Origin of the sequence: Duganella levis (genome assembly GCF_009857605.1) — a bacterium.
In the GTDB taxonomy this organism is placed as follows: Bacteria; Pseudomonadota; Gammaproteobacteria; order Burkholderiales; family Burkholderiaceae_D; genus Rugamonas; species Rugamonas levis.
This window is the reverse complement of sequence record NZ_WWCT01000004.1, coordinates 1-57,671: the sequence shown is the minus strand read 5'-3', so window position 1 is coordinate 57,671 and position 57,671 is coordinate 1. Positions and strand designations below refer to the sequence as shown.

General features: G+C 63.9%; 48 protein-coding genes and 1 pseudogene. 31 read left to right on the top strand and 18 right to left on the bottom strand.

Features of this window, described 5'->3' with window-relative positions:
- Positions 1 to 82: 82 nt before the first annotated feature.
- The 6 genes and pseudogenes from cqsA (at position 83) to GTP69_RS06865 (ending at position 6,503) form a co-directional block, all read left to right on the top strand.
- Positions 83 to 1,315, top strand: a complete 1,233-nt coding sequence (cqsA, locus tag GTP69_RS06890) for an alpha-hydroxyketone-type quorum-sensing autoinducer synthase (RefSeq protein WP_161054190.1) — start codon at positions 83 to 85, stop codon at positions 1,313 to 1,315.
- A 14-nt stretch (positions 1,316 to 1,329) separates the two neighbouring features.
- The gene (locus tag GTP69_RS06885) at positions 1,330 to 1,722 is read left to right on the top strand and encodes a group II truncated hemoglobin (protein WP_161054189.1); all 393 of its coding nucleotides are present in this window, start codon (positions 1,330 to 1,332) and stop codon (positions 1,720 to 1,722) included.
- A gap of 4 nt (positions 1,723 to 1,726) precedes the next feature.
- Positions 1,727 to 3,001, top strand: a complete 1,275-nt coding sequence (locus GTP69_RS06880; protein WP_161054188.1) for a DNA recombination protein RmuC — start codon at positions 1,727 to 1,729, stop codon at positions 2,999 to 3,001.
- Between the two features lie 10 nt (positions 3,002 to 3,011).
- Positions 3,012 to 4,517: pseudogene (locus GTP69_RS06875) on the top strand (acyl CoA:acetate/3-ketoacid CoA transferase); the annotation flags it as partial.
- Between the two features lie 46 nt (positions 4,518 to 4,563).
- Positions 4,564 to 5,343: a DeoR/GlpR family DNA-binding transcription regulator gene (locus GTP69_RS06870; protein ID WP_161054186.1), complete on the top strand. Its 780-nt coding sequence runs from the start codon at positions 4,564 to 4,566 to the stop codon at positions 5,341 to 5,343.
- A 5-nt stretch (positions 5,344 to 5,348) separates the two neighbouring features.
- The gene (locus tag GTP69_RS06865) at positions 5,349 to 6,503 is read left to right on the top strand and encodes an MFS transporter (protein ID WP_161054185.1); all 1,155 of its coding nucleotides are present in this window, start codon (positions 5,349 to 5,351) and stop codon (positions 6,501 to 6,503) included.
- Here GTP69_RS06865 and GTP69_RS06860 read toward each other — a convergent pair.
- From GTP69_RS06860 to GTP69_RS06840, 5 genes are all read right to left on the bottom strand, one after another.
- Entirely contained in the window at positions 6,454 to 7,251 is a 798-nt protein-coding gene (locus tag GTP69_RS06860) for an ABC transporter permease (protein ID WP_161054184.1), read from the bottom strand. The genes GTP69_RS06865 and GTP69_RS06860 overlap by 50 nt on opposite strands.
- A complete protein-coding gene (locus tag GTP69_RS06855; protein ID WP_161054183.1) occupies positions 7,248 to 7,868 on the bottom strand; it encodes an ABC transporter ATP-binding protein in 621 nt (206 codons plus the stop codon). The genes GTP69_RS06860 and GTP69_RS06855 overlap by 4 nt, the downstream gene beginning before the upstream one ends.
- A gap of 6 nt (positions 7,869 to 7,874) precedes the next feature.
- On the bottom strand, positions 7,875 to 9,791 hold the full coding sequence (gene moeA, locus GTP69_RS06850) for a molybdopterin molybdotransferase MoeA (protein ID WP_308494415.1): 1,917 nt from the start codon (positions 9,789 to 9,791) through the stop codon (positions 7,875 to 7,877).
- 7 nt (positions 9,792 to 9,798) lie between these two features.
- Complete coding sequence (gene moaA / locus GTP69_RS06845; protein WP_161054181.1) at positions 9,799 to 10,914, bottom strand: GTP 3',8-cyclase MoaA; 1,116 nt, start codon at positions 10,912 to 10,914, stop codon at positions 9,799 to 9,801.
- A 165-nt stretch (positions 10,915 to 11,079) separates the two neighbouring features.
- Entirely contained in the window at positions 11,080 to 14,193 is a 3,114-nt protein-coding gene (locus GTP69_RS06840; RefSeq protein ID WP_161054180.1) for an Rne/Rng family ribonuclease, read from the bottom strand.
- A 671-nt stretch (positions 14,194 to 14,864) separates the two neighbouring features.
- On the opposite strand from GTP69_RS06840, the gene GTP69_RS06835 reads away from it, so the two are divergent.
- Genes GTP69_RS06835 through GTP69_RS06820 form a run of 4 tightly spaced genes read left to right on the top strand, consistent with a single transcriptional unit; the run spans position 14,865 to position 17,934 of the window.
- Positions 14,865 to 15,848: an RluA family pseudouridine synthase gene (locus GTP69_RS06835; protein ID WP_161054179.1), complete on the top strand. Its 984-nt coding sequence runs from the start codon at positions 14,865 to 14,867 to the stop codon at positions 15,846 to 15,848.
- Between the two features lie 11 nt (positions 15,849 to 15,859).
- Complete coding sequence (locus tag GTP69_RS06830; protein WP_110844756.1) at positions 15,860 to 16,519, top strand: HAD-IIIA family hydrolase; 660 nt, start codon at positions 15,860 to 15,862, stop codon at positions 16,517 to 16,519.
- Positions 16,520 to 16,897 (top strand): Rieske (2Fe-2S) protein, encoded by a 378-nt coding sequence (locus GTP69_RS06825; protein WP_161054178.1) that lies wholly within the window; start codon positions 16,520 to 16,522, stop codon positions 16,895 to 16,897.
- A gap of 20 nt (positions 16,898 to 16,917) precedes the next feature.
- Complete coding sequence (locus GTP69_RS06820) at positions 16,918 to 17,934, top strand: S49 family peptidase (RefSeq protein WP_161054177.1); 1,017 nt, start codon at positions 16,918 to 16,920, stop codon at positions 17,932 to 17,934.
- A gap of 172 nt (positions 17,935 to 18,106) precedes the next feature.
- Here GTP69_RS06820 and GTP69_RS06815 read toward each other — a convergent pair whose 3' ends face one another.
- The gene (locus GTP69_RS06815) at positions 18,107 to 18,403 is read right to left on the bottom strand and encodes a hypothetical protein (RefSeq protein ID WP_202424322.1); all 297 of its coding nucleotides are present in this window, start codon (positions 18,401 to 18,403) and stop codon (positions 18,107 to 18,109) included.
- 123 nt (positions 18,404 to 18,526) lie between these two features.
- On the opposite strand from GTP69_RS06815, the gene GTP69_RS06810 reads away from it, so the two are divergent.
- The 10 genes from GTP69_RS06810 to motD all read left to right on the top strand — a co-directional run bounded on the left by GTP69_RS06810 (position 18,527) and on the right by motD (position 29,426).
- Positions 18,527 to 19,243, top strand: coding sequence for a pseudouridine synthase (locus tag GTP69_RS06810; protein WP_161054176.1), 717 nt, complete (start codon positions 18,527 to 18,529; stop codon positions 19,241 to 19,243).
- A complete protein-coding gene (locus GTP69_RS06805) occupies positions 19,240 to 20,220 on the top strand; it encodes a fumarylacetoacetate hydrolase family protein (RefSeq protein ID WP_161054175.1) in 981 nt (326 codons plus the stop codon). Before GTP69_RS06810 ends, GTP69_RS06805 begins: the two co-directional genes overlap by 4 nt.
- Before the next feature lie 128 nt (positions 20,221 to 20,348).
- Positions 20,349 to 21,539 carry a flagellar biosynthesis protein FlhB gene (flhB, locus tag GTP69_RS06800; RefSeq protein ID WP_161054174.1) on the top strand — a complete coding sequence of 397 codons (1,191 nt, stop codon included), beginning with the start codon at positions 20,349 to 20,351 and terminating at the stop codon, positions 21,537 to 21,539.
- Positions 21,536 to 23,659, top strand: coding sequence for a flagellar biosynthesis protein FlhA (flhA, locus tag GTP69_RS06795; RefSeq protein ID WP_161054173.1), 2,124 nt, complete (start codon positions 21,536 to 21,538; stop codon positions 23,657 to 23,659). The genes flhB and flhA overlap by 4 nt, the downstream gene beginning before the upstream one ends.
- A 43-nt stretch (positions 23,660 to 23,702) precedes the next feature.
- On the top strand, positions 23,703 to 24,788 hold the full coding sequence (locus GTP69_RS06790) for a DUF4351 domain-containing protein (protein ID WP_161054172.1): 1,086 nt from the start codon (positions 23,703 to 23,705) through the stop codon (positions 24,786 to 24,788).
- Positions 24,789 to 24,917: 129 nt separating this feature from the next.
- Complete coding sequence (gene flhF / locus GTP69_RS06785; RefSeq protein WP_161054171.1) at positions 24,918 to 26,378, top strand: flagellar biosynthesis GTPase FlhF; 1,461 nt, start codon at positions 24,918 to 24,920, stop codon at positions 26,376 to 26,378.
- Positions 26,371 to 27,171, top strand: a complete 801-nt coding sequence (locus GTP69_RS06780) for a MinD/ParA family ATP-binding protein (protein ID WP_110844747.1) — start codon at positions 26,371 to 26,373, stop codon at positions 27,169 to 27,171. Before flhF ends, GTP69_RS06780 begins: the two co-directional genes overlap by 8 nt.
- Before the next feature lie 20 nt (positions 27,172 to 27,191).
- Entirely contained in the window at positions 27,192 to 27,923 is a 732-nt protein-coding gene (locus GTP69_RS06775; RefSeq protein ID WP_110844746.1) for an RNA polymerase sigma factor FliA, read from the top strand.
- Complete coding sequence (locus tag GTP69_RS06770; RefSeq protein WP_161054170.1) at positions 27,905 to 28,651, top strand: flagellar motor protein; 747 nt, start codon at positions 27,905 to 27,907, stop codon at positions 28,649 to 28,651. Before GTP69_RS06775 ends, GTP69_RS06770 begins: the two co-directional genes overlap by 19 nt.
- 1 nt (position 28,652) lies before the next feature.
- A complete protein-coding gene (gene motD / locus GTP69_RS06765) occupies positions 28,653 to 29,426 on the top strand; it encodes a flagellar motor protein MotD (RefSeq protein WP_161054169.1) in 774 nt (257 codons plus the stop codon).
- 1 nt (position 29,427) lies between these two features.
- Here motD and GTP69_RS06760 read toward each other — a convergent pair whose 3' ends face one another.
- The 3 genes from GTP69_RS06760 to flgA form a co-directional block, all read right to left on the bottom strand.
- Positions 29,428 to 29,904: a flagella synthesis protein FlgN gene (locus GTP69_RS06760; RefSeq protein ID WP_161054168.1), complete on the bottom strand. Its 477-nt coding sequence runs from the start codon at positions 29,902 to 29,904 to the stop codon at positions 29,428 to 29,430.
- 7 nt (positions 29,905 to 29,911) lie between these two features.
- Positions 29,912 to 30,229 carry a flagellar biosynthesis anti-sigma factor FlgM gene (gene flgM / locus GTP69_RS06755; protein WP_110844742.1) on the bottom strand — a complete coding sequence of 106 codons (318 nt, stop codon included), beginning with the start codon at positions 30,227 to 30,229 and terminating at the stop codon, positions 29,912 to 29,914.
- Positions 30,230 to 30,325: 96 nt separating this feature from the next.
- Positions 30,326 to 31,021 carry a flagellar basal body P-ring formation chaperone FlgA gene (flgA, locus tag GTP69_RS06750; protein WP_161054167.1) on the bottom strand — a complete coding sequence of 232 codons (696 nt, stop codon included), beginning with the start codon at positions 31,019 to 31,021 and terminating at the stop codon, positions 30,326 to 30,328.
- Between the two features lie 154 nt (positions 31,022 to 31,175).
- On the opposite strand from flgA, the gene flgB reads away from it, so the two are divergent.
- From flgB to flgL, 11 genes are all read left to right on the top strand, one after another.
- The gene (flgB, locus tag GTP69_RS06745; RefSeq protein ID WP_161054166.1) at positions 31,176 to 31,604 is read left to right on the top strand and encodes a flagellar basal body rod protein FlgB; all 429 of its coding nucleotides are present in this window, start codon (positions 31,176 to 31,178) and stop codon (positions 31,602 to 31,604) included.
- Positions 31,605 to 31,606: 2 nt separating this feature from the next.
- On the top strand, positions 31,607 to 32,017 hold the full coding sequence (flgC, locus tag GTP69_RS06740; protein WP_161046732.1) for a flagellar basal body rod protein FlgC: 411 nt from the start codon (positions 31,607 to 31,609) through the stop codon (positions 32,015 to 32,017).
- Between the two features lie 22 nt (positions 32,018 to 32,039).
- The gene (locus GTP69_RS06735) at positions 32,040 to 32,738 is read left to right on the top strand and encodes a flagellar hook assembly protein FlgD (protein WP_161054165.1); all 699 of its coding nucleotides are present in this window, start codon (positions 32,040 to 32,042) and stop codon (positions 32,736 to 32,738) included.
- A 26-nt stretch (positions 32,739 to 32,764) separates the two neighbouring features.
- Positions 32,765 to 34,321 (top strand): flagellar hook protein FlgE, encoded by a 1,557-nt coding sequence (gene flgE, locus GTP69_RS06730; protein ID WP_161054164.1) that lies wholly within the window; start codon positions 32,765 to 32,767, stop codon positions 34,319 to 34,321.
- A gap of 23 nt (positions 34,322 to 34,344) precedes the next feature.
- Positions 34,345 to 35,085: a flagellar basal-body rod protein FlgF gene (flgF, locus tag GTP69_RS06725; protein ID WP_161054163.1), complete on the top strand. Its 741-nt coding sequence runs from the start codon at positions 34,345 to 34,347 to the stop codon at positions 35,083 to 35,085.
- Positions 35,086 to 35,155: 70 nt separating this feature from the next.
- On the top strand, positions 35,156 to 35,947 hold the full coding sequence (gene flgG / locus GTP69_RS06720) for a flagellar basal-body rod protein FlgG (RefSeq protein ID WP_110844736.1): 792 nt from the start codon (positions 35,156 to 35,158) through the stop codon (positions 35,945 to 35,947).
- Positions 35,948 to 35,957: 10 nt separating this feature from the next.
- Positions 35,958 to 36,614, top strand: a complete 657-nt coding sequence (locus GTP69_RS06715) for a flagellar basal body L-ring protein FlgH (RefSeq protein ID WP_161054162.1) — start codon at positions 35,958 to 35,960, stop codon at positions 36,612 to 36,614.
- A complete protein-coding gene (locus GTP69_RS06710) occupies positions 36,614 to 37,741 on the top strand; it encodes a flagellar basal body P-ring protein FlgI (RefSeq protein ID WP_371867832.1) in 1,128 nt (375 codons plus the stop codon). Before GTP69_RS06715 ends, GTP69_RS06710 begins: the two co-directional genes overlap by 1 nt.
- Positions 37,742 to 37,753: 12 nt before the next feature.
- Positions 37,754 to 38,725, top strand: a complete 972-nt coding sequence (gene flgJ, locus GTP69_RS06705; protein WP_161054161.1) for a flagellar assembly peptidoglycan hydrolase FlgJ — start codon at positions 37,754 to 37,756, stop codon at positions 38,723 to 38,725.
- A 54-nt stretch (positions 38,726 to 38,779) separates the two neighbouring features.
- Positions 38,780 to 40,726 (top strand): flagellar hook-associated protein FlgK, encoded by a 1,947-nt coding sequence (gene flgK, locus GTP69_RS06700; RefSeq protein ID WP_161054160.1) that lies wholly within the window; start codon positions 38,780 to 38,782, stop codon positions 40,724 to 40,726.
- Positions 40,727 to 40,742: 16 nt separating this feature from the next.
- Positions 40,743 to 42,017: a flagellar hook-associated protein FlgL gene (gene flgL, locus GTP69_RS06695; RefSeq protein WP_161054159.1), complete on the top strand. Its 1,275-nt coding sequence runs from the start codon at positions 40,743 to 40,745 to the stop codon at positions 42,015 to 42,017.
- A gap of 77 nt (positions 42,018 to 42,094) precedes the next feature.
- Here the strand turns inward: flgL and GTP69_RS06690 are convergent, their stop codons facing one another.
- The 9 genes from GTP69_RS06690 to GTP69_RS06650 all read right to left on the bottom strand — a co-directional run.
- Positions 42,095 to 51,661 (bottom strand): beta strand repeat-containing protein, encoded by a 9,567-nt coding sequence (locus GTP69_RS06690; protein ID WP_229260840.1) that lies wholly within the window; start codon positions 51,659 to 51,661, stop codon positions 42,095 to 42,097.
- Between the two features lie 75 nt (positions 51,662 to 51,736).
- Positions 51,737 to 52,588 carry a flagellar biosynthetic protein FliR gene (fliR, locus tag GTP69_RS06685; protein WP_161054158.1) on the bottom strand — a complete coding sequence of 284 codons (852 nt, stop codon included), beginning with the start codon at positions 52,586 to 52,588 and terminating at the stop codon, positions 51,737 to 51,739.
- Between the two features lie 88 nt (positions 52,589 to 52,676).
- Positions 52,677 to 52,946 (bottom strand): flagellar biosynthesis protein FliQ, encoded by a 270-nt coding sequence (gene fliQ, locus GTP69_RS06680; RefSeq protein WP_161054157.1) that lies wholly within the window; start codon positions 52,944 to 52,946, stop codon positions 52,677 to 52,679.
- 9 nt (positions 52,947 to 52,955) lie between these two features.
- On the bottom strand, positions 52,956 to 53,717 hold the full coding sequence (fliP, locus tag GTP69_RS06675; RefSeq protein ID WP_161054156.1) for a flagellar type III secretion system pore protein FliP: 762 nt from the start codon (positions 53,715 to 53,717) through the stop codon (positions 52,956 to 52,958).
- Positions 53,707 to 54,354: a flagellar biosynthetic protein FliO gene (gene fliO / locus GTP69_RS06670; RefSeq protein WP_229260839.1), complete on the bottom strand. Its 648-nt coding sequence runs from the start codon at positions 54,352 to 54,354 to the stop codon at positions 53,707 to 53,709. The genes fliP and fliO overlap by 11 nt, the downstream gene beginning before the upstream one ends.
- Entirely contained in the window at positions 54,351 to 54,788 is a 438-nt protein-coding gene (gene fliN / locus GTP69_RS06665) for a flagellar motor switch protein FliN (RefSeq protein WP_110844729.1), read from the bottom strand. The genes fliO and fliN overlap by 4 nt, the downstream gene beginning before the upstream one ends.
- A 22-nt stretch (positions 54,789 to 54,810) precedes the next feature.
- Positions 54,811 to 55,791, bottom strand: a complete 981-nt coding sequence (fliM, locus tag GTP69_RS06660) for a flagellar motor switch protein FliM (RefSeq protein WP_110844728.1) — start codon at positions 55,789 to 55,791, stop codon at positions 54,811 to 54,813.
- Positions 55,792 to 55,816: 25 nt separating this feature from the next.
- Positions 55,817 to 56,332: a flagellar basal body-associated protein FliL gene (gene fliL / locus GTP69_RS06655; protein WP_161054155.1), complete on the bottom strand. Its 516-nt coding sequence runs from the start codon at positions 56,330 to 56,332 to the stop codon at positions 55,817 to 55,819.
- Between the two features lie 203 nt (positions 56,333 to 56,535).
- Positions 56,536 to 57,671 (bottom strand): flagellar hook-length control protein FliK (locus GTP69_RS06650; RefSeq protein ID WP_161054154.1); only part of this gene is annotated, 1,136 nt, incomplete at its 5' end.

Below are 57,671 nucleotides of genomic sequence, written 5' to 3'. Positions count from 1 at the left end.
TTTGAGTTTTTTTCGCCGCATCGTGGGCTTCGCGGTTCATAAAAAAACAACCTTTTTGTTCCTACCTCCAGGAGATTTCGCCATGACCTACGCTATTGCCGAACACCAAGCTCATTCCCTTTTTCCCGACTTTGTCGCCCGCCGCATGGACTTGCACTACGTCACGCGGATTGCCCAGTTGCTGGGTGGCGAACACCCGCACGCCTGGCAGCCGACGCCGGCTAACGCGGTGTTTTTGGCGGGCAATGACTATCTGTGCCTGGCTGGGGAGCCGGCGCTGGTGAGTGCGCAGGTGAAGGCCTTGCAGCACAGCCAGGGCGAGATGCTGATGTCGGCCGTGTATCTGCAGGAAGGCAGCGCCCAGCACCGGCTGGAACGCAAGCTGGCGCGCTTCATGGGGGCGGAGGACGGCATCCTGGCGCAATCCGGCTGGGCCGCCAACGTTGGCCTGGTGCAGACGCTGGCCGGGCCGGGCATCCCGGTATATCTGGACATGCAGGCGCACGCCTCGCTGTGGGAAGGCGTGCAGTCGGCCGGCGCGCTGCCGGTGTCCTTCCTGCATAACGACATGGAGCATTTGCAGAAGCAGTTGCAGCGCCACGGCCGCGGGCTGATCGTGGTCGATGCGCTGTACAGCACCAACGGCAGCGTGGCGCCGCTGGCGGAACTGGTGGAGATTGCGGAGCGCAGCGGCTGCATGCTGATTGTCGACGAGTCGCATTCGCTGGGCACGCACGGGCCGCGCGGCGCCGGGCTGGTGGCGGCGCTGGGCCTGAGCGACAGGGTGCATTTTCGGACGGCGTCGCTGGCCAAGGCGTTTGCCGGACGGGCGGGTTTCATCAGTTGTTCCAGCTACTTCAAGGGTTACTTCTTGTCGGAGTCGCGGCCGGCGATTTTCAGCTCTTGCTTGCTGGGGCATGAGCTGGCGTGGTTCGACGCCGCCATCGACTTCATCGCCGCTGCCGACGACCGCCGCGCCACGCTGCATGCGCACGCGCGCGAATTGCGCGAGGAGCTGAGCGCCCTGGGCTACAACGTCAGCGACGGCAGCGAACAAATCATCGCGCTGGAACCGGGGCCGGAGCCGAAGACGCTGGCCTTGCGCAAGCTGCTGGAAAACCACGGCGTCTACGGCGCCATGTTCTGCGCGCCGGCCACGCCGAAGAACCGTTCGCTGGTGCGGCTGACGCTCAATTCCGGGCTGGATCGCGCGCAGCTGGCGCGCATCATCCACGCCTGCGACGAGATTCGCGGCCAGGTCGGGCTGGAGAACTGGTCTTCCACGCGGCGCCTGCGCAAGCTGGCGCTGGTATAAGCTATCATGGCGGGATGACTGAAGAATCCCGCACCCTGTATGAAGTAATTGGTGGCGAGCCGACCGTGCGCGACATGGTCGACCGCTTTTATGATTTGATGGAACTGGAACTGGAGTTCCAGCTGCTGCGCTCCGTGCACGGCCCGTCGCTGGAAAACGCGCGCCAGCGCCTGTTCATGTTCCTCAGCGGCTGGATGGGCGGCCCGGACCTGTACCAGGAAGCGCACGGCCATCCGCGCCTGCGCATGCGGCACATGCCGTTCGCCATCGGCACCCAGGAGCGCGACCAGTGGCTGCGCTGCATGGCGTGGGCGATGGAGGATGTCGGCATCGACACCGAACTGCGCGTGCGGCTGATGAACTCCTTCTTCCAGACCGCCGACTGGATGCGTAACAAGCCGGATTAAGCCCATGAGCCAGATCGAGTTTTTCGTGTTGTTGGCGGCGCTGGCCGCCGTGATCGTATTGCAGGTACTGGCGATGCTGCGATCCAGCAGCAGCCCGGCGGCCGATCTGGCCGAACGCATCGAACGCGTCGAGCGCGAAGTGCGCATGCAGCTGCAAACCACGGCGCAAACCAGTAACGCGGCCACCACGCAGCAGTTTGAAGCGATGCGCCGCCAGCTGGAGGCGCAAGGACTGGTCGGCCGCAACGAACAGGCGCGCAGCCTGAAGGCGTTTGCCGACACCATGCATCAGCGCATGGAGGAAATTCGCGGCACACTCGAAACCAAAATCAAGGATCTGCAAGCCGACAACGGTATGCGCCTCGAAGAGATGCGCAAGACGGTCGACGAAAAACTGCACGCCACGCTGGAGACGCGTTTGACCGCGTCGTTCCAGCAGGTGTCGGAACGGCTGGAGCGCGTGCATCAAGGCCTGGGCGAAATGCAACAGCTGGCGCTGGGCGTCGGCGATTTGAAGCGCGTGCTGACCAACGTGAAGACGCGCGGCACCTGGGGCGAGGTGCAGCTGGAGATGCTGCTGGAGCAGGTGCTGACGCCGGAACAATACGGCAAGAACGTCGAGACCATCGCCGGCAGCGGCGCGCGCGTCGAGTTCGCGCTCAAGCTGCCGGGCCAGAACGACAATGGCACGCCGGTGTGGATGCCGATTGATGCCAAGTTCCCGAAAGAGCAGTACGAACGTTTGCTGGAAGCGGCCGACAACGCCGATGCGGAAGGCGTGGCGCTGGCCGGCCGGGAACTGGAACGCGCGGTGCGGGTCGAAGCCAAGACCATCTCCGAAAAATATGTGTCGCCGCCGCACACCACCGACTTCGCCATCCTGTTCCTGCCAACCGAAGGCTTGTACGCGGAAGTGATGCGCCGTCCCGGCCTGGCCGACGACTTGCAACGCGTGCACCGCATCAGCATCGCCGGGCCGTCGACGCTGACGGCGCTGCTTAACAGCCTGCAAATGGGCTTCCGCACGCTGGCGCTGGAAAAGCGTTCGTCGGAGGTGTGGCAGGTGCTGGGTGCGGTGAAGACCGAGTTCTCCAAATTCGGCGACGTGCTGGCCGCCACCAAGCTGACGCTGGAGCGCGCCGCCAAGAATATCGAATCGGCCGAAACCCGCAGCCGCGTGATGGCGCGCAAGCTGAAAACGGTAGAGGCGCTACCGAGCGAACAGGCGCAGTTGCTGATGGGCGCAGAGTTGGACAAGAGCGACCTCGATACGGAATAAGGAGCGCGGCATGAACGGCAAGGTGGTGAGCGCGGCGCATGCCGTGGGCCTGATACGCGACGGCGACACCATCGCCACTGGCGGCTTTGTTGGCGTCGGCTTTGCCGAGAATCTGGCGGTCGCGCTGGAGCAGCGCTTCCTGACCACTGCCACGCCGCGCGACCTGACGCTGGTTTATGCGGCCGGGCAGGGCGATGGCAAGGACAGGGGCCTGAATCACCTCGGCCACGATGGGCTGGTGCGGCGCATCATCGGCGGCCACTGGAGCCTGGTGCCCAAGCTGCAACAGCTGGCCATCAGCGGCAAGGTGGAAGCCTACAACCTGCCGCAAGGCGTCATCAGTCAGCTGTTTCGCGACACCGCCGCCGGCAAGCCCGGATTGCTGACGCACGTTGGCCTGGGCACGTTCGTCGATCCGCGTCATGGCGGCGGCAAGATCAACGACCGCACCACCGAAGACCTGGTCGAGTTGACCACGCTCGGCGGCAAGGAGCACCTGTTCTACAAGACCCATCCGATCCAGGTGGCGCTGATACGGGGCACCACGGCCGACGCCAACGGCAACGTGACCATGGAGCGCGAGGCGCTGACGCTGGAAGCCTTGGCCATCGCCATGGCGGCGCATAACTCGGGCGGCATCGTCATCGTGCAGGTGGAACGTATCGCGCAGCGCGGCACGCTCAATCCACGCCAGGTGAAGATCCCCGGCATCCTGGTGGACTATGTGGTGGTGGCGGAGCAGCCGGCCTATCACATGCAGACGTTTGCCGAGGCCTACAACCCGGCCTTCGCCAGCGAAGAACGCGTGGCCTTGTCGGCGCTGGGCGAGATGCCGCTGTCGGACCGCAAGGTGATCGCGCGCCGCGCGCTGATGGAGCTGCGTCCGGGCGACGTGGTCAACCTCGGCATCGGCATGCCGGAAGGCGTGGCGGTGGTGGCGGCCGAAGAGCAGATGCTGGAACTGGTGACGCTGACGGCGGAAGCGGGCGTCATCGGCGGCATGCCGGCGTCGGGCCTGAATTTTGGCGCGGCGATCAATGCCGACGCGGTGATCGACCAGCCCTACCAGTTTGATTTTTACGACGGCGGCGGCCTCGATGTGGCGATTCTCGGGCTGGCGCAGGCGGACCGGCAGGGCAATCTGAATGTCAGCAAATTTGGCAGCAAGCTGGCCGGCGCGGGCGGGTTTATCAACATCAGCCAGAACGCGCGCAAGGTGGTGTTTGTCGGCACCTTCACCGCCGCTGGCGGCGCCACGCGCAAGTTTGTCCACGAAGTCGAGCATCGCACCTACAGCGGCAGCTATGCGGCGCAGCGCGGGCAGGAAGCCTTGTTCGTGACGGAGCGCTGCGTGTTTCGGCTGGTGCTGCGGGATGGCGAGTCCGGGCTGGAACTGATCGAGATCGCGCCGGATATCGATGTGGAGCGCGACATCCTGGCGCACATGGACTTCCGGCCGACTATCAGTCCGCAGCTGAAAATGATGGATGCACGTTTATTCCTGCCCAGTGTTATGAATCCATAGTTATGCACGTTTATGCGCATTTGTGTACAATGTGCGCATGAAAACCGACAACCTCCTGCTGCCCGAGCGGCATGCGTTAATACTTAAGCAACTCGAAACCGAAGGCCGCGTGCTGGCCGCCGTGCTGGCGCGTGAGCTCAACGTCACCGAAGACACGATTCGCCGCGACCTGCGCGACCTGGCGGCGGCCGGCTTGTGTCAGAAGGTCTATGGCGGCGCGGTGCGCATGCCGGCCGCGCCGGAAGGCGGTACGCTGACGCAGCGCATGACGCGGCAGCAGTCCGACAAATCGCGCCTGGCCATCGCCGCCGCTACGCTGGTGCAGCAGGGCGCCACCATTTTCCTCGACGCCGGCTCCAGCAACCTAGCCATCGCTGATGCGCTGCCGGCGGTGCCGCTGACGGTGCTGACCAACGCGCCATCGATCGCCGCGCGGCTGCTGGACAAACCGCATATCGATCTGATCATGATCGGTGGCCGCATCAAGCAAAGCCTCGGCGGCAGCGTCGGAGCGACCGCGCTGCGCGAGGTAGAGCTGATTCATCCCGACCTGTACTTCATCGGCGCCTGCGGTGTGGACGTTGATGCCGGCGTTACTGCGGTCGATTACGAAGAAGCGGAATTCAAGCGCCGCCTGGCCGCGCAAAGCAAAGCCACCGCCGTTGTCGCCACCGGTGCCAAGCTGGGCGCCGTGGCGTCCTACCGCGTGCTGCCTCTCTCTCAACTCACTCACCTGATCGTCGAAGCGGAAGCGGGCGCGGAACTGGTTGCGGCGTATGCCGCCGCCGGCGCCAACCTGCTGCGCGCGGACGCCTGAATACAATGAAAACAACTGGTTTAAAACATCGCGTTTCGACGCGACTGGCGTTCCTTGCGGCCGGCATGGCCATGTCCTCGTGGGCGCCGCTGGTGCCGTATGCGCAGGCGCGCACCGGCGTCGAAGCCGCGCAACTGGGCTTGCTGCTGCTGTGTCTCGGCATCGGTTCACTGCTGGCGATGCCGGTCACCGGCATCCTGGCTGCGCGCTTCGGATGCCGCCGCGTGATCCTGTTGTCTGGCCTGGGCTGCTGCGCAGTGTTCCCGTTTTTGGCCATCGCACCGAGCGCGCCCTTGCTGGCATTGGCTTTGTTCCTGTTTGGCGCCACCATCGGCACGCTGGATGTGTCGATGAACGTGCAGGCGGTGATCGTCGAGAAGGATTACGGCGGCGCGCTGATGTCCGGCTTCCATGGCTTGTTCAGCGTGGGCGGCATTGTCGGCGCGGGCAGTATGAGCGCCATGCTGTGGCTGGGCATGGACATCGTCAGCGCCTCGGTGGCGATGACGATTGCGGTGGCGCTGGTGCTGCTGGCGGCGGGGCCGAACCTGCTGCGTGAAGCGCCGGCGGCGGAGCGCGATGCGCCGCTGCTGGTGGTGCCGCGTGGTGCGGTGGTGCTGATCGGCGTGTTGTGCATGTTCGTGTTCCTGGCCGAAGGCGCGGTGCTCGACTGGAGCGCGGTGCTGCTGACCAACGGCGGCATGAGCGGCGCGCAGGGCGGCCTGGGTTATGCGGCATTTGCGGTGGCGATGACCATCGGCCGCTTGAACGGCGACCGCATTGTGCAGCGCTGGGGCGGCCGCCGCATCATGCTGCTGGGCGGCCTGGCGTCGGCGCTGGGCTTCTTGCTGGTGGTGCTGGCGCCGTCGGCGTGGCTGGCGCTGTCGGGCTTTGTGCTGATCGGCTGCGGCGCGTCCAACATCGTGCCGGTGCTGTTCACGGCGGCGGGTAGTCAGCGCGATATGCCGGCCAGCCTGGCGGTGAGTGCGATTTCCACCATTGGCTATGCGGGCATTCTGGCTGGTCCGGGCGTGATCGGTTTTGTGGCGCACGCCATCGGCTTGCAGTGGGCCTTTGCGGCGCTGGCGTGCGGCATGCTGGTGGTGGCGCTTAGCGGCTCGTCAGTCGCTCCAGCCGCAGGCGGTGACGCTCGTCCGTGACGCTGCGCGCGGCCAGGTAGACTGCCAGCGTGACCGAGATGCCGCTGCCGCCGGCCAGCAGAAACATCAGCAGGATCTGGTAGCGTACCGCGTCCATCGGGTCCATGCCGGCGAGGATCTGGCCGGTCATGATGCCGGGCAGGGTGATGATGCCGGCCGCCGACATCTGGTTGATGATCGGGATCAGGCCTTTGCGCACCGAGTCGCGAATCAGTGGCGCCAGCGCTTCGTTGCGGGTGGCGCCCAGCACCAGCTGTCCTTCGATGGCGGCGCGCGAGTTGACCACGCCGCCGTAGAAGGTGTCCAGTCCCAGGCTGGCGGAGTTCAGCACGTTACCCAGCACGATGCCGATCAGCGGCACCGCGTATTGCGGCTCGTACCATGGCGTGGGATGCAGCACCGTCAGCAGCGCCAGCACCACGGTGGCGATGCTGGACAGGCCGACGCTGGCTGTGGCCAGCCACACGCCAGGCCAGCCGCGCAGGCTGTGCGCCGGCCGCGCCACCACTTCGCGCGCGGAGGCGACTATCATCAACAGCGCCACCGCCAGCGTGGCGGCCGGCGACGCCAGCGCAAACACCCAGCGCAGCACCACGCCCACCAGCAGCAGCTGCACCACCATGCGCACGGCGGACCACAGCATCATGCGCTGCATGCGCAAGCCCAGATAAGCCGAGATGCCGGCGTTCAGCACCACCAGCGACGAGGCGATGGCAAGGTCGATGGCGCCTGGCTGGATGGCGTTCATGGTGTGGCCTCGTCATGCATGTGCAGCTGGCGGTCGCGCATGGTCATGTGGCGGTGGCCCAGCGTTTGCGCTTGCGCTTCGGAGTGTGTGACGAGGATCAGCGACAGGCCGTTGGCCACTTCCTTGTGCAGCAGCGCTTCAGTGGCGGCCACCGATTCCGGGTCCAGCGCGGCGGTGGGTTCGTCCAGCAGCAGCACCTTGGGATTGCAGGCCAGTGAGCGGATCAGCGCCATGCGCTGGCGTTCGCCGGTGGAGAGGCGGCTCACCTCATGTTCCAACAGCGCCGGCGACAGGTTCAGTTGCGGCAGCAGCTCCTGCATGCGCGGGATCTGGCCTGGCTTGAAGTGCGCGCCGGCGGTGGACAGCCACCATGCCGGTTCGGCCGGCTGATACAGCACCTGCGAGCGCCACGCGGGCGCGCTGATGCCGGAACGCGGCGCGCCGTCCAGCAGGACTTCGCCGGTATTGGGATCGAGGTCGCACAGCATCCGCAGCAGCAGACTTTTGCCCGCGCCGGATGGGCCTGAGATGGTGATGCACTGGCCGGCCGCCAGCTCGAATGAGTAAGGGCCGGCCAGTGGCGATTGCAGTTGGCGGACTTGAAGACGTGGCGGCATGACGCTTCAGGTCAGGCCGTCGAACAACAGCACGTCGACCAGTTGACCTGCGGCGACGTTGGCCTGCGCGTGATGCAGCACGACGATGCAGTTTGCCTCGGTCATGGAGCTGAGGATGCCGGAGCCCTGGGCGCCGGTCAGGCGCACTTGCGGCGCGCCGTCGGCGGCGTTGCTGACGATGCCGCGCTGGTATTCGGTGCGGCCGGGGCGCTTGCGGATGGTTTCTGTGGCGCGCGCCTGCATGGTTTGCAGTTTGCTGTCGGCGCCCATCATGCGCAGCAGGGCGGGGCGGGCGAACAGGTAGAACGAGACCATGACGGCGACCGGATTGCCGGGTAGGCCAAACAGCCAGGCGCTGTCTTGCTCCGTTTGGACTTTGCCGAAAGCGAGCGGGCGGCCGGGACGCATGGCCAGCTTCCAGAAGGCGACGTCGCCCAGCAGCGCCATGATGTCGCGCGTATAGTCGGCCGCGCCTTCGGAGACGCCGCCGGAGGTGATGATGGCGTCGGCGGTTTTGGCGGCCTGGCGCAGTGCGGCTTCCAGTGCTTGCGGGTCGTCGCGCACCACGCCCATGTCGATCACGTCGCAGCCGAGTCGTTGCAGCATGCCGAACAGGGTGTAGCGGTTGCTGTCGTAGACGCAGCCGGCTTCCAGTTGTTCGCCGATGGAGCGCAGTTCGTCGCCGGTGGAGAAGAATGCGACGCGCAGTTTGCGGCGCACCGTTACGCTGGGGATGCCGAGCGAGGCGATCAGGCCGAGGTCCGCAGGACGCAGCAGTTTGCCGGCGGCGATGGCGATGCCGCCTTGCGGCAGGTCTTCGCCGGCGCGGCGCAGGTTGGCGCCGGCGCGGATGGCGTTGGCGGCGATGGTGACCTGGTCGCCGTCAATCGCGGCGGCCAGTTCTTGCGGCAGCACGCTGTCGCAGTCGGGCGGGATGGTGGCGCCGGTCATGATGCGGATGCATTCGTTGGCTTGCGGCGCTTGTGTGAACGGGTGGCCGGCGTAGGCGATGCCGATGTTTTTGAAGGTGACCGGGGCGGCGCCGTCGACGGGCAGGTCGGCGCCGCGCAGGGCGTAGCCGTCCATGGCAGAGTTGTCGTAGGCGGGGACGTTGATCGGCGAGATGATGTCGGCGGCCAGTACGCGGTCCAGGGCGTTGAGCAGAGGGAGTGTTTCGGTGGCCTCGACGGCGGTGATGCGGTCGCAGATCAGGCGCTGCGCTTCGTCGACCGGCAGCGCGGCCGGATCGCTGTCCGCTGAGCGGGCGGCGGGCGCGCTGGTTGGCGCGGGTGCTGGCGCTGGCGTGGCGCGTTCGGCGCGGTGCAGGTCTTCGAGGGTGTTGATGTTGCCGAAGGCGGCGCTGTCGTCGAACAGCACTTCGGCCACGCGCAGGGATTTGAAGAAGCCTTCCATGCGGCGCCCGCCGGTTTCCAGATACGCGTCCAGCTGCGGCAGCACGCTGGCCTTGATCAAGCTGAAGACGGGGTGCGGCTGGCGGTACGGCGCGGCATCCGGCTGCTCAGGATCGCGTTCCATGGTCACCGCCATCGCCAGGTCGGCATCCTGGACCGCCATCGCCGCGTGCAGGCGCTCGGCCATATCGAGCGGGAAGAGCGGCGAATCGCACGGCGCCGTCAGCAGCAACTCGGTCGGGCAGAATTGCAAGCCAATCTGCAAGCCCGCCAGCGGCCCGGCAAAACCTTCGAGGAAGTCCGGCAGCACCGGCGATGCACCAGCCACCACCTGATACTGCGGCAAATTACGGTTGGCATTGATCGCCACCGACGCCACCTGCGGCGACAGACGCGCCAGCACATGCGCCACCAGCGTCGATCCGCGAAACGGCTGCAAGCCCTTGTCCACACGGCCCATGCGTGTGCCGCGACCGCCCGCCAGTACCAGTCCCGTGACCTTGCTCTTCAAAGACAAACTATCCCCCGATATATGACATTTCCACTTTATTGGCGCTGCGCTCACGCTTCAGCTCCTCGGTCTGACTGGTACGCAGTTCCGAATACCGGTCGCCGCGCGCGCGCCACAGATGCGCCAGCGCGGTGCTGATTTCAGCATCGCTGCGGCCTTCGCGCAGCAGCGCGCGCAGATCGTGGCCGCTGGTGGCGAACAGACAGGTGTACAGTTTACCCTCAGTTGACAGTCGCGCGCGAGAGCAGTCGGCGCAAAAAGCCTGGGAGACGCTGGAAATCACGCCGATTTCGCCGCCGCCGTCGGCATAACGCCAGCGCGACGCTGTCTCGCCGGTGTAGTTGGCGGCGATGGGTTCCAGCGGCATGGCGGCGCTGATGCGGCGCACCACTTCCGCCGACGGGATCACCTCATCCATCTTCCAGCCGTTGGAAGCGCCGACGTCCATGTATTCGATAAAGCGCAGGATGTAGGGCGAACCACGGAAATGGCGCGCCATCGGCACGATCTCCTGGTCGTTCATGCCACCCTTGACCACCATGTTGATCTTGATCGGGCCGAGGCCCACCTGGTGCGCGACATCGATCCCCTTCAGCACATCGTCCACCGAAAAATCGACATCGTTCATGCGGCGGAAGGTGTCGTTGTCGAGCGCATCGAGCGACACCGTCACGCGTTGCAGACCGGCGTCCTTGAGCGACTGCGCCTTGCGCGCCAGCAGAGAGGCATTGGTGGTCAGCGTCAGGTCGAGCGGCTTGCCGCTGACGGTTTTCAGTTCGGCCAGCATGCCGATCAGGCGTTCGACGTTCTTGCGCAGCAGTGGCTCGCCGCCGGTCAGGCGCAGCTTTTCCACGCCGTGTGCGACGAACAGGCGCGCGATGCGGGTGATCTCTTCAAACGACAGCAGCGAGGTATGCGGCAGGTATTGGTAGTTATTGTCGAACACCGCCTTCGGCATGCAGTACACGCAGCGGAAGTTGCAGCGGTCGGTGACCGAGATGCGCAGGTCATGCAGCGGCCGCGCCAGGCGGTCGCTCAGCAGACCGGTAGGCGCTTCCAGCGTGGTGGGGATGACCGGCGTATCGCCGCGCTGCTCGGTCATCATGATGATTTTTTCTGCCATGGGTCATGCAATCTTGCTGTTTTTGAAAAACGGCGCGCACCCTCGTACGTACCAACCGGGTACGATACCACGAGCGGCCAGTTGACGTACTACCCAGAGGTGAGAAGCAGGTTGCCAAGAAAAAAGGGAAGCCAAAGCTTCCCTTTTTTTCTTTACCGGAGCAGATTAGCGGCGAGTATCGACCTGGATCAATGGCTCGTCAACTTGCTGCTGTACTGGCTTGCGTTCACGCGGCACGCGGACCGGCGGCGCGACTTGCGCAGCAGCTTCCTGTGCGGCACGCAGTTTGGCCGGATCGGTGGCTGCCAGCGTCAGGCCGGCGGAGCCGAGCACTGCTTGCAGGTCGATTGTCGCCGATGGGGCTGGCGCAGGGGCTGGTGCTGGAGCAGGAGCAGGCGCGGCAACTACCGGTGCTGGCGCTGGTGCGGCCACTGGTTCTGCAACCACCGGTGCAACTTCTACTGCTACTGGCGTTGCTTCGACCACCACTGGTGCGGCGACTGGCGCTTCTGCTACAGGCGCTGGGGCCGGTGCGGCTTCCACCACTGGCGCGGCGACGGCGACTGGCGCGGCTTCTTCTACCACGGCCGGTGCGGCGATGGTTTCGGCTGCCACTTCAACTACCGGTGCTGGCGGAACAATTGCTTCCGCCACAACGGCGACTGGCGCGGCTTCGACTGGTGCCGGGGCTGGCGCCTCGACCACTACCGGAGCGGCTTCTGCTACTGGCGCGGCAGGTGCAGCTTCCACGACTGGGGCAGCGTCAACAACTGGGGCAGCTTCAACCACCGGAGCGGCAACAACCACAGCCTCGGTGACGACTTCCGTCACGGCGACAGCGGTGACGGCCACAGCGGCGGTTTCGGCGACTGGCGTGAAGCTCAGTTCCGCCTGTTCGCCCGCTTCGCCTTCCTGACCTTCTACGCCATCCACGCCTTCAGCGCCTTCGCGCTCACGACGGTTACGGTTACGGCCGCCACGACGACGACGACGGCGTGGCTCATCGCCTTCGCCTGCGACGTCGTTTTCATCGCCTTCCGGACCGGCGTTCGGCGCGGTTTTCAGGATGCTGGCGGCGGCGTCGGCCACTGGACCGGTCGCTGGAACACCGGCGTTCAGTGCCAGTTCTTCCACTTTGGCTTCTACTGGCGCCTTGTCGCCGCGCGGTTCGCGTGGCTGGCGTGGTGGACGCTCGCCACGTTCCGCACGCTCGGCGCGCTCAGGACGTTCTGCCCGTTCCGGACGTTCTGCACGCTCGGCGCGTTCGCGGCCCTGGCCTTCGGCGCCGGCTTCGCGTGGCTCGCGGCCTTCACGCGGTTCGCGTGGTGGACGTGGCTGACGTGGCGGACGGCCGTTCGCGTCGGCTGCCTTGCCTTCTTCCTGGCCGGCGCCGGCGCGGGCTGCGCCTGGTTCTTTCTCTTCACGCTCAGGACGGCCGGTTTTGCCGTTGCGGTTGCGGCCGCGTGGGCCACGGGCGTTGCGGTCGCCACGGTCGGCGCCGGCTGGCGCCTTGACGACGATGGTCGGTTGCTGCGGCAGGGTCGGAGCGGCTGGCGCGCCGGTGAAGAAGCTGATCAGCTTGGCAAAGAAACCTTGCGGGGCTGGCGTCGGCGCTGGGGCCGGTGCTGGCTTGATCACGGTTTCGGTCGGCTTGCGCTCGACCAGCGGTGCCGGCTGATCAGGGGTGATGGTCTTGACCATGGCTTCCTGACGCGGCTTGGCTTCTTCCTTCTGGCGCTTGCTGTAGGCCATGTCGGTTTCGGCGGTCTCGGCCAGCGAGTAGCTGGCGGCACTGTCTTCCAGGCGCGGATCGTCGTGCTTGATGCGTTCCAGTTTGTAGTGCGGGGTTTCCAGGTGCTTGTTCGGCACCAGGATGACGTTGATGCGGTGACGCGTCTCGATCTTCAGCACTTCGCTGCGTTTTTCGTTCAGCAGGAAAGCGGCGACGTCCACTGGCACTTGCACGTGGATGGTGGCCGAGTTTTCCTTCATCGCTTCTTCCTGGATGATGCGCAGGACTTGCAGCGCCGACGATTCGGTATCGCGGATGTGGCCGGTGCCCGAGCAGCGTGGGCAGGCAACGTGCGAACCTTCCGACAGCGACGGACGCAGGCGCTGGCGCGACAGTTCCATCAGGCCGAAGCGGGAAATCTTGCCCATCTGGACGCGGGCGCGGTCGTGGTGCAGCGCGTCTTTCAGGCGCTGTTCCACTTCGCGCTGGTTCTTGGCCACTTCCATGTCGATGAAGTCGATCACGATCAGGCCGCCCAAGTCGCGCAGGCGCAGCTGACGGGCTACTTCTTCAGCCGCTTCGCAGTTGGTGTGGAAGGCGGTGGTTTCGATGTCGGAACCGCGGGTGGCGCGGGCCGAGTTGACGTCGACCGAGACCAGCGCTTCGGTGTGGTCGATGACGATGGCGCCGCCCGATGGCAGCGGCACGGTGCGGCTGTAGGCGGTTTCGATCTGGTGTTCAATCTGGAAACGCGAGAACAGCGGCACGTCGTCGCTGTAGCGTTTTACACGGTGCACCATGTCGGGCATCACGTGGCTCATGAACTGATGGGCTTGTTCGTAGATCTCGTCGGTGTCGATCAGGATCTCGCCGATGTCCGGCTGGAAGTAGTCGCGGATCGCGCGGATCACCAGCGACGATTCCTGGTAGATCAGGAACGCGCCCGAGGCCGATTTGCCGGCGCCTTCGATCGCACGCCACAGTTGCATCAGGTAGTTCAAGTCCCACTGCAGTTCATCGACGTTGCGGCCGATGCCGGCGGTGCGGGCAATCACCGACATGCCTGGCGGCAGGTCCAGCTTGTCCATGGTTTCGCGCAGTTCCTGACGCTCTTCACCTTCGACACGGCGGGATACACCACCACCGCGCGGGTTGTTCGGCATCAGCACCAAGTAACGGCCGGCCAGCGAGACGAACGAGGTTAGGGCGGCGCCCTTGTTGCCGCGTTCTTCTTTTTCGACCTGGACCATGATTTCCTGGCCTTCGCGCAGGGCATCCTTGATCGAGGCGTTGCGGACATCGACGCCTTCCTTGAAGTAGGTGCGGGCGACTTCCTTGAATGGCAGGAAACCGTGGCGGTCTTCGCCATAGCTGACGAAGCAAGCTTCCAGCGACGGTTCGATACGGGTGATCACGCCTTTGTAGATATTGGACTTGCGCTGTTCGCGTCCGGCGGTTTCGATGTCGATATCGATCAGTTTCTGACCGTCGACAATCGCTACGCGCAGCTCTTCTTGCTGCGTAGCGTTAAATAACATGCGTTTCATTTTTATTAACTCCGCGACCCTTGGGCCATCTATGCTGTCCGGTTTCTTAGTCCGGTCCAGCAAGCTACAGGGATATACGCGAGAATTGGAGTGATTGCGGTGGGTTATGCCCATCCTGTGCGGCTGCACGAAACGGCCGCAACTGGGCGCATGAGGTTGATCGACATGCCGAGTGCTCGCTTCATCTGTAGTTCTCCATGCGGCCCCAACGGACGGCAGAAAAGAACAGACGGAGAGCAGCGTCTAAATGACCAGATCTCGACCATGCTTACTACTACAAATAGTGCAACTTCGGTAACCAGGCTGGTTTCCAGCCTTCCGTCGAGCTTGCAGTAAAGCATGGGGTCTGGCGAAAACGGCAAGCGTTATCAACTACTCATCAAACCGGCCAGCCCGCGTGAGCTGGCTGACCGGACTTTTATCCTTACTAACCAATCAATCTTCTTCAGCACCCCTGTCGCCCTCCGATTACAACGACGGTGCAACCTTGATTCCTGCAGGGATGGTGCGTATACATTTTTTCCTCTGAATTTGCAATTTGGCGAGGCCAGTGGAGACGCCCCTGTGTAAAATGTGCTTTTATTCTTACACTTGCCGCAGTTTGAACCGCAGCGAAACAATTATATATTCAAAATGAAGGACTTAGAGAGATTTCTGGGAAGACAGAGCAAATGAAGATGCAAAAAGATGTTGTTCCCGCTTCAACGTCCGCCCCGCTGCAAGCCCAATTCGTCACCATCACTGAAGAAGAAGCCGGTCAACGGATCGATAACTACCTGTTGCGTATCTGCAAAGGCGTGCCGAAAAGTCACGTCTATCGTATCCTGCGCTCGGGCGAAGTACGCGTTAACAAGGGTCGTATCGACCAACTGTACCGTCTGGTACAAGGGGATGTGGTACGGATCCCCCCCATCCGTTTGGCAGAGAAGCCGGACAACCACGTGCCGGCAGCCGAATTCGATATTATTTTCGAGGACAGCCACCTGCTGGTGATCGACAAGCCGGCCGGCGTGGCCGTGCACGGCGGTTCCGGCGTGTCGTTCGGCGTCATCGAGCAGTTGCGCGCCTCGCGGCCGGACGCCAAGTTCCTGGAACTGGTACACCGCCTGGACCGTGAAACTTCGGGCCTGTTGTTGCTTGCAAAGAAACGCTCGGCGCTGACCAACCTGCACGAGCAAATGCGCGACGGCCTGACCGACAAGCGCTACCTGACCATGGTGGCCGGCGACTGGAAAAACGCCCGCCAGCACATCAAGTTGCCTCTGCATAAATATACGACGGCGGACGGCGAACGCCGGGTCACGGTGTCGCACGAGGGCGGCATGGCGTCCCACACGATTTTTTCGCTACTGAAGAAATTCGAGGGTTTTGCCTTGCTGGAAGCCGAACTGAAAACCGGCCGCACCCACCAGATTCGCGTTCATCTGTCATCGTCGGAGTTTCCTATCCTAGGTGACGACAAATACGGCGATTTCGCGCTGAACAAGGCTTTGCTGAAAGCCACGGACAAGCGCGGCGCGCTGAAGCGCATGTTCCTGCATGCGCATCAAATTACGTTTACCCATCCCGAATCTGGCAAAAACATGACGCTCAATGCGCCATTGGCCGCCGAATGTGAGCGATTCTTGGTAAGCTTGGGCAAACCTCTTAATTAATCGCAAACACAATGGCAAGAAAGCAATTTGATCTGATCGTCTTCGATTGGGATGGCACCTTGATGGATTCCACCTCCACCATCGTGAAATGCATCCAGGCGGCGGCGCGCGACCTGGCGCTGCCGGTGCCGCGCGACGAAATGGCGGCGCACGTGATCGGCCTCGGCCTGCACGAAGCCATGCAGGCGGTATTGCCGGACATCGATCCGACCTACTACCCGCGCATGGTGGAGCGCTATCGTTACCATTTTTTGTCGCGCGACCACGAAATCAGTCTGTTCCCCGGCGTGCACGACATGCTGGAGGATTTGTCGCACCACGGCTATTTCCTGGCCGTGGCCACCGGCAAGAGCCGGGTCGGCCTGAACCGCGCCATGAACGACGTCAAGGTGCTGTCGCTGTTCGACGCCACGCGCTGCGCCGATGAAACCTTCTCCAAGCCGCACCCGGCCATGTTGCAGGAATTGACGCGCGAGTTGGGCCAGGATATGCGCCGTACCGTGATGATCGGCGATACTTCGCACGATTTGCTGATGGCGAATAACGCCGGCGCGGCCGGTGTGGCGGTCGAGTACGGCGCGCATCCGGTCGAGCAATTGACCGCCTGCAAGCCGATGTTCTCGGCCAAGACGGTGGCCGAGCTGCATGGCTGGCTGAGCGAGAATGCTTAGATGAGTGACACCGTGGATGAAATCCTGATCTGCGCCTCGGACGCCATCGAGAATGGCGGCAAGGGCGTGCGCTTTCCGCTGACGGCCGGCGGCGAAGACGCCACCGGCTTCGTGGTGCGTCACGGCGGCACCGCCTACGCCTACCTGAACCGCTGCGCCCACGTGCCGATCGAACTGGATTGGGCGGAAGGCGAGTTTTTTGAATCCAGCAAGCTGTACCTCATGTGTTCGACCCACGGCGCGGTGTATGTGCCGGAAACCGGGCAGTGCGCCGGCGGGCCGTGCCGTGGTGGGCGGCTGCGGCCGATCGCCGTGGTCGAGCACGACCAGCAGATTTACTGGCAGCCGGATGAATATGTGCGCCCTGTGCGCGCCTGATTAACCAAGACAAGCAATCCATGAGCGACAACATCGATCCGAGCAGCACCCCGACGCCGACGCCTGCTCCGCAGCCGGCCAAGCCAGCCGTCAGCGCTTCCAACTGGGAGCGAGAGGTGCTGGAGAAGCTGGTGTTCGCCACGCTGAAGGAACAGAAAGCTGCGCGCCGCTGGGGCATTTTCTTCAAGGCCGTGACCTTGCTGGTGATCGTGTTTGCGCTCAGCGCCTATTTCGACTTCAGCTGGACCGGCTCGGACAGTGAAACGCTGGGCCGCCACACGGCGCTGATCGAAGTCGAGGGCGCCATCGAATCCGAAGGCAGCGGTTCGGCGGCGGTGGTGATTCCGGCGCTGAACAAGGCATTCTCGGACACCGGCTCGGTGGCGGTGGTGCTGCACATTAATAGCCCCGGCGGCAGCCCGGTGCAAGCCGGCATGATCGTCGACGAGATGGTGCGCCTGCGCAAAGGCTATCCGGCCAAGCCGCTGTACGTGGTGGTGGACGAGATCTGCGCGTCCGGCTGCTACTACATCGCCGCCGGCGCCGACCGCATCTACGTCAACAAGGCCAGCATCATCGGCTCGATCGGCGTGCTGATGGACGGCTTCGGCTTCACGGGCGCGATGGAAAAGCTGGGCGTCGAACGCCGCCTGCTGACCGCCGGCGAAAACAAAGGTTTCATGGACCCGTTCAGCCCGCTGACCGAGAAGCACAAGCAGCACGCGCAAGTGATGCTGAATGAAATCCACGAACAGTTCATCCAGGTGGTGCGCAACGGCCGCGGCAAGCGCCTGAAGGAAACGCCGGACATGTTCTCCGGCCTGTTCTGGACCGGCGCCAAGTCGATCGACATGGGCCTGGCCGACGCTTACGGCACTGTCGATACGGTGGCGCGCGATGTCATCAAGGCCGAAGACATCGTCGACTACACGCAGCACGAAGGGTTGCCTGAGCGCGTGCTGAAGAAATTCGGCGCGGCCATGGGCGCGGGCGCGATGAAGTCGGCGGTCGATACTGTACGGCCGAGCCTGCATTAGTCTTCGTCATAGGACGACTGGCGCGGCGATTAACATTATCAATACGGTCTCTTTTTCACTTGCATATCCGGGGTGGTGAACTATAGTGGTGTTGTAGTTCTTTCCAAGGGGGGCCGATATAAACAGTTTAGCTTGTTGTCAGCACGTTCTTGATTCAGACTGAATGATGGAACTACTCCACCGCATCGTCGATGCGGCTCAGAGAGAATTTCGATTCCTCTTCCGAGTCCCCTTGTGGGGCTGAAAACAGCGGCGCAATGCCGCTGTTTTCTATTGGCGGCTCGCTTTGTGCAAAGCCGCCGGCATCCAGCCAGGCCAGGAACAGGGTTTGCTGATAGCGGTGCCACAGCGCTTGCGCGGTGGCGGTCGGTGCAGGCAGTGGCTGCTCATGGCGGCAGCGTTCCAGCAGCAGCGCGGCCCGGTGTTTGGCTGCCTGGGCTTGCGCCGCTGGGTTGGCGGGAAAAGTCATATGATGTCCTGCTGAGATTCCGAAGCGCAGTAGGGGAATTCCTAATGCAGTTTCAGTCTATCAATAGAATCCGAGCAGGGCTTGATATGCATCAATGATCCAGACTCCTGTAAAATCCCGGCCATGAGCAAATTATCCTTGGACCGCATCCTGCAATCGCAGGGCTATGGCACCCGCAAATACTGCCGCTCCCTGATTGAGGACGGCGAAGTCACCATCAACGGCGTGGTGCACGACAACTACAAAGAGACCATCGACACCGACGGTTTGGTTTTCAACCTGTTCGACGAAGACGTGGTGTACCGCGAACACGTCTATATCGCGCTGTTCAAGCCGCAGAACTACGAATGTTCGCGCAAGCCCAGCCACCATCCGGGCGTGCTGACCCTGCTGCCGGAAGAACTGACCTGGCGCGATGTGCAGCCGGTCGGCCGGCTCGACCACGACACCACCGGCATGCTGCTGATGTCCGACGATGGCGCGTTTATCCACGCACAATCGTCGCCGAAGCGTCATGTGCCAAAGATTTACCAGGCCACCACGGCGGAGCCGGTCACCGATGAACTGATCGCCCAACTGCTGGCCGGCGTGCAGTTGCACGACGAGCCGGCGCCGCTGGCGGCGCAGACCTGCATCAAGCGTGGCGAATTCCAGCTGGAAATCGTGCTGGAGCAGGGCAAATACCATCAGGTCAAGCGCATGCTGGCCGCCGCCGGCAACCATTGCTCGGCGCTGCACCGCTCCGCCATCGGCGGCCTGGAGCTGGCGTCGCTGGGCATCGAGGAGGGCGACTGGTGCTATCTGACGCCTGAACAACTGGCTTTGCTGACACCAGCATGAAACTGGCGACGCTGAAGGACGGCACCCGCGACGGCCAGTTGATGGTGGTCTCGCGCGACCTGAAAACCGCCCAGCTGGCCGACGGCGTCGCCCGCACGCTGCAACGGGCATTGGATGATTGGACCTTCATCTCCCCGCAACTCGACGCCATCTACCATGAACTGAACCGTGGTGGTGGTCGTCGCAGCTTCGATTTCGAGCCGCAAAACTGCATGGCGCCGCTGCCGCGCGCATTCCAGTGGGCCAATGGTTCGGCCTACGTCAATCATGTCGAACTGGTGCGCAAGGCGCGCGGCGCCGAACTGCCGGCTTCGTTCTGGGAAGAGCCGCTGATGTATCAGGGCGGCAGCGACGATCTGCTCGGCCCGACCGACGACATCGTGCTGGCGCATGAGCAGTGGGGCATCGATTTTGAAGCAGAAGTCTGCGTGATCACCGACGATGTGGCCATGGGCTCGACGCCTGACCAAGCCCACCAGCGGATTCGCCTGCTGATGCTTGCCAATGATGTATCGCTGCGCAACCTGATTCCGGAAGAGCTGGCCAAGGGCTTCGGCTTCGTACAATCCAAACCGGCCACCAGTTTTTCGCCGGTGGCGGTGACCCCGGACGAGCTGGGCGACGCCTGGAAAAACGGCAAGGTGCATCTGCCGCTGTTGTCGACCTGGAACGATAAACTGGTCGGCAAGCCGCATGCCGGCGTCGATATGGTGTTCAATTTCCCGCAACTGATTGCCCATCTGGCCAAGTCGCGCAATGTGCGGGCCGGCTCCATCATCGGCTCGGGCACGGTGTCCAACAAGGACGCCAAGCGCGGCTATTCCTGCATCGCCGAGCAGCGCTGCCTGGAGATGATCGCCGGCGGCGAGCCGGTCACGCCGTTCATGGCGTTTGGCGACACTATCCGCATCGAAATGCTGGACGACGGCAAATCCGTGTTCGGCGCCATCCAGCAAACCGTCAAGCAAACCGCTTAACCAGCCTGAGTTTCCGTATGGAATTGTGGAGTAGGCGGTGAAAACCCGCCGTATTCCACCGATGCCGCGCGCCTGCCGCCATCGATAATGGCACTGTCGACAATTAACCCACGCAGCAGGCAGAACCCATGGCAGAAGACAGCGACGCCGAAAAGACCGAACCCGCGTCAGCGAAGCGCCTCGAGCAGGCGCGCGAAGAAGGCGACGTTCCCCGTTCGCGGGAAGTGGCGACGTTTACCGTGCTGATGTCGGCCGGCGCCGGCCTGTGGATGACCGGCGACGGCCTGATCCGGCAGCTGGAGACGGTGCTGGTGTCCGGCCTCAAGCTGACCCAGGAGCAGATCTTCGACAGCGACGTGCTGTTCCACCGCATTCTGGTGGACGTGGTGCAGGTGCTGATCGCCTGCCTGCCGCTGGGCGTGGCGGTGATGGTGGTGGCGCTGGCCTCGCCGCTGCTGGTGGGCGGCTGGCTGTTCAGCAGCAAAGTCTTCACGCCGAATTTCGGCAAGCTCAATCCGATCAGCGGCATCACCAATATGTTCTCGAAGAACGCGCTGGTCGAGCTGTTCAAGGCCATCCTGAAGACGGTGGTGGTCGGTTTCGTCACCTATCTGGTGGTGATGAAGTACAAGGATGCGGTGATCGGCCTGTCGGTCGAGCCGCTCAAGCTGGGCATCGGCCACACGCTGAACATGCTGGCCTCCAGCTTTATGTTCATCGTCGGCGCGCTGGGCCTGATCGCCGCCATCGACGGCCCGTACCAGATGTGGCACTACGCCGACAAGCTGAAGATGACGCGCCAGGAGCTGATCCAGGAATCCAAGGAATCCGACGGCAATCCGCAGATCAAGGGCAAGATCCGCCAGCTGCAACGCGAGATGGCCAAGCGCCGCATGATGGCCGACGTGCCGACCGCCGACGTGATCGTCACCAACCCGACCCACTATGCGGTGGCGCTGAAATACAACGACGGCATGCGCGGCGCGCCGAAAGTGGTGGCCAAGGGTATTGACGAAGTGGCCGCCAAGATCCGCGAAATCGGCAAGGAAAACAAGGTGGCGATCCTGGAAGCGCCGGCACTGGCGCGGGCGCTGCACAAGCACACCGAAATCGGCGACGAGATTCCGGAGCAGCTGTACGCGGCCGTGGCCGAAGTGCTGGCGTATGTGTTCCAGCTGCGCGTGTTCAGCCGTGGCGGTGGCAACCGTCCGGAAGAGCCGAAACAGCTCGACGTGCCGGCCACCATGGACCCGCTGAATCCCGCTTTTATCCCGAAGCATGGCAAGAACCCAGATTTGAATAACGGAGCATCCGCATGAACGCCCTCAGCAACGTGAAATTACCACCATGGCTGCAAGGCCTGGCGTCCTCGCCGAACAAGTCCAGCCTGGCGGCGCCGATCCTGATCATCATGCTGCTGGCGATGATGATCCTGCCATTGCCGGCGTTTGTGCTGGATATTTTCTTCAGCTTTAATATCGCGCTGTCGGTGATTGTGCTGCTGACTTCGCTGTACACGGTGAAGCCGCTGGACTTCATGTCGTTCCCGACCATCCTGCTGGTGTCGACCATGCTGCGCCTGTCGCTGAACGTGGGGTCGACCCGCGTGGTGCTGACCGAAGGCCACACCGGCGCCGATGCGGCCGGTAAGGTGATCGAGGCCTTCGGCCACTTCCTGATCGGCGGTAACTACACGGTCGGTATCGTGGTGTTCATCATCCTGACCATCATCAACTTTGTGGTGGTGACCAAGGGTGCGGGCCGTATCGCCGAGGTGGGCGCGCGCTTCGCCCTGGATGCGATGCCAGGTAAACAGATGGCGATTGACGCCGACCTCAATGCCGGCCTGATCGGTGAGGCGGAGGCCAAGAAGCGCCGCAGCGAAGTGTCGATGGAAGCCGAATTCTACGGCGCCATGGACGGTGCCTCGAAGTACGTTCGCGGCGACGCCGTGGCCGGCATTATGGTAACGGTGATCAACGTGATCGGCGGCCTGCTGGTCGGTCTGATCCAGCACGACATGGCGTTTGCCGACGCGTTGAAAAACTACACGCTGCTGGCCATCGGTGACGGCCTGGTGGCGCAGATTCCCTCGCTGATTATTTCGGTGGCGGCCGGTATCGTGGTGTCGCGCGTGGCCAGCGACAAGGACATCGGCACGCAGCTGGTGGGCGAGCTGTTCGCCAAGCCGGAAGTGCTGTACATCACGGCTGGCATCATCGGCGGCATGGGCCTGATTCCCGGCATGCCGAATCTGGTGTTCATCATGCTGGCAAGCACGCTGGCCGGCTCGGCTTATCTGATGTCGAAGAAAAAAGTGCAGAAAGTCGCGGCCGAGACGGCAGCGGCGGAGGCGGCGGCGCCGGCTGCGGCGGCCACGTCGGAGCAGGAAGAGGCGACCTGGCAGGACATCATGCCGGTCGATACGCTGGGGCTGGAAGTGGGCTACCGCCTGATTCCGCTGGTGGACAAGACCCAGGGCGGCGAGCTGCTCAAGCGCATCAAGGGCATTCGCAAGAAATTCGCGCAGGAGGTTGGTTTCCTGGCGCCGCCGGTGCATATCCGCGATAACCTCGAGCTCAAGCCGTCGGCCTATCGTATCGCGCTGAAGGGCGTGGAAGTGGGCGCGGGCGAAGCCTTCAACGGCCAGTTCCTGGCGATTAATCCTGGAATGGCGAGCGGCACCTTGCAAGGCATGGTGACCACCGATCCGGCCTTCGGCCTGCCGGCGGTGTGGATCGACGCCAGCCTACGTGACCAGGCGCAAGGCATGGGCTATACCGTGGTGGATGCCGGCACGGTGGTGGCGACGCATTTGAATCACCTGATTACCACCCATGCGTCGGAACTGCTGGGCCGGTCGGAAGTGCAGGCGCTGCTGGACCACCTGGCCAAGGAATCGCCGAAGCTGGTGGAGGACCTGGTGCCGAAGATGGTGTCGATCTCGACCTTGCAGAAGGTGCTGCAGAATCTGCTGACGGAAGGCGTGCATATCCGCGATATGCGCACCATCATCGAGACGCTGGCCGAGCATGGCGCGCATACTCAGGATGCCGGCGACCTGACGGCGCTGGTGCGCATCGCGCTGGGCCGGGCGATCGTGCAGCAGCTGTTCCCTGGCGCCGGCGAGTTGTCGGTGATGACGCTGGATAATCGTCTGGAACGCTTGCTGATGCAGGCGCTGGCGGCCAGCGGTCCGGATGGCGCCGGCATCGAGCCGGGGCTGGCCGATACGATTGCGCAGCAGGCGGCGGCGGCCACGCAGCAGCAGGAGGCGCTGGGCTTGACGCCGGTGCTGCTGGTGCCGGGACCATTGCGGGCCTTGCTGTCACGCTTCCTGCGCCGTTCGCTGCCGCAGCTGAAAGTGCTGTCGCATGCCGAGATCCCGGAAAGCAAAACCATCCGCGTGACCGCGCTGGTGGGCCAGCAGCCGGCTTGATCCAGTTCGTATCGCGTCCATGCAGGCGGACTAGACTGCCTGCATGGATGACGATTACGACACGCCGTGGAAGGAAGTGATCACCGATCATTTTCCCGAATTCATGGCCTTCTATTTCCCCTCCGCACACGCGGCGATCGACTGGTCGCGGCCGCATGATTTTCTCGATCAGGAATTGTCCGTATTGTCGCGCGATGCCGAGATCGGCAAGCGACTGCTGGATAAGCTGGTGCGTGTGTATTTGCATCAGGGCGGCGAACAGTGGGTGCTGGTGCACCTGGAAGTGCAAGGCTGGCGCGACGCCGGCTTTGCCGAACGCATCTTCACGTATCACTACCGCGTGTATGACCGCTATCGCAGGCCTGTCGCCAGCTTGGCGGTGTTGGCGGATACGGGGCGACGCTGGAAGCCTGAGTCGTTCGCTTATTCGCTATTGGGCTGCGAGTTACGCTTGAATTTTCCAGTGGCCAAGTTGCAGGACTATGCCGGCTGCATGGATGCGTTATTAGCGGATGCCAATCCCTTCGCCCTGGTGACTGCGGCGCACCTGCTGACGCAGCAGACCAAACACAACCCTTATCAACGCCGCCGCGCCAAGTGGCGGTTGGCCAAGTTACTGTATCAACGTAACTGGGACAAGCGGCGTATCATTAATCTGCACCGCGCGATCGACTGGCTGATGCGTTTGCCCAAGTCGCTTGATAAGCGGCTCAGGTATGGAATCCTGGAATTGGAAAGGAGAGCAGCTATGCCTTATGTCACCTCATATGAGCGTATAGGGATGGAGATTGGTATGAACAAAGGCCTGCAGGAGGGATTGCAGAAAGGATTGGAGGAGGGGCGACAGAAGGGACTACAGGAGGGTCGACAGATTGGGCTACACGAAGGCCGTCAGGAAGGGCGACAGGTAGGTCTTCAGGAAGGGCGACAGGTAGGCCGTCAGGAAGGTCTTCAGGAAGGCCGTCAGGAAGGCGGAGCGGAGATGCTGGCGGCGCTGTTGGGCAAGCGCTTCGGCCCGCTCGATCCTGACGTGGCGGTGCGCCTGAGTAACGCCGATGTCGAACAACTGTCCAAATGGGTGCTGAACTTCGTTGACGCCGATTCGCTCGACCAGGTTTTCCGCGACTGAAATACGGGCCATTTGTGCCCCTGTTCATCAGATCGTTTCCGGAGTGCATCGTCAATAATGGAAGCATTGGAGTCAAGGCGTCTTGCTTTAAAGGCGCGTGGCTCAACCTGGTTCCCTTGAGAGACGGTCATGAACGTTAAAAAATTTACCGCACCGACTTCCCGCGAAGCGCTGCGCAAAGTCCGCGAATCCCTCGGCCCTGACGCCGTGATCCTGTCCAACCGTCAATCCGACGGCATCGTCGAAATCCTCGCCCTGGCAAACGACGACGCCGCCTCGCTGGCCATGCCGGCGCCGCATTCGCCGATGGCGGAACCCGCACCGTCGCTGGATCTGGACGCCCCGGTGATCGCCGCCGGCCGTGTCGAGCCGCGCTTCGAAGATGACTTGCCGCATATGTCGCCGCCGGTCGCCAGCACCCGCCCAGCCAGCCTGCCGGTGCAGCCGCAACGCCGCGTGGTGGCCTCGCATTCGTCGCTGGCCACCAAGGTCGCCGCTGCCGCCCCTGCGCCGGCACCGACCCCGGCGCCAGCGCCGCAGCCGAAAGCCGCATCAGCCATCGACGCTCACCAGATCGCCGCTCTGGTCACCGCCGCCGTCGCCAGCGCCAAGGAATCGGCCGCCGTCGAGATGAGCGGCATGATGAGCGAAATCCGCGCCATGCGCGGCATGATGGAAACCCAGCTGGCCGAACTGTCGTGGGGCGCGACGCAAGCGCGCGAACCGCAGAAGACCGCCGTGCTGCGCGAAATGCTGGCGGCCGGTTTCTCGGCCAGCCTGGCGCGCTACCTGATCGAAAAACTGCCGGCCGGCCGCGACGCCGCCGACAGCCTGCGCTGGATTAAAACCGTCCTCACGCGCAATCTGCAAACCATGGCCAACGAAGACGCGCTGATCGAGCAGGGCGGCGTGTTCGCGCTGGTCGGTCCGACCGGCGTCGGCAAGACCACCAGCACCGCCAAGCTGGCCGCGCGCTGCGTCATGCGCCACGGCCCGGACAAGCTGGCCCTGATCACCACCGACGCCTACCGGATCGGCGCGCATGAACAGCTGCGCATCTACGGCAAGATCCTCGGCGTGATGGTGCACTCGGTCAAGGACGAGGCTGACCTGCGCATCGCCCTGAAAGAACTGAAGAACAAGCATACCGTGCTGATCGACACCGTCGGCGTCAGCCAGCGCGACCAAATGGTCACCGAGCAGGTGTCGATGCTGCAAGGCGCCGACACCAACGTCAAGCGCCTGCTGTGCCTGAACGCCACCGCCACCCAGGAAACCCTGAGCGAAGTGGTGCGCGCCTACCAGGGCAGCGGCCTGGCCGGCTGCATCATGACCAAGCTGGACGAAGCGGCTGCAATCGGCAATGCGCTGGACGTGGTGATCCGCCACAAGCTGAACCTGTTCTACGTGTCGAACGGCCAGCGCGTGCCGGAAGACCTGCATCTGGCCGATCCGGCCTACCTGATCGACCGCGCCTTCAAGCTCAAGCGCGACATCGTCAACACCCAATACCAGGATGCGGAGCTGCCTCTGCTGATGAGCAACGCAACGCAAGACAACCGCAGCATGCGCGAGGTGCAACTTGGCTAATTTTAATTTCGACCAGGCGGAGGGCCTGCGCCGCATGCTGGCCGGGGCCCAGCCCCGCATCGTCACCTTCCTGTCGGCGGCGCCGCAAGACGACAAGGGCGCCATGCTGGTCAACCTGGGCGCCTCGCTGGCCCGGGCCGGCAATGACGTGCTGATCGTCGACGCCTGCGCCAGCGCCCACGGCGTCGCTTCGCGCCTCGGTGTCGACGGCGGCGACAGCCTGCTCAACGTGGCGCGCCAGGAATGTGCACTGAACCAGGTGATCCACGCGGTGCCGCAAGGTTTTTCGGTGGCGTCCATGACGCGCGGCGCGGTGCGCGGCGGTCCGGACGAGACCCGTCGCCTGGCCAAGGCCTTCGATGTGCTGGCCAAACAGACCGGCATGGTGCTGGTTGACGGCGAATTCGACGGCGAAGCCTTCCCGGTGCCGATCATGGCCAGTTCGGAGATTGTGGTGCAGGTCTCGAATAGCGCTACCTCGATCAAGGCTGCGTACAGTATGATTAAGCGCCTGAACCAGGAACTGGGCCGTCGGCCGTTCGGCATTCTGGTCACCGGTGCCTCTGAAGACGAAGCGCGGTTGGTTTACGATAATATGGCACAGGCGGCAAGCCGTTACCTGGCCGTCAACCTGGTGTCGATGGGATCGGTACCGGCGGATGAGTACCTGCAACGTGCGGCGCGCTTGGGGCGCGCGGTGGTCGATGCATTTCCGCTGGCAGGGGCCTCTGTCGCGTTTCGCCAATTGGCGGGCCGCTTCGCGCTGGGGGGGGATCACCAACTGCGCGCTTGATTAATATAATAAATATTCGAATGTATACGGTAAAAGGGAAAGCGGACAAGGATACTTTACTGACGGAGCATATGCCGTTGGTGAAACGCTTGGCCCACCACATGAAGGCGAAACTGCCGCCCAGCGTCGAAGTCGACGATCTGGTACAAGCCGGAATGATCGGCCTGTTGGACGCCATCAGCCGTTACGAAGAAACCCACGGTGCGCAATTCGAAACCTATGCGGTGCTGCGCATCCGCGGCGCCATGCTGGACGAGCTGCGCAGCAGCGACTGGCTGCCGCGCTCGCTGCGGCAGAATATGCGCAAGGTCGAAGCCGCCATGTCGACGCTGCAGCAGCGCCTGGGCCGGCCGCCTAGCGAATCGGAAGTCGCCAAGTCGCTCAAGCTGTCGCTGGCCGATTACCAGGAAATGCTGGGCGACGGCGGCGGCCACCAGCTGGTGTATTACGAAGATTTCCATGACGACGACGGCAACGACAGCTTTCTCGACCGCTATGCCGCCGATGACGACGCCGATCCGCTGCGTTCCCTGCTGGACGGCGACTTCCGCCAGGCCGTGATCGATGCCATCGATATGCTGCCGGAGCGCGAGAAGATGCTGATGGGCTTGTACTACGAAGAGGAGCTCAACTTGAAAGAAATTGGCGCCGTGATGGGCGTATCCGAATCGCGCGTATCGCAATTGCATACGCAGGCCGTGGCGCGTCTGCGCGCCTCACTCCGGGAGCGGTCTTGGACTGGGCCAGCGTAGCCGGCGTGCTGCTGGCGCTGGCCGGCATCATTGCCGGCCAGACCATGGAGGGTGGTAAGCTCACTTCCTTGTTGCAACCCGCTGCGTTTGCGATCGTCGTGGTCGGCACGTTTGGCGCAGTGCTGTTGCAGACCCGTTTCAAGACCTTTGTGCGCGGCGTGCGCATGCTGCGGCTGGTGTTTGCGCCGCCCAAGGACACCCGCGCCGCGCTGGCGCGCGACATCAACGCCTGGAACCTGGCAGCGCGCCGCGACGGCCTGCTGTCGCTGGAGCGCTACATGCTGGCGTCCAAGGATCAATTCAATACCAAGGGCTTGCGCCTGATCGTCGACGGCATCGCGCCGGAGAAACTGCGCCAGCTGCTGGACACCGAAATCACCGCCTATGAAACGGCCGAGCGCCAGGCGGTGCGCATCTGGGAATCGGCGGCCGGCTATTCGCCGACCATCGGCATCCTGGGCGCGGTGCTGGGCCTGATTCACGTGATGGAAAACCTGACCGATCCGAGCAAGCTGGGTTCCGGCATTGCGATTGCGTTCGTGTCGACCATTTACGGCGTCGGCCTGGCCAATCTGTTCTTCTACCCGATCGCCAATAAACTTAAAGCCATCGTCACGCAGGCCGTGCACCAGCAGGAGATTGCGGCGGCGGTGTTCTACGACATCGCCACCGGCGACCACACGCGGGTGATCGACGAACGCATCGCCACGCTGCTGCGGGAGCACTGAGATGTACTACCGTCGCGCCCGCAAAAAGTTCGACGACGAGCCGGAGAACCATGAGCGCTGGCTGATTTCGTATGCCGACTTCATCACGCTGCTGTTTGCGTTCTTTGTGGTGATGTATGCGATTTCGGCGGTCAACATTGGAAAGTACAAGGTGTTTTCCGATGCGCTGGGCAATGCCTTCGGCGGCCAGGGTTCGGCCACGCCGGTCAATACGCAGGTGCAGAACCTGCCGATTCCCAATCCCGGCCTGAAGCGTCGCACCGAGATGCTGCGCAAGGAAAAAGAGCAAATGACGCGGCTGGCGCAGGATTTGCTGTCGACCATGGCGCCGCTGGTCAAAGAGGGCAAGGTGCGGGTGACGCAGAACAGCCGCGGCGTCAGCGTCGAGATCAATGCGTCGGTGCTGTTCGATCCGGGCGAGGCCAAGCTGATGCCGGAATCGGTGGAAGCGCTGCGCGCAGTGGCCAATCTGCTCAAGAGCGATACGCACAATGTGCAGGTGGAAGGGCATACGGACAACCAGCCGATTGCCAATCCGCGTTATCCATCCAATTGGGAATTGTCGTCGGTGCGCGCCAGCAGCGTGGTGCGGCTGTTCATCGATGCCGGCGTGGCACCGACGCGGTTGACTGCAGTGGGATTCAGTTCAAACCAGCCGGTGGCCGACAACGACAGCCCACTGGGCCGTGCGCGCAACCGCCGCGTGGCGGTGACGATCTTGTCGGGAATTCCTGATCCGAGTACCGAAGTGCCGACGGCAGCGCCGGCACAGTAAATCAGCCGGCGAGGAAGCCGCGGCTGCGCGGCAGGGTGGTGGTCACGCCGCCTGGACCGTAGAAGTTATTGCCAGCCGAACCTTGCGGACGCAAGGCGTGCAGCGCATCCTGGGTTTGCCCCATCTGCTTGTTGATCAGCACGCCATTGACCAGGTTCAGTTCCTTGGCGGTGCGGGTGTGCTGCAACAGCGCGCCCCACAAGCTTTCCGATTCCGCGCGTGCCTCGCCGCTGGCGGCGATCCACGCGTCCATGCCGGCTTCCTCTGCAGGAAAGCCGCATTTGCCCAGCGAGCGGTGACGTTGCGCGGATAACAGGGTCATTTGCGTGACCAGCGCGGTCTTGCGGGTGGTGACGGCCGGCAGGCCTTCAATATCCGCGGCCACCAGCATTTGCTGTTCCTGGCGCAGCACATCCAGCAGGGTGGACATGATGTGTTCTTCTTCGCGCAGGCTGTTCAGCGGGGTGACGGTGGTCATGACTATCCTATCGTTTTCTTGAGTGCAGCAGATCCTTGACGGTATCCAGCAAGCCATCCGCTACTTTTTCCGAGTTGACCTGGAACTGGCCATCGGCAATTGCCAATTTGATGCGCTCGACTTTTTTTGTGTCGAACACGGCATTGGCGCCGCTGGCCGAACTGGCCGCCATGGCCTGGCCTTGCGGCGACAGGCGGACACTGTCCGACGCCACATTCGACGGTGCCGCTTCCGCTGCCTTGTCCGCGCCGCGCGCGGTGGAGCTGGTTGCAGCAGGCGTCGACGGCAGGCCGGGCGTGCTCTTTAATGTATCGTTAATTTTCACAGCATTTCCTTCTCAGCGGGGAGTACGAAACTCCGGGATCTGAGTCGGTAACGGCGATTCGATCGTAAACTTTAGCCGGGTTTGCCTGGCCATTGCTCAAAATGCCACCTCGACCATGCCGCCGGTCTTGGCGATGCCGGTAATCTGTTGCCCATTGCCGGTTTTTACCTGTACCACCTGGCCGTCGCCGGCCGTGCTCATGGCGCGGCCCTCGGCCGACACGCTGAAACCGCTGCCGCTCGACACCAGCCGCACCAGCTGGCCGGACTGCACCACCGGCTTGCTGCGCAGCGTGTCCAGGCGCAAAGGCGTTCCTGGTGGCAACGATACCGAGGCGCTGCGGCCGATCACCTGGCTGGCGTCGGTGGCTATACCTGCTGGCAACATTGTCAGATCGCCCTTGAGGACGGTCAGCTGGTTGGCGTCAATCGGCTGACCCTGCACCAGCGGGGCGGCGGCGGCGATGTATTCGCCCACCACGGTCACGTTGGCTTGAATATATACCGTCCACGTGGCCGGTGTCGCACAGCGCACGCCGACCGTGGTTTTGCCCCAGGCGCGGGCGCCGGGCATGAAGAAAGCTTGCGGATCGGGGCAGGCGGCCAGCTGCATGCGCGGATCGATGGCGCCGACCGTGACCGTGACCTGGCCCGGCAGGCCGCCCGCCTGCACCTGCAGAAATTGTTCGACCGTGCGCTTGATGGCGGCGATATCCTGGCGACCGGGCTGGGCGACAGCAGTGGCGCTGAGTGCGACAGCCAACAGTGCAGGAATAAGCAGACGTGGTTTCATGGTGATGGTTTCCCGTTCAATACTGCCATCATAGTCTGGCAGGCTGGACTTGAAGCGTTGAATAAGACGGGAAATGGGGTGCTTATCGCCCGATTGTTACGGCGGGCAACTCCGTATCATCGATCCTGTCATCAATGTGGAAGGGGAGCACATCATGCTCGGCAGCAAGTTAGACGATTACATGCGCTTTAATGAAACGGCACTGAGCCTGCGTTCGACGCGCCAGTCGGTGCTCGCCTCCAATATTGCCAACGCGGATACGCCGAATTACAAGGCGCGCGACATCGACTTCAGCGCCACCATGCAGGCCGCGCTGGACAAGGCCAACCCGAACGCCCAGCAGTCGCTGGCGACCACCGCCGTCAAGCATTACCCGAACCCTCTGCAAGACGCCGGTACGCTGGCCGACGGCACCCCGCTGCTGTACCGCGGCGTGATCCAGGGCGCAGTGGACGGCAACACGGTGGACATGGACGTCGAGCGCAACCAGTTTGCCGACAATGCCATCCGCTATGAAGCCGGCATCACCGCCATCAACGGCCAGATCAAGTCGATGCTGGCGGCAATCCAGTCGGGGAACTGATCATGTCACTGTTTAATATTTTTAATGTTTCCGGTTCGGCCATGAGCGCGCAGTCGCAGCGGCTGAACGTGGTGGCCTCCAATCTGGCCAATGCCGATAGCGCCACCAGCGCCAGCGGCGAAGCCTACCGCGCGCGCCAGGTGGTGTTCGAGGCGCAGACGCCGACCAACGGCGGCGCCTCCACCGGCGTGCGGGTCAAGCAGGTGGTGGAAGACCAGTCGCCGATGAAGATGATGTACGACCCCAAGCATCCGGGCGCCGACGAAAACGGCTACGTCACCATGCCGAACGTCAACGTAGTGGACGAGATGGTCAACATGATGTCGGCCTCGCGCTCCTACCAGAACAATGTGGAAACCATGAATACGGCGAAAACGCTGCTGTTAAAAACCCTGACCATCGGTCAAAACTAAATAAGAGAAACAAGAGGCCATCATGACCATTAGCGGCATCATCGACACGCCGGCGGCGGTGAACAGCACACCGACCACCACGACCACCACCGCCACCGACAGCGTGCAGGCGGACCAGGACAAGTTCATGAAACTGCTGGTCACGCAATTGCAGAACCAGGACCCGTTGAATCCGATGGACAACGCGGCGATGACCAGCCAGCTGGCCCAGCTGTCGACCGTGACCGGCATCAACAAGGTCAACTCGACGCTGGAATCGCTGCGCTCCGATATCGCCAGTTCGCAGTCGCAAAGCGCGATCAGCATGATCGGCAAGGGTGTGCTGGTGGCTGGCAAGGGCATCGAGCTGGCGACCAGCACCGCCGACGACGGCACCAAGAGCAGTTCCAGCGTGTTCGGCATTGACTTGGCCTCGGCGGCGCAAAACGTCAGCATCGCGATCCAGGACAGTACCGGCAAGACGGTGCGTACCATGGCCATGACCAATGCCGACGTCGGCACCTACCCGATTACCTGGGACGGTACCCAGGACGATAAAACCGCGGCGCCGGCCGGCAAGTACACCTTCACCGTCACCGCCACCAGCGCCGGCAAAACCTTGACCGACGCCACGCCATTGCAACTGGCGGCGGTGGCCAGCGTGTCGACCGGCAGCGGCGGCGTCAAACTGAATACTTCGCTCGGGCAGTTCGCCATGAGCGATGTCAAAGAAGTTCTGTAAGCAGTCATCACCAATAGGGGAATACCATGTTCCAACAAGGACTGAGCGGCTTGAATGCTGCATCCAAATCGCTGGACGTCATTGGCAATAACATCGCCAATGCCAGCACCGTGGGCTTCAAGAGTTCGCAGGCGCAGTTTGCCGACTTGTACGCCAACTCGCTGAATGGCGTGTCCGGCAACAACGCCGGTATTGGTGTGACGGTGTCGAAACTGGCGCAGCAATTCACGCAGGGTAATATCGAGACCAGCAGCAATCCGCTGGACGTGGCGATCAATGGCGGCGGCTTCTTCCGCCTGGTGGTCAATGGCGCGGTGGAATACTCGCGCAATGGCCAGTTCCACGAGGACGCCAGCCACACGCTGGTCAACGCGCAAGGCGCGCAGCTGACTGGTTATCTGTCGAACACGGCCGGCGTGATCCAGCTCGGTTCGCCAGTGCCGCTGACGCTGGACAAGTCCGACCTGACCCCGGTGGCAACCAGCGAAGCCAACTTCCAGTTGAACCTGAGCTCGGCTGAAAAAGTACCGGCGACGATACCTTTCGACGCTAATGATCCGACCAGCTACAACAAGCAGACCGTGCTGAACGTGTACGACTCGCTGGGTACCGCGCACATCATGACCACCTACTACGTCAAGACCGATGCGAATACCTGGGACGTGTACGCTGCCGCCGACAACAAGGAAATCGTCTCGGCCAGCGTGGCCGCCGCCGTGAACAACGACGACCCGACCAAGGCTGCGCGCGCCGTCTACAATGCCGCAGTCCAGGCGACGCCGCCGGATGCGACGCAGATTGCGCAAGCCGCCGCCACGTATGCGACTGCCGCCTACGGCGCCATGACGACCGCAGCACAAACGCCGCCCGCCGTTGCCAGCCAGGCTCAACTGGACGCGCTGACCGCCGCCTACACCGCACTGGACCCGAGTGGCAGTGGCGAGATCACCGGCAAGACGCCGGACCAGATCAACGCCTTGCTGGGCGCCGCCATCACGGTGCCGGCAGTCAAGGTCGGCACGCTGCTGTTCACCAAGAACGGCGCGCTGGACCCGCAAGCCATGGCGCTGCTGGACCCGCCACAAACGCTGCCATTCCAGATCCAGCTGCCGATTTTCCCGGACACCGGCGCGCAGGAGCCGATGACGGTTGCCACCACCTTCGACAAGACCACCCAGTACGGCAGCGTGACCAACGACCTGGGCTCGACCCAGAACGGTTACTCGGCCGGTTCCTGGCAGCGTTACTCGATCGACGAGAACGGCGTGATCCTGGGCCAGTACAGCAACGGCAAGTCGCGCGCCATGGGCCAGATCGCCATGGCCAACTTCGCCAGCGTCGACGGCCTGACGCCACTGGGCAACAATGCCTGGGCGGAAAGCTCGTCGTCGGGTCCGCCAACCATCGGCGTGCCGAACGCGGGCTCGATGGGCTCGCTGCGGTCGTCGGCGGTGGAAACTTCCAACACCGACCTGACGGCCGAACTGGTCAACATGATCACCGCGCAGCGCGTCTACCAGGCCAATGCGCAGACCATCAAGACCGAGGACTCGATCCTGCAAACGCTGGTCAATCTGCGTTAATGACGCAGTTAAAGGGATAAGTTATGGACCGTCTCGTCTACACCGCGATGACCGGGGCCCGCCACGTGATGGAGCAGCAAGCCACCGTGTCGAACAACCTGGCCAACGCCACCACCACCGGCTTCCGCGCCCAGCTCGATACGTTCCGGGCGGTGCCGGTGGTGTCCGAGGGCTTGCCCACGCGCGCCTTTGTGGTCGACTCCACGGTCGGGACGGACTTCCGTTCCGGCCCGATCGAGACCACCGGGCGTTCGCTGGACATCGCCATCCGCGACCAGGGCATGATCGCGGTGCAGTCGGCGGACGGTTCCGAAGCCTATACCCGCAACGGCAGCCTGAAGGTCACCGAAAACGGCATTCTGCAAACCACCAGCGGGCAGACCGTGATCGGTGACGGCGGCCCCATCGCGGTGCCGCCGGACACCAAGATCACCATCGCCAGCGACGGCACGGTGAGCGTCAACGACGACAACTACGCGCCGGGTCCGGCCAACGTACTGGGCCGCATCAAGCTGGTCAATCCGGACACCAAGACGCTGCTGCGCGGCGACGACGGCCTGTTCCGCCAGGCCGACGGCACGCCGGCCGAGAACGACCCGACCGTGCGTGTGGTCGATGGCGCGGTCGAGGGCAGCAATGTCAATCCGGTCGATTCCATGGTCAACATGATCAGTCTGGCAAGGCAGTTCGAAATGCAAATGAGCCTGATGAAGAACGCCGAGAATAACGCCGCAAAAGCCACCCAGATCCTCGCTTTGAGTTGATGATCTCTCCCGCATAATGCTTGCATGGGATGAACAGTCTTGATGTTCATCCGGCATTGGGAGAAGCATCATGATACGTTCGTTATGGATCGCCAAGACTGGCATGGAAGCGCAGCAGACGCAGATGGACGTTACGTCCCATAATCTGGCCAACGTCAGCACCAACGGTTTCAAAAAGTCACGCGCCGTCTTCGAAGATCTGCTGTACCAGAATATCCGCCAGCCGGGTGCGCAATCGTCGCAGCAGACCAATCTGCCTTCGGGCATGCAGCTCGGTACCGGTGTCCGCACCGTCGCCATCGAGCGCATCCACACCCAGGGCAATCCGCAGTCGACCGGCAACGATAAAGACATCATGGTCAACGGCAGCGGCTTCTTCACCGTGCTGCTGCCGGACGGCACCACCGCCTACACCCGCGACGGTTCGTTCCAGCGCGACCAGAACGGCCAGATGGTGACCTCGGAAGGCTTTGCGCTGCAACCGGCCATCACCATCCCGATCACCGCGCAGTCGATCACCGTGGCGCGCGACGGCACTGTCTCGGTCAACATCGCCAACACCAACGGCGCCACCACCACCCAGCAGCTGGGCAGTTTGCAGCTGGCCACCTTCATCAACCCGACCGGGCTGGAATCGAAGGGCGAGAACCTGTACGTGGAAACCACCGCCTCCGGCGCGCCGCAGCAGAACACGCCAGGCAGCAACGGCACCGGCACGATTTTGCAAGGCTATGTGGAAACCTCCAACGTCAACGTGGTGGAGGAGATGGTCAATATGATCCAGACCCAGCGTGCCTACGAGATCAATTCCAAGGCCATCACCACCTCCGACCAGATGCTGCAAAAACTGTCGCAGATGTAAGGACATGATCATGAAATACGCCATCCCCCTTGTTGCTGCTGCGCTGCTGAGTGCCTGCGCTTCGACGCCGACCACGATCGTCAACGCGCCGATGACCGCGCGGCCGCTGACCACCGAGCAGATGCAGGCTGTGCCGAACAATGGCGCCATCTACCAGCCGGCCGCGTTCCGCCCGGTGTTCGAAGACCGCCGCGCGCGCCATGTGGGCGATGTGCTGACGCTGGTCATCACCGAGCGCACCTCGGCCAACAAGGCCGGCACCGCCACCGGCAACAAGTCGGGCAGCGTCAGCGCCACCTTGCCGGGCAAGCTGAGCGGCACGTTCGGCGTTAATCCATTGACCGCCGCCACCACCAATACCTACACCGACGGCGATAACCAGACCGCCAGCAACGCCTTCACCGGCACCATGGGCATCACGGTGGTGGAAGTGCTGGGCAACGGCAACCTGATCGTGGCCGGCGAGAAGCAGATCGGCATGAACAAGGGTACCGAATACATCCGCTTCTCCGGCATGATCAACCCGGACAGCATTGCCACCGGCAACACCGTGCAGTCGACCGCTGTGGCCGATGCCCGCGTCGAGTACCGCACCGCCAACCATATCGACCGCGCCGAGCTGTCGTCGATGGCGTCGCGCTTCTTCCAAAGTCTGTTGCCGTTCTGATGACCATGAAAACTCCACTTAAAGCCGCCATCCTGGTCTGTCTGGCGTTGTTATCGCCGCTGACCCAGGCCGAGCGCATCAAGGACCTGGCCAGTATCGCCGGCGTGCGGAATAACCAATTGCTGGGCTATGGCCTGGTGGTCGGCCTCGACGGTTCGGGCGACCAGACCACGCAGACCCCGTTCACCGTGCAAAGCGTGGTGTCGATGTTGCAGCAGCTGGGCGTCAACCTGCCGCAGGGCGGCACGCAGTTGCAGCTGAAAAACGTTGCCGCCGTGATGGTCACGGCCACGCTGCCGCCGTTTGCGCAGCCGGGCCAGCAGCTGGACATCACCGTGTCGTCGATGGGTAACGCCAAGAGCTTGCGCGGCGGCACACTGCTGATGACGCCGCTGAAAGGCGCCGATGGCCAGGTCTACGGCATGGCGCAGGGCAATGTGCTGGTCGGCGGTGTCGGCGTGCAAGCCGGCGGCGGCGGTGGCGGTGGCAGTTCGCTGACCGTCAACCACCTGAGCGTGGGCAAGATTTCCGGCGGTGCAACCGTTGAGCGTGCCGTTGCCTCGAATCTGGGCGAAGGCAATATGATCAAGCTGGAGCTCAACAGCGCCGACTTCGCCACCGCCAGCCGCGTGGTGGAAGCCATCAACGACAAATACGGCGCCGGCATTGCCTACGCGCTGGACAGCCGCGTGATCCGCGTGCAGGCGCCCAGCAGCAGCGACCAGCGCGTGACCTTCATCGGTACGCTACAGGACATGCAAGTCAATCCGGCCGAGCAGCAGGCCAAGGTGATCATGAACGCCCGCACCGGCTCGGTGGTGATGAACCGCGCGGTGACGCTGGATACGTGCGCCATTTCCCACGGTAATCTGTCAGTATCGGTGAATGCCGATACTTCAGTCAGCCAGCCGAACCCGTTGTCGGGCGGCCGCACGGTGGTCACGCAGAATCCGCAGGTCGGCATCAAGGCCGATGGCGGCAAGGTCATGCTGGTCAAGGGCGGCGCATCGCTGGCCGATGTGGTCAAGGCGCTTAACGCCATCGGTGCGACGCCACAGGACCTGCTGTCGATCTTGCAGGCGATGAAGGCGGCAGGTTCGCTGCACGCCGAACTGGAAATCATTTAAGCAGGTGCGACCATGACCAGTCCAACTTCGACCAATACCGACCTGAGTGGCAAGTTTGCGCTGGATGTGCGCGATATGGGCAGCCTCAAGCAGTCGGCCCGCGCCGGCAGCCCGGCCGCGCTGAAGACCGCCGCCACCCAGTTCGAAGCCATGTTCGTCAACATGATGATGAAGAGCATGCGCGAGGCGACGCCGCAGGATGGCCTGACGGACAGCGCCCAGACCAAGATGTTCCAGACCATGCAGGACCAGCAGACCAGCCAGAACATCGCCAAGAAGGGCATTGGCCTGGCCGATATGCTGGTGCGCCAGCTCAACAAGCAGACCGACGCGCAAGCGCTGGCGCTCAGCGGCGAGGCGGCCGACAGCAGCAACGGCGCCAACGCCGGCAGCTTTGCCGGCGTGGCCAGCCTGATGGACGCCAAGCTGCAGCGTGCCATCGCCGCCGCCGGCGGCAATGCCGCAGCGTCCACTACCGCCACCACCAGCACCGACGCCACCAGCACCAATAAAGGTTCGCAGGCGCCGCATGTGCGCAGCTTCCAGGAGAAACTGGCGTCGCACGCCGAAGAGGCCAGCAAGGCCACCGGCATCCCGGCCAAGTTCATGCTGGGCCAGGCGGCGCTGGAGTCCGGCTGGGGCAAGCGCGAGATCAAGGGCCGCGACGGCACCAACAGCCACAACCTGTTCGGCATCAAGGCCAGCGCCGACTGGAAAGGCAAGGTGGTCGAAGCCACCACCACCGAATACGTCAACGGCAAGGCGCAGACCAAGGTGGAACGCTTCCGCGCCTACGACAGCTATGCCGACAGTTTCAAGGACTACGGGAAATTGCTTGCGAGTAACCCCCGCTATGAAAAAGTACTGGCCAGCGCCGGCGACGCCAGCAGCTTTGCCCAGGGCTTGCAGAAGGCCGGCTACGCCACCGATCCGAATTACGCCGCCAAGCTGACCAGCATCATCAAGCGCTCGCTGGCGGGGTAATCAAGTTTTTCGGCGGTTTGCCGTTAACACTCATAACATAGAGTTAAACATATCATGTCCAGTCTTCTCAGCATCGGTAAAAGCGGTTTGTTGGCTGCCCAGGTCGGTTTATCGACCACCGGCAACAACATCACCAACGCCAATACGGCCGGCTACAACCGCCAGGTTGCTATCCAGGGCGATACCGGTACCCAGTACCAGGGCTTCGGCTACGTGGGCACGGGTACCGAGATCCAGGCTGTGCGCCGCTATTACGATAACTTCCTGGCCACCTCGCTGCGCAGCGCCGAGGCCAACCAGGCGTCGCTGGACACCTACAACGGCCAGATCAGCCAGATCGACAACCTGCTGGCCGATCCGACCGCCGGCCTGTCGCCGGCGCTGCAGGACTTCTTCAGCGGCGTGCAGGACGCCACCGCCAATCCGGCCTCGGCCGCCGCACGCCAGTCGCTGCTGTCGAACGCGCAGTCGCTGGCGTCGCGCTTCCAGGACATGAGCGCCAAGCTGACCGAGATCAGTTCCGGCGTCAATTCGACGATCACGTCGAGCGTCAACGAAATCAATTCCTACGCCACGCAGATCGCCGCGATCAACAACACCATCGCCGGCCTGACCACCGACCAGGCCGCGCCGAACGACCTGCTGGACAAGCGCGACCAGATGTTGACCGAGCTGAACAAGCTGGTCAAAGTCAGCGTCACGCCGGGCGACAACAATATGCTGAACGTGCAGTTCGGCTCCGGCCAGCCGCTGGTGGTGGGCAATCAGCCGTTCCAGCTGACCACCTCCACCTCGCCGACCGATGTCAGCCGCGTGACGATCGGCTACCAGACGTCCAACGGCAACTTCAGCGCGCTGCCGGACAGCGTGTTCACCGGCGGCCAGATGGGTGGCCTGATGGAGTTCCGCAACGGCGCGCTGGACAAGGCGCAAAACGCGCTGGGACAGGTAGCGGCCAGCCTGGCCACCGCCTTCAATGCCCAGCACGTGCTGGGGCAGGACCAGAACGGCGACCTGGGCACCAATTTCTTCAACCCGATCCAGGCCTATGTCGGCACCAATACGCATAACTCGCCGGCCAGTACGGCCGACGTGACGGCGGTGGTGACCGACGGCTCGGCGCTGACCGCCAGCGATTACAGCGTCGATTACGACGGCACCAATTACAGCGTCACCCGCAAGAGCGACGGCAAGGTCACGGCGGTGACCGGCTCGCCGCAGGAAATCGACGGCGTCACCTACACCTTCAGCGGCACGCCGCAGGCGAAAGACAACTTCCTGGTGCGGCCGACCTACAACGCCGCCACCAGCCTGTCGGTGGCGATCACCGACACCACCAAGATCGCGCTGGCGGCGCCGATCGCCACCACTGCGGCAACCGCCAACGCCGGCAACGCCAAGATCACCGCCGGCAGCGTCGACAAGAACTATCTGACCGCCGGCAATGCGCTGACCGCGCCGTCCACGCTGACCTTCGACAGCGCCAGCGGCACCTTGTCCGGCTTCCCGGCCGGCCAGGATGTGACGGTCACCGTGAATGGCACGCCGACCGTGTACCCGGCCGGCACGCCGGTGCCGTACACCGACGGCGCCAACATCAGCTTTGGTGGCGTCAACTTCGCCATCAGCGGCACGCCGGTCGACAAGGACACCTTCACGGTCGGGCCCAACACCAGCGGCGTCGGCGATAGCCGCAACGGCGCGCTGTTGGCCAGCCTGCAGACCAAGAACGTGATGAACAACGGCACCGCGACCTTCCAGACCAGCTACGCGCAGATGGTCAACTTCGTCGGCACCAAGGCGCGCGAGGCGCAGATCAGCAGCACCGCCGCCGATGCCTCGGTCAAGCAGGCCACCGCCGCGCAGCAAAGCGTGTCGGGCGTCAACCTGGATGAGGAAGCGGCCAATCTGCTGCGTTACCAGCAAGCGTACCAGGCCAGCGGCAAGGTGATGCAGGTGGCCAGCCAGTTATTTGATACTTTGCTCAGCATCGGCAATTAAGGAATAGGGTAGCTCTATGGTTATGCGCATCAGCACCAGAACAATTTTCGACACCGGCTCGATGCAGATCACGTCGCTGAGTTCGGCCATGGCGCGCACGCAGCAGCAGCTGTCGACCGGCCGCAAGAACCTGACTGCGGCCGACGATCCGATCGCCAGCGCGCGCGCGCTGGAAGTGACGCAGTCGCAATCGCTCAACACCCAGCTCAGCACCAACCGCTCCAACGCCAAGGGCGTGCTGGGGATCGAGACCACGGCGCTGTCCAGCACCAATGCGCTGCTGCAGGACATCAAGGATCTGGCGGTGAAGTCCGGCAACGGCTCGTACACCGACGCCGACCGCGAGTCGGTGGCGATCGAGCTGGAAGGCAAGCTGGCCGACCTGATGGGCATCGCCAACACCGCCGACGGCGTCGGCGGCTATGTGTTCTCCGGCTACAAGTCGACCACTTTGCCGTTCACCAAGACCGCCACCGGTGCCGACTACCAGGGCGACCAGGGCCAGCGTTCGCTGCAAGTGGGCACCACCCGCACCGTGCCGATTACCGATTCCGGTTCCTCCGTGTTCGAGGCCAACCAGACCGGCAACGGCACGTTTGTCACCAAGCCGGACCCGGGCAACGTTGGCCGCGGCGGCAGCGGCATCATCAGCGCCGGTTCGGTCAAGGATGCGACTCAGGTGCTGCCGGGGCACAATTACCAGATCAGTTTCCAGGTGGTGCCGGCGACGCCGGGCGTGCCCAAGGCCACCACCTATACGGTGACCGACATGACCGATCCGGCCAATCCGGTACCGGTGCCGCCGACGCCGGTCCCGGCCGTGCCGCAGGAATATGTCAGCGGCCAGAACATCACGTTTGACGGCGTGCAGTTCGACGTCAAGGGCGATCCGGCCGACGGCGACAGCTTCACGGTCGAGCCGTCGACCAAGCAGTCGGTGTTTACCACGGTGCAGGGTTTTATCGACCAGCTGCGCCAGCCGGGTTCCGGCCCGGCCAACCAGGCGAGCCTGAACAATATGCTGAACCAGTTGCAGGTGAATATCGACAACGCCGCTGCCAACGTGTCGTCGGTCAACTCGGCGGTCGGCGCGCGGCTGAAGGAGCTGGATTACCTGGATAGTTCGGGCGATGACGCCGGCCTGCAGTACGCGACCACGCTGACCAATTTGCAGGATCTGGATTACACGGCGGCGATTTCGCTGTTCACCCAGCAGCAGACCACGCTGACGGCGGCGCAGAAATCGTTCACCACGATGTCGGGCCTGTCGCTGTTTAATTACATCAACTAAGTTTTCGCCATAAAAAAACGGCCAGCTTGCGAGCTGGCCGTTTTTGTTTGTGCACCCTGCGGTAGCAGGGCGCCTGCTTACTTGGCCGCCAGGATGCCGTGGCTGGCGCTGGCTTGCTTGCGCAGCCAGTCGTCGTCGCGGGTGGCCGTGGTGACGCCGCTGAGCGCGGTGGTGGCCTGGTAGTGATGCATTTCCCCTGCCAGCGCGGCCACGCTGTTGCTGAGGCCGCTGGCAGTGGTGGTGTCCAGTTTCGTCGCCGGCGTGCTGCTCGTCGTGCTGGCGGCGGTACTGTTCTGGTAACCGCTGATGGCCGAACTCAGCGCACCGACATCGCTGGCGCGTCCCGCCTGGAACCAGACGTCGGCCAGCGCATGGGTGCTGCCGTCGGTGCTGGTGTAGCTCGACTCCATGCCGATCCAGTTGCCGTTGTCGAAGTTCTTCACGCCTTGCGCCGCCACCGTCAGGCTGGCGATGTTCAGCGAAGCCAGCGTCTTCAGTTCGTCGGCCTGGCTGACGCCGTCCGCATTGGCGTCCACCCACACGCGCAGATTGCCGAACTGCGCATCCTGGCTGTCGATCACGCCATCGTGGTTGCTGTCGATGTCGGCCAGCGCGGCAAAGCCGTTGCTGGTCTTGCCACCGCTGCTGCTGTTGGTGGCGGTACCGAACAACTCGCTGCCGTCGTTGATGATGCCGTCGCCGTTGCGGTCCAGGGCCAGCAAGCCGTTGCCGGAACCGACCCAGCCGGTGTTGACCTTGGTGCCGTCGGCGCGGATGTCGAACGTGACGCCGGCGTTGATGTTCAGCGTGTTGATGCCCAGGCCGGTCAGATCCAGCACCAGCGGGCTGGCGGTCAGCGCCGCCAGCTGATCGGTCGACAACGACGCCTTCTGTGGATTGGCCAGCAGCGCGGTGGCTTGCGTCATGCTGAGCGCCGCCAGCTGTTCGGTGCTGATGGCTTTCAGCTGGGTCGAGATCAGCGATTTCAGCTGGCCGGTGGTCAGCGCCGCGAACTGGCCGGCGCTGAACAGCTGCACCGTGGTCGCTTTCAGGCCCACCAGCTGCGCAGTCTTGAGCGCCGCCATGTCGCTGGCGTCGAGTGCGGTGATCTGGTCGGAATTGAAGGCGTTCAGCGCCACCACCGACAGTGCGCCGAGGTCGGCCGTGCTGAGGGTGTCGATCTGGGCGGTGGTCATGCCGGCCACCTGGGCCGTGGCCAGGGCCGACAGCTGGCGCGTGGTCAGCGTGTCGAACAGGCTGTCGCCCAGCGCCGCCACCTGCTCCGCCGTCAAGCCCGGGATTTGCAGGGTGGTAAATCCGGCCAGCGTGCTCATGCCGCTCAGCTGGTCGGGTGTCAGGCTCTTGATCTGGTTGACCGACAGCGCCGCCAAGGTGCGCGTGGACAGCGCGCTCAACTGCGCCGCCGTCAGCACGCTCAGCTGCGCGGTTTTCAGCGCCGTGATCTGGGTCGAGGTCAGGCCGCTCATCGCCGTCAGGCTCAGCAGCGGGAACTGCTCGGTGGTCAGGTAGCTCAGCGTCAGGCCGCGCACTTGCTGCGTGGTCAGGTTGGCCAGCTGGTCGGTCGACAGCGCCGCCACCTGGGCCGCCTTCAGCGCCGCCATCTGGCCCGAACGCAGCGACAGGAAACTGTCGTCGTCCAGCGCACCCAACTGCTCGGTGGTCAGCGCCGCCACCTGGGTGTCGTTCAGCGTGCCCAGGGTCACCAGCGCGTTTAGCTGCTCGGTGTTGAGCGCCTTGAGGTCGGCCGCAGTCAGGCCCGGCATTTGCGACGATTTCAGGCTGGACAACTGGTCTATGGTCAGCGCCGTCACCTGGGTGGTGTTCAGCGTGGCCAGCTGGGCGCTGCTGAGCGCCGCCACATCTTCCGCCTCCATCGAGGTGATCTGTTCGGACGACAGGCCGGCCAGCGCGGCCAGCGACAGCGCCCGCACTTGCGCGGTGGTCAGCGCAATCACCTGGTCGGTGCCGAGCGTCTGCAGCTGGGTCTTTGTCAGCGCGGCGACCTGGCTGGTTTTCAGCGTGGCGATATGGGCGGCGTCCAGCGATTGCAGCTGGTCACTGGTCAGGCTGCTGAACTGCAGCGTGGTCAGCGGATTGAGCGAGTTCAGCGCGCCCAACTGCTCGGTGGTCAGGGTCTTCAGCTGCGCCGCCGTCAGCGCGGCGATCTCGGCGGTGCTGAGCTGACCCATCTGGTCGAGGCTGAGCAGGCTGATCTGCAAGGTGGTGAGGGCGGCGAACTGGTTGGTTTTCAGGCCGGCCAGGTCTTCCTGCTCCATCGCCGCCAGCTGGTCGCTGCTCAGGGCGCGGATGGCGGCGGTGCTCATGGCGCGCCATTGCGCCACCGACAGCGCCTGAATCTGGTGGTCGGTCAGGGTGGCGATCTGCTTGCTCGACAGCGAGGCGATCTGGATCGTGCTGAGGTTGGCCAACTGGCTATCGTCCAGCGCGCTCAGGTTGTCGGTGCTGAGTGCCGGCAACTGGCGAGTGCTGAGCCAGCCGATCGGCAGCAAGGCCAGCTGCTCCGAGCTCAACGCGGCGACCTGGGCGGTGCTGAGTGCGCGGATCTGGGCCGAGGTCAGGCCCAGCAACTGGTCGTTGCTGATGATCTGGATATCGGCCGTGCCCAGCGCGACGATTTGCGCGGTGGTCAGCGACGCCATGTCGACCGCCTCGATGGCGCCGAACTGGGTGGAATCGAGCGCTGCGATGGCTTTGGTGCTGAGGGCGCGCAATTGGCCGCCGGTCAGGCCGGTCACCTGGCCGGCGGTCAGACCATGCACCTGGGTCACGGTCAGGCCGGCGACGGCGGCGGTGCTGAGGAAGCCGATCTGATCGTTGGTCAGGGCGCCGAACTGGGTTGAGGTCAGGGCGGCGATCTGGGCCGATTTCAGCGCGGCCAGGTCGGCCCCTTCGATGGCGGCGATCTGCAGCACGGTCAACGCCTGCAGCGCGCGGGTATTCATCGCCAGCAGGTCGCCGGTTTCCAGCGCAACGATCTGTTCCGTCGTCAGCGCGGCGACCTGGTCGCTGCTGAGGGCGGCGATCTGGCCGGTCTTCAGCGCGGTGATCTGGTCGGACGACAGGGCGGCGATCTGGTCGGCCGACAGCGCATGCAGCTGCGCCGTGCTGAAGCCGGCGACCGCCAGCGCGTTCAACTGTTCGGCGGTCAGCGTCGGCAGCACGGCGGCCTTGAGGCCGGCCACGCCCTGGGTGCTCAAGGCGGCCAGCTGGTCGCTGCTCAGCACCGCCAGCTGGGTGGTGCTGAGCGCGGCCACCTGGGCCGACTTGAGGAAGGCGAAGTCCGCGGCGTCGATGCTTGGCAACTGGTCGGCGCTCAGGCCGGCCAGGCCTTTGAGGCTGAGTGCGCCGATCTGGGCGCTGCTCAGGGCGGCCAGCTGGGTGGCGTCCAGCACGCCGGTCTGGACCGACGTCAGGGCGCCGATCTGGCGCGTGGTGAGCAGGGCGATGTCGTCCGCCGACAGCGCCGCGATGCGGGTGGTCGACAGGCCGGCGATCTGGGTGGTGGTGTAGTCGGCCAGGTTGCCCAGCGCGGCCAGTTGGGCGGCGCTGAGGGCGCCGATCTGGGCCTGGCTGAAGGCGTTGATGTTGGCGCTGCTCAGGGCGTGCAGCTGCTCGGTCAGCAGGAAGGCCATCTGGTCGAGCGTCAGCGCGCGCAGCTGGGTGCTGCTCAGTGCGCCAAAGTCTTCGGTCTCGATGGCGTTCAGCTGGGCTTCGCTCAGGTGCGAGATCAGGCCGGTCGCCAGCGCGCGGATCTGGCCGGTGCTGAGGGCGATCAGTTGCGGGGCGCTCAGGCCATCCACCTGGGCGCTGGTCAGCGCCGCCAGCTGGCTGGTTTTGAAGCCGCTCAGCTGGTCGACCGACAGGCCGGCGATCTGGTCATTGGTGAGCGCGCGCACCTGGTTGGAGGTGAGCGCGTTCAGGCTGCTGAGCGCGGCCACCTGGTCCGCCCCCAGGCCGCTGAGCTGGCGCGTGGTCAGGCCGGCGATTTCCTGGCTGGTCAGCACGCCATACTGGAGCAGCGACAGCGCCGCCAGCTGGCTGCTGCCGAGGGCGGCGATCTGGCGGGTGCTGAAGGCGCGCAGGTCGGCGTCTTCCAGCGCTGCCAGCTGGTCGGGCGTCAACGCCGCAATGGCGGCGTTCGACAGGGAACGGATCTGGGCCGTGGTCAGCGCCGGGATCTGGAGCGCGGTCAGATACTGGATCTGGGTGCTGCTGAGCGCGGCGATCTGGCTGGTTTTCAGGTTGGCGATCTGGTCCGGTGTGAGGGCGATGATCTGGGACGAGCTCATGCCGGCGATCTGCTTGGTGCCAAGGCCGCCCAGGCTGCCGAGGGCGGCGAACTGGGCGTCGCTCAGCGCGCCGAGCTGGGTTGGCGTCAGCGCGGCGATTTCCTGCGTGGTGAAGGCCGCCAGCTGGTCCAGCGTCAAGGCCGCCACCTGGTTGCTTTGCAGTGCCACCACTTGCGCCGTGGACAGCGCCGCAATGTCGTCCAGCGCGATCTCGGCGATCTGGGCCGTCGTCAGCAGGTTCAGCGTGGTGCCCAGGCCGCGGATTTGCGCGGTGCTCAAGGCCACCAGCTGGTCGGCGCTGAGCGACTGCACTTGGGTGCTGGTGAGCGCGCGCAACTGGCGCGTGGTCAGCGTGCCGATCTGGGCCAGCAGCAGGCTGGTCAACTGGTCGACGCTGAGCGCGCGGATCTGGTTGGTGGTCAGCGGCGCCAGCGAGGTCAGGCTGTCGAGCTGGGCGGTGGACAGCGCGGCCACCTGGCGGGTGGTCAGGCTGGCCAGGATGCCGGTGCGCAGCGCGGCAAACTGGTCGGCCGACAAGGCCGCCAGCTGGGCGCTGTTGAAGGCGGTGATCTGCTTGCTGCTGAGCGCGCCGATGTCGACCACTTCAATCGCCGCCACTTGGCGGGTGGACAGCGCCGCCAGCGCCGCGGCGCTGAGGCTGCGCACCTGGGCGGTGGTCAGCGCGACGATCTGGCTATCGGTCAGGGCGCCGATCTGGGTGCTGGTGAGGCCGGCGATCTGGCTGGTTTTCAGCGTGGCGATGTTCGACAGGCTGGCGATCTGGTCGGAGGTGAGCGCGCCGATCTGCTTGCTGGTCAGCGACGCCAGCGTACTCAGCGCGGCCATCTGGTCGGTGCTCAGCGCATGCACTTGCGCGGTGCTCAGGGCGCTGATGATTTTCGTACTGAGGCTGCCAATCTGGGGCAGCGTCAGGCTGCTGACCTGGTCGGTGCTGAGGCTGCCGACTTGCGTGCTCGACAGCGCTTGCAGGTCTTCCAGTTCGATGGCCTGGATCTGGTCGGTGCTGAGCGCGGCCAGCTGGCGGCTGCTCAGCGAACGCACCTGGGCCGTGCTGAGGGCGGCGATCTCGTCGGAGGTCAGCACGCTGGTCTGTTCGGTGGTCAGCGCGGCGATCTGGCGGGTGCTCAGGCTGGCCAGCGTGGCCAACGGCAGCGCAATGATCTGGTCGGTGGTGAGGGCGGCGATGGCGGTGGTCGAGAAGCTGGCCAGCGACGGCAGGGCGGCGATCTGCTCGTTGCTCAGCACGGATTTCTGCAGCGGCGTCAGCGCCGCCACTTCGGCCGTGGTCAGCGCGGTGATTTGCAGCGTGGTCAGCGCGACCACCTGGTCGGTGGTCAGGGCGGCGATCTGGCGCGTGCTGAGGTTGGACAGCGCGGCGCCGCTGAGCGAACTGAGTTGCTCGGTGCTGAGCGCCTGGATGGCGCGCGTGCTGAGCGCGCGCAGCTGTTCATTGAGCAGGCCGGCCAGCTGGCTGGTGCCGAGCGCGGCCACCTGGTCGGAGCTGAGCGCGGCTATTTGGCGGCTGCTCAGCGAACGCAGGTCGGCCACGTTCAGGTGCGCCACCTGGGTGGTGTTGAGCGCCTGCAACTGGCGCGTGGTCAGCGCGCCCAGGGTTTGCAGCGCGTCCAGCTGGGCGTCGTCCATCGCACCCAGCTGGAGCGCGGTCAGGGCCGCGATCTCCTGGGGGGTGAACGCGCGCAGCTGGCTGCTGCTCAGCGCCGCCAGCTGGTTGCTGGTCAGCACGGCGATCTGGCGCGTGGTCAGCGCCGCCAGGTCGCCGTTGCTGAGGGCGGCGATGCGGTCGTCGGCCAGCGCCGACAGCGTGGCGGTGCTGAGTGCGCGCAACTGGTCGGTGTTCAGCGCCACCATCTGGTCAACGGTGATCGCACCGGCCTGGACCGCAGACAGCGCGGCCAGTTGCAGCGTTTGCAGCTTGGCGAAGTCGGCGCTGCTCATCTGGGCGATCTGGTCGTTGGTCAGCGCGATGATCTGCTTGGTAATCAGCGGCAGCAGTTGCAGCGCGGCCAGTTGCTCGTTGGACAGCACGCTGATCTGGTCCGGCGTCAGCGCCCGCACTTCGGCGGTGGTGAACGCGCTCAACTGGTCGGTGGTCAGGGCCGTCACCTGGGCGGTGCTCAGGTGGGCGATCTGCGCGGTGCGCATGGCGCGGATGTCGCGCGTTTCGATGGCGGCGATGGCTTCCAGGCTGAGCACGGCAATGGCGGCGGTGCTGAGGGCGGCGACCTGGCTGGAGCTGAGCGCAACGATCTGTTCGGTGGTCAGCGTCTGCAACTGGTCGCTGCTGAAGGCGGCCAACTGGCGGCTGGTCAGCGTCACCAGGTCGTCGGTGTTCATGGCGCCGAGCTGGGCGGCGGTCAGGGCGCGGATCTGCTGCGTGGTCAGCACGCTGAGGTTGCGCAGCGCGTCGAGCTGGGCGTCGCTCAGCGTGGCGATCTGGGCGGCCGTGAGCGCGGCGGTTTCCGCCGTGGTCAGCGCCGCCATCTGCTCGGTCAGCAGGGCGGTGATCTGGTCGCTGGTCAGCTTGTTGATCTGCTGCGTCGCCAGCACGGCGATGTCGCGGGTTTCGATGGCCTGGATCTGGCTGGCGGTCAGCGCGGTGATGCCCACCGAGCTGAGGCCGCGGAACTGGTCGCCGCTGAGGGCGACGATCTGGTCCAGCGTCAGCGCCTGCACCTGGTCCGAGGTCAGCGCGCCCAGCTGGTTGCTGGCCAGCGAGGCCAGGTTGTGCGTCGACAGCGCGTTGATCTGGCCGGTGGTAAACGCCGCCAGTTGGCGGCTGGACATGCCGGCCAGCGTGCTCATGGCATTCAGCTGGTCGTTGGTCAGCACCTGGATCTGCTGGGTGCCGAGGGCGCCGATGGCGGCGCTGCTGAGCGCGGTGAACTGGTCGACCGTCAGCGACGAGAGTTGCAGCGTCGACAGCGCCGCCACTTGCGCGGTGCGCAGCGCAGCGATGTCGCGGGTTTCAATCTGCACCAGCTGGTCGTAGGTCAGCGTGTTGAGCATGGCGATGCTCATGTTGGCGTACTGTTCGGTGCTGAGGTCGACGATCTGGGCGCCGCCCAGCGACTGGATCTGGTCGACGGTCAGCGCCGCCAACTGGGCGCTGGTCAGCGCCACCAGGTCGCTACTGTCCAGCGCCACCAGCTGGGTGGTGGTCAGGGCCTGGATTTGCAGCGTGGTGAACGGCAGCAGCGACGACAGCGCGGCGATCTGCTCGGGCGTCAGCGCAGCGATCTGGTCGGCCGTCAGGCCGCGTTCGGCGGCGCTGCTGAGTGCGCCGAACTGGTCACTGGTGAGCGCCGTCAGCAGCTCGATCGCCAGGGCGCCGATCTGTGCTGAACCGAGCACGGCGATGTCGCGGGTTTCCAGCGCCTGCAATTGGGTGGCGGTCAGTTCGTTCAGCAGCGCGGTGCCGAGCGTGCTCATCTGCGTGGTGCTGAGGGCCACCAGCTGGTCCGAGGTCAGCGCCTGCACCTGCTCCAGGCCGAACGCGGCCAGTTGCGCGCTGCTGAGGGTGGCGATGGTTTTGGTTTCCAGTGCGGCCACCTGTTCGGTGGTCAGGGCGGCGATCTGCGCGGTGGTCAGCGGCAGCAGGCTCTTGATCGCAACGATCTGGGCCGGGGTCATCGCGGCCAGCTGGTCCGGCAGCAGCGCCTTGGCGTCGTCGGTGGTCAGCGCATAGATCTGCTCGGTGGTCAGTGCCAGCAGCTGGTCGCTATTCAGCGCGCGGATCTGGCCGGTGGTCAGGGCGCGGATGTCGCGGGTTTCAATCGCGGCGATCTGGGCGGGGCTGAGCTGGCCGACCACGGCGGTGGTCAGGGCGCCGATCTGGGCCGAGGTCAGCAGCACCACTTGGTCGGTGCTCAGTGCGGCGATCTGGTCCGGCGTCAGGGCGCCCAGCTGGGCGCTGGTGAGCGCCACAAAGTCGCGGGTTTCCAGCCCGGCCAACTGGTCCGTGGTCAGCGCGGCGAACTGCGCGGTGGTCAGCAGCAGCAGGTTTTTCAGGGCGGCGATCTGCTCGGTGCTGAGCACGCTGATCTGGTCCGGGCGCAGCGACGGCAGCATGGCGCTGGACAAGGCCGCCAGTTGCTCGGTGCGCAGCGCCACCAATTGGTCGTAGGTGAGGGCGCGCAGCTGGCCGCTGGTCAGCGCCGGCACGTCGCGGGTTTCCAGCGCCGCCAGCTGCTCGGTGCTCAGCTGGCTGATCATGCCGGTGGTCAGCGTCGATACCTGCATGCTGCTGAGCGCTACGATCTGGTCGGTGCTGAGGGTGAAGATCTGGTCGCCGTTGAGCGCGGCCAGCTGTTCGCTGCTGAGGGCGGCGATGGTCTTGGTCGGCAGGCCGACGATCTGGTCCAGCGTCAGACCGCCGATCTGCGCCGAGTTCAGCGGCGCCAGCGTGGGCAGCGCATTCAGCTGGTCGGTGCTCAGCGCGCTGATCTGGTCGGCCAGCAGGGCGGCGATTTCATTGGTGCGCAGCGCATGCATCTGGTCGGTGCTGAGGAAGGCCAGTTGGTCGCCGTTGAGCGCGCGGATTTGTTGGCTGGACAGCCAGACCAGGTCGCGGGTTTCCAGCGCGGCCACCTGGTCGCCGGTCAACGACGCCACCAGGGCGGTGGTCAGCGAACTGACCTGGAGGGTGCTCAGGTTGGCGATCTGGCCGGCGCTGAGGACATTCAGCTGGGCGGCGCTGAGGGTGTTGATCTGGTCGGTGCGCAAGGCTTGCAGCGCTTGCGAGCTGAGCGATTGCAACTGGTCGGACGTCATGCTGGTGACGGCGCCGGTGCTGAGCGCGCGCAACTGCAGCGTGCTGAGAGCGGCGAACTGGTCGCTGGTCATGGCCGGCAGCTGGCTGGCATTGACGGCGGCGATCTGCTGGGTGCGCAGCGCGCGCAGGTCTTCGGTCTCCAGCGTGGCGAATTGGGTGGCCGACAGCGCGGCGATCTGGCCCGTGCTCAAGGCCTGCATGTCCAGCGTGGTCAGCGCCACCAACTGGTCGGAGGTCAGGCCGGACAGGATGGCAGTCGGGATGGCTGCCAGCTGGGTGGTGCGCAGCGCCTGGATGCCGTCGGTGCTCAGGCCGCCCAGGGTGGTGGCGCTCAGCTGGGTCACGGCGCGGGTGGTCAGCGCCTGTACTTGCGCGGTGCTGAACCAGCTCAGCTGGTCAGAAGTGAGGGCCTGCATGTCTTCGCTGGCCAATGCGGCAATCTGCTCGGTCGAGATGGCGGCTATTTGGTCAGAATTCAGGTTGGCGATAATCGAAGTCATTACAGGATCTCCCTAGGGTGCTGCCATGATACGCGTTAAATTTCCTTAAGGAAACCAAAATGCGACTGGATGAGGCTATTCCACCAAGGGTTGCAGCACCGCTGGCCGAACCGGAACGGTTGCCGGTTTGGCTACATTGGGGCGCTGCGACCAGGTCCGCGGCATCAGCCGCGCGCGCTCGATCCCGTCCAAAAACAGATTCTGGATCGGCATTCCCAGGTACGGCAGCGTCATGGCGATGACCAGCAGGCCGACGCCCAGCGTTATCGGGAAGCCAATGCCAAACAAATTCAACTGCGGCGCGGCGCGCGTCAGGATGCCGAGCGCCACGTTGGTAATCAGTAAAGCGGCGACGATCGGCAGCGACAGCTGCACGCCGACGCTGAAAATCATGCCGCCCCAGTCGGCCAGCTGCTTGAAGCCGCCGCCGTAGACCGGGATTGCCGACACCGGCAGCGTGGAAAAACTCTCCACCAGCGCCGACAGCAGTACCAGGTGGCCGTTGACCGCCAAAAAGGCCATGGTCGCCACCAGCGACAGAAACTGGCTGATGGCCGACGAGCGGCCCTGGGTGGTCGGATCGAAGAAGGAGGCGAATCCCAGGCCCATGGTCAAACTGGAAATTTCCCCCGCCATCTCCACCGCCGCAAAAATAATGCGGATGCTGAAGCCCATGGCCAGCCCGATCAACATTTCCTGCATGACAATCAGCAGGCCGGCCCACGACATCGGGTCGGTGGCCGGCCACGCCGGCACCGCCGGCGCGACGATGGCCGCGATCATGATGCCCAGGCTCAGCTTGACGCTGGCCGGCACCGCGCTATTGCCCAGCAGCGGCGAGGCGGCGATCAGCGCCATGATGCGGCACAGCGGCCACAGCAGGCCAGCGATCCACATATTGATATCGGCAGAAGAGACGGTCAGCATAAGGGTCTGTTACATTTCCGTCCGGCATCTTTTGTATTGTAGATCAAGTGCTTACTAAATCGGAAACTGTTACATATTGATAAAGTGACTATCCCACCAGCAGGGGGATGCCGCCGAATACTTCGCGCATGTAGTCGAGCATGATGGACAGCATCCACGGTCCGGCCACCACCAGCGCCACAAACACCCCGACCAGCTTGGGGATGAAGGACAGCGTCTGTTCGTTGATTTGGGTGGCGGCCTGGAAAATGCTGACCACCAGGCCGATAACCAGCGCCACCAGCAGCAGCGGCGCGGCGATCATCAGGGTGACTTCCATGGCGTGCTTGCCCATGGTCATGACGCTTTCGGGTGTCATCGCGGCCTCCTAGTAGAAACTCTGGGCCAGCGAGCCGAGCAGCAACTGCCAGCCGTCCACCAGCACAAACAGCATCAGCTTGAACGGCAGCGAGATCACCGCCGGCGACATCATCATCATGCCCATCGACATAAGTACAGAGGCGACCACCATGTCGATAATCAGAAACGGAATGAAGATGGCAAAGCCGATCTGGAACGCGGTTTTCAGCTCACTGGTGACGAACGCCGGCACCAGAATGCGCAGCGGCACGTCTTCCGGCCCCTGCAAGGCCGGGCTGCGTGACAATTTGACGAACAGCGCCAGGTCGGCCTCGCGGGTTTGCTTGAGCATGAAATTTTTTAATGGCGCAGCGCCTTTGTCCAGCGCCTGGCTCATATTGAGTTTGTTTTCCTGCAGCGGCAGGTAGGCTTCGTTGTAGATTTTGTCGAACGTAGGGCCCATGACGAACAGCGTCAGGAACAATGCCAGCCCTACCATGACCTGGTTGGGCGGCGCCGATTGCGTGCCCAGCGCCTGGCGCAGCAGCGACAGCACGATGATGATGCGGGTGAAGCTGGTCATCAACAACAGCGCTGCCGGGATGAAGGTCAGCGCCGTCATCAGCAGCATGGTCTGGATCGGCAGCGTGTAATTGGTGCCGCCGCCCGGCGCCGGGGTCGAATTCAGGGCCGGGATGCCGATGTTGGATTCGGCGCCGGCCACCAGCGGCAGCGCCAGCAGCGTCAGCGCGAGCAGCGGCGGGATGTAGCCGGACAGCTTATTTGCCATTGCGTTTGTCGATCGTTTGTTTGAACCATTCGGCGAAGTTGGCGGTCGGCAGGGCGGCCGTCTGCAACGGTTCGCTGCTTTCCTGGCGCGGCATGGTGGCCAGCGCATTCATGCGGCCGGGCGAGGCGCCCACCACGATCCATTGTTCACCCACTTCCACCACCAGGATGCGCTCGCGCGTGCCGACGCTGAGTGTGCCGACCAGCTTGATGTTGCTGTTGCCGCCGCCAAAGTTGCGCGGACCGAAGCGTTTGGTCAGCCAGGCCAGGCCGAGCATCAGGCCGATCACGAAGATCAGCGCCAGCGAGGTTTGCAGCAGGCCGCCGCCGGTCGATGGGGCGACCGGTTGCGGTGTCGGGATGGTCATTGCCATGGCGCCGGATGGGGCAGGCGCGGCTGGCGTGACTGCGGCCGGCGGCGCGGCGGCCGGGACAGTAGCGGCGTTGTCGGTGGCCGGCGCCGCAGCGTCAGTGGGAGCAGGCGTGGCGGCGGTGGAGGCTTGCGCGGTGGCGGCTGCGGCTGCCGGGGTGGCCGCATGGGCTCCGCCGATGGTCCCCGACACAGTGTGCTGGGCCATCGCAGGCGCGGCGGCCAAGGCCGCCGCGATGATCAGGGAAGGAATCAGTCCGTGCTTCATTTATTCAATTTTCGGATACGTTCGGAAGGCGTGATGATGTCGGTCAGGCGGATACCGAACTTGTCGTTCACCACCACCACCTCGCCCTGGGCGATCAGGCAGCCGTTGACCAGCACGTCCATTGGTTCACCGGCCAGGCCGTCCAGTTCCACCACCGAGCCCTGCGCCAGTTGCAGCAGGTTCTTGATGGCGATCTTGGTGCGGCCCAGTTCCACCGTCAGCTGGACCGGGATGTCGAGGATGAAGTCGATATCGTTATGGGTTTCGGTCTTGCTCGGCGTGCTGGAAAAATCCTTGAACACGGCGGCGCTGGCCGCTTGCGACGCGGCTTGCTGCTTTTCCAGCGCGGCCGCTTCGGCCTGCGCCTGTTCGGCGATCGCCGCACCCCATGGATCGTCATCGTCCAGCGGTTGATCGTCTTGATTGTCCGACATGATTCTCTCCGGGTTTATTTACTTATTTAAGGTTATCGGCATTGGCCAGCAGTTTCTCGACCTTCAGCGCGTACTGCCCATTCATCACGCCATAGCTGCAATCCATGACCGGCACGCCGTCCACGGTGGCCGAGATGAATTCCGGAATCGACAGCGGGATGATGTCGCCCACCCGCATATTCAGGATCTCGTCGAAATTGACTTTGGCCGTGCCCAGCGAGGCCACCAGTTCGACCTCGGCGATCTGGATCTGCTGCGTCATCAGGCGGATCCAGCGTTTGTCCACTTCCAGCGCCTCGCCTTGCAGGCTGGAGGTCAGCGAGTCGCGGATCGGTTCGATCATCGAGTACGGCATGCAGAAGTGGATCTGGCCCGACACCGAGCCCAGCTCTACCGTAAAGGTCGACGCCACCACCACCTCGTTCGGCGTGGCGATATTGGCGAACTGGGTATTCATTTCCGAGCGGATGTATTCGAACTCGACCGGGTAGACCGGTTCCCACGACTTGGTGTAGGCCTCGAACACGATGTCCAGGATGCGCAAAATGATGCGCTGCTCGGTCTGGGTAAAGTCGCGGCCTTCGACGCGGGTGTGGAAACGGCCGTCGCCGCCGAACAAGTTGTCCACCAGCAGGAACACCAGGCCCGGATCGAACACCATCAGGGCCGTGCCGCGCAGCGGCTTCATGTGCACCAGGTTCAGGTTGGTCGGCACCACCAGGTTACGGATGAACTCGGAATACTTGGAGACCCGCACCGAGCCGACCGAGACCTCGGCGCTGCGGCGCAGGAAGTTGAACAGGCCGACGCGCAGCAGGCGGGCGAAGCGTTCGTTGATAATTTCCAGCGTCGGCATACGGCCGCGCACGATACGTTCCTGGGTGGCCAGGTTGTATGTGCGTACGCCTGCGACGTCTTCCGCCGCCGCGACATCGTCCTGGTCGCCGTTGACGCCCTTTAAAAGGGCATCGACTTCTTCCTGGGATAGAAAATTATCAGCCATGGGTTGCGCTCTGCTTACTTTCTACTTACTGGATGATGAATGACGTAAACAGCACGTCTTCGATTTCTTGCGGCGAACCACGGTCTTCAAACGGTTCTTTCAGTGCCGTGATGATTTCCTTGGCCAGCTGGATCTTGCCTTCCGGCGTGTTGATGTCGGCGGCGTGCTTGGCCGACAGCAGCAACAGGATGCGGCTGCGCACCTTGGCCATGTTCTTCTTGACCTCTTCCTGGGTCTCGGCGTCGGCCACCTGCAGCGAGAACGCCACTTGCAGGTACTGGTCGGCGCCGCTCTCACCCGGTTGCAGGTTGACGGTAAATGGTTCGACCGGCTCGTAGATTGCCGGGCCGCTCGGTTTCTTGGATTTCTTCTTCTTGGACGGCGCGTCGTCGTGTTCTTCGGCATCGGCTTTGCCGTGCAGGAAGAACCAGGCCGCACCGCCGCCGGCGGCGCCCAGTACCAGCACCACGGCCAGGATGATGATGATCAGTTTTTTGCTGCCACCCCCGGAAGGAGCTTCAACTTTCTGATCGGCTTTCATTTTTGGGTTCGCTTTCAAAGTAGCCCTTCATGTTGCGGAGTGTTTCACGCCGCCATTATGTCATTATCGGTCGCGCCAAGGCAGACGGAAGCGCCGAAAAGAGGGGCGTTCCCGGTGCTGCTTGACATTTCCCTAGTGTAACAGACAACAAAACCGGGAGGGCGTTAGCGCCGGTCCCGGTTTACCCTGGTGGCCGAGCCCGCTCAGGCGAAGGTATCGACCGCGCCGGCCGGCAGGCGGCGCACCGGCGGCGCGCTGCGGGCCGCATCGGCCTGGTTGTTGGTATCGCGGCCATAGCTGCCACCCGAACGGCCGCTACCGCCACCGCTGCCGCCGCTCTGCGCCGAGCTGGCTTGTTGGTTGAAGCTGCTGTTGCTCTGGTCCGACATGCTGGACGAAACGGTGGCGCTGCCCAGCTGGATACCGGCCTCGCTCATCATTTCTTTCAGCTTCGGCAAGGCGTTTTCCAGCGCCTGGCGCACTTCCGGCGTGGCCGAGCTGAAGGCGGCGGTGGCCTGGTCCTTGTTGACACTCAACACCACTTGTAGCGGACCCAAGTCTGGCGGATTCAGCTCCATGGTGGCGCTCTGTTCGCCGCCAGCGGCCATGAAGATGATTTTCTGGCCCAGTTGCTGGTCCCAGGCCTGGCTGCCGACACGGCTGCTGAGCTTGTCGGTTGGTACCACGGTGGCGGCTTTGGCAATTTCCTGTGCCGCATGGCTGGCGGTCGGCGCGATGGTGATGTTGGCCTGTTCTTTCAGCGTAGCGGCAGCCTCGGCGTCGGTCTTGACGGCGGCGGCTTGTGGCGCGGCGGCCAGCTTGGCCGGATCGGCGGCGTTCTGCTGCTGTTGCTGGGTTTGCGACACTTGCGGCTGCGTGTCCGTCGTCGGCGCGGCCTTGGTGTCGATGTGGCTGACGGTGTCGCCGGCTTTGGGTGTGGCGGTGGTATCGGCCACGGCGGCGCTGTCGGCCGGCTGCGCGGCGATCCTGGTACTGTCGGCAGCGTCGCCCACGACGGTGGTGGCGATGGTCACTGGTTTGAGGCTGTCAGTGCCGTCGCTCTTGCCGGCGGCTGCCTTGGCGGCAGCAGCGGCAGCCGCGGCGGTTGCTGTGGCCAGGGACGTGGCGTCGGCGTTGGTGGTGGTTTGCGTGGCGCTGCCGGCCTTGTCCAGGATGGTCTTGAAATCAGCCACGGCGGCAGCCTGATCCTGGGCGGTTTGTCGCGCGGCAGCATCGGCTTCGGCGGCATCGGCCGCGCCTGGCGCGATCTTGGCAGCGTCGGCCGCGAGTGCGGCGGCATCGGCAGCGGCGGCGGCAGCAGCCGGCGTGGCGGGCAGGG

Bases quoted from the DNA above. Each gene is read 5' to 3' on its own strand.
- cqsA (WP_161054190.1), top strand. From the start codon at position 83: ATGACCTACGCTATTGCCGAACACCAAGCTCATTCCCTTTTTCCCGAC.
- GTP69_RS06885 (WP_161054189.1), top strand. From the start codon at position 1,330: ATGACTGAAGAATCCCGCACCCTGTATGAAGTAATTGGTGGCGAGCCG.
- GTP69_RS06880 (WP_161054188.1), top strand. From the start codon at position 1,727: ATGAGCCAGATCGAGTTTTTCGTGTTGTTGGCGGCGCTGGCCGCCGTG.
- GTP69_RS06870 (WP_161054186.1), top strand. From the start codon at position 4,564: ATGAAAACCGACAACCTCCTGCTGCCCGAGCGGCATGCGTTAATACTT.
- GTP69_RS06865 (WP_161054185.1), top strand. From the start codon at position 5,349: ATGAAAACAACTGGTTTAAAACATCGCGTTTCGACGCGACTGGCGTTC.
- GTP69_RS06860 (WP_161054184.1), bottom strand. From the start codon at position 7,251: ATGAACGCCATCCAGCCAGGCGCCATCGACCTTGCCATCGCCTCGTCG.
- GTP69_RS06855 (WP_161054183.1), bottom strand. From the start codon at position 7,868: ATGCCGCCACGTCTTCAAGTCCGCCAACTGCAATCGCCACTGGCCGGC.
- moaA (WP_161054181.1), bottom strand. From the start codon at position 10,914: ATGGCAGAAAAAATCATCATGATGACCGAGCAGCGCGGCGATACGCCG.
- GTP69_RS06840 (WP_161054180.1), bottom strand. From the start codon at position 14,193: ATGAAACGCATGTTATTTAACGCTACGCAGCAAGAAGAGCTGCGCGTA.
- GTP69_RS06835 (WP_161054179.1), top strand. From the start codon at position 14,865: ATGAAGATGCAAAAAGATGTTGTTCCCGCTTCAACGTCCGCCCCGCTG.
- GTP69_RS06830 (WP_110844756.1), top strand. From the start codon at position 15,860: ATGGCAAGAAAGCAATTTGATCTGATCGTCTTCGATTGGGATGGCACC.
- GTP69_RS06825 (WP_161054178.1), top strand. From the start codon at position 16,520: ATGAGTGACACCGTGGATGAAATCCTGATCTGCGCCTCGGACGCCATC.
- GTP69_RS06820 (WP_161054177.1), top strand. From the start codon at position 16,918: ATGAGCGACAACATCGATCCGAGCAGCACCCCGACGCCGACGCCTGCT.
- GTP69_RS06815 (WP_202424322.1), bottom strand. From the start codon at position 18,403: ATGACTTTTCCCGCCAACCCAGCGGCGCAAGCCCAGGCAGCCAAACAC.
- GTP69_RS06810 (WP_161054176.1), top strand. From the start codon at position 18,527: ATGAGCAAATTATCCTTGGACCGCATCCTGCAATCGCAGGGCTATGGC.
- GTP69_RS06805 (WP_161054175.1), top strand. From the start codon at position 19,240: ATGAAACTGGCGACGCTGAAGGACGGCACCCGCGACGGCCAGTTGATG.
- flhB (WP_161054174.1), top strand. From the start codon at position 20,349: ATGGCAGAAGACAGCGACGCCGAAAAGACCGAACCCGCGTCAGCGAAG.
- flhA (WP_161054173.1), top strand. From the start codon at position 21,536: ATGAACGCCCTCAGCAACGTGAAATTACCACCATGGCTGCAAGGCCTG.
- GTP69_RS06790 (WP_161054172.1), top strand. From the start codon at position 23,703: ATGGATGACGATTACGACACGCCGTGGAAGGAAGTGATCACCGATCAT.
- flhF (WP_161054171.1), top strand. From the start codon at position 24,918: ATGAACGTTAAAAAATTTACCGCACCGACTTCCCGCGAAGCGCTGCGC.
- GTP69_RS06775 (WP_110844746.1), top strand. From the start codon at position 27,192: ATGTATACGGTAAAAGGGAAAGCGGACAAGGATACTTTACTGACGGAG.
- motD (WP_161054169.1), top strand. From the start codon at position 28,653: ATGTACTACCGTCGCGCCCGCAAAAAGTTCGACGACGAGCCGGAGAAC.
- GTP69_RS06760 (WP_161054168.1), bottom strand. From the start codon at position 29,904: ATGACCACCGTCACCCCGCTGAACAGCCTGCGCGAAGAAGAACACATC.
- flgA (WP_161054167.1), bottom strand. From the start codon at position 31,021: ATGAAACCACGTCTGCTTATTCCTGCACTGTTGGCTGTCGCACTCAGC.
- flgB (WP_161054166.1), top strand. From the start codon at position 31,176: ATGCTCGGCAGCAAGTTAGACGATTACATGCGCTTTAATGAAACGGCA.
- flgC (WP_161046732.1), top strand. From the start codon at position 31,607: ATGTCACTGTTTAATATTTTTAATGTTTCCGGTTCGGCCATGAGCGCG.
- GTP69_RS06735 (WP_161054165.1), top strand. From the start codon at position 32,040: ATGACCATTAGCGGCATCATCGACACGCCGGCGGCGGTGAACAGCACA.
- flgE (WP_161054164.1), top strand. From the start codon at position 32,765: ATGTTCCAACAAGGACTGAGCGGCTTGAATGCTGCATCCAAATCGCTG.
- flgF (WP_161054163.1), top strand. From the start codon at position 34,345: ATGGACCGTCTCGTCTACACCGCGATGACCGGGGCCCGCCACGTGATG.
- flgG (WP_110844736.1), top strand. From the start codon at position 35,156: ATGATACGTTCGTTATGGATCGCCAAGACTGGCATGGAAGCGCAGCAG.
- GTP69_RS06715 (WP_161054162.1), top strand. From the start codon at position 35,958: ATGAAATACGCCATCCCCCTTGTTGCTGCTGCGCTGCTGAGTGCCTGC.
- GTP69_RS06710 (WP_371867832.1), top strand. From the start codon at position 36,614: ATGACCATGAAAACTCCACTTAAAGCCGCCATCCTGGTCTGTCTGGCG.
- flgJ (WP_161054161.1), top strand. From the start codon at position 37,754: ATGACCAGTCCAACTTCGACCAATACCGACCTGAGTGGCAAGTTTGCG.
- flgK (WP_161054160.1), top strand. From the start codon at position 38,780: ATGTCCAGTCTTCTCAGCATCGGTAAAAGCGGTTTGTTGGCTGCCCAG.
- flgL (WP_161054159.1), top strand. From the start codon at position 40,743: ATGGTTATGCGCATCAGCACCAGAACAATTTTCGACACCGGCTCGATG.
- GTP69_RS06690 (WP_229260840.1), bottom strand. From the start codon at position 51,661: ATGACTTCGATTATCGCCAACCTGAATTCTGACCAAATAGCCGCCATC.
- fliR (WP_161054158.1), bottom strand. From the start codon at position 52,588: ATGCTGACCGTCTCTTCTGCCGATATCAATATGTGGATCGCTGGCCTG.
- fliQ (WP_161054157.1), bottom strand. From the start codon at position 52,946: ATGACACCCGAAAGCGTCATGACCATGGGCAAGCACGCCATGGAAGTC.
- fliP (WP_161054156.1), bottom strand. From the start codon at position 53,717: ATGGCAAATAAGCTGTCCGGCTACATCCCGCCGCTGCTCGCGCTGACG.
- fliO (WP_229260839.1), bottom strand. From the start codon at position 54,354: ATGAAGCACGGACTGATTCCTTCCCTGATCATCGCGGCGGCCTTGGCC.
- fliN (WP_110844729.1), bottom strand. From the start codon at position 54,788: ATGTCGGACAATCAAGACGATCAACCGCTGGACGATGACGATCCATGG.
- fliM (WP_110844728.1), bottom strand. From the start codon at position 55,791: ATGGCTGATAATTTTCTATCCCAGGAAGAAGTCGATGCCCTTTTAAAG.
- fliL (WP_161054155.1), bottom strand. From the start codon at position 56,332: ATGAAAGCCGATCAGAAAGTTGAAGCTCCTTCCGGGGGTGGCAGCAAA.